This window comes from Helicobacter mehlei, from assembly GCF_007280785.1.
In the GTDB taxonomy this organism is placed as follows: Bacteria; Campylobacterota; Campylobacteria; order Campylobacterales; family Helicobacteraceae; genus Helicobacter; species Helicobacter mehlei.
The window spans coordinates 115,343-156,941 of record NZ_VKGC01000002.1 but is presented as its reverse complement, the minus strand read 5'-3'; the positions used below and the strand labels follow the sequence as shown (position 1 = coordinate 156,941).

At 45.8% G+C, this 41,599-nt stretch carries 41 protein-coding genes (1 of these 41 only partly in view); 25 read left to right on the top strand and 16 right to left on the bottom strand.

The genetic code is table 11. The annotated features are described in order from the left end of the window. Positions 1-87: 87 nt before the first annotated feature. The 3 genes from FNE76_RS08730 (at position 88) to FNE76_RS01690 (ending at position 2,880) form a co-directional block, all read left to right on the top strand. On the top strand, positions 88-2,205 hold the full coding sequence (locus FNE76_RS08730) for a methyl-accepting chemotaxis protein (protein WP_120947665.1): 2,118 nt from the start codon (positions 88-90) through the stop codon (positions 2,203-2,205). 133 nt (positions 2,206-2,338) lie between these two features. Further along, positions 2,339-2,605, top strand: a complete 267-nt coding sequence (locus tag FNE76_RS01695) for a TrbC/VirB2 family protein (protein ID WP_235852189.1) — start codon at positions 2,339-2,341, stop codon at positions 2,603-2,605. Then, positions 2,605-2,880 carry a competence protein ComB gene (locus FNE76_RS01690; protein WP_120947824.1) on the top strand — a complete coding sequence of 92 codons (276 nt, stop codon included), beginning with the start codon at positions 2,605-2,607 and terminating at the stop codon, positions 2,878-2,880. The genes FNE76_RS01695 and FNE76_RS01690 overlap by 1 nt, the downstream gene beginning before the upstream one ends. Here FNE76_RS01690 and murG read toward each other — a convergent pair. Together murG and fliW are read right to left on the bottom strand one after the other, a co-directional pair. Then, complete coding sequence (gene murG / locus FNE76_RS01685; RefSeq protein ID WP_120947667.1) at positions 2,877-3,944, bottom strand: undecaprenyldiphospho-muramoylpentapeptide beta-N-acetylglucosaminyltransferase; 1,068 nt, start codon at positions 3,942-3,944, stop codon at positions 2,877-2,879. The genes FNE76_RS01690 and murG overlap by 4 nt on opposite strands. Positions 3,945-3,947: 3 nt before the next feature. Beyond that, positions 3,948-4,361 carry a flagellar assembly protein FliW gene (gene fliW / locus FNE76_RS01680; protein WP_120947668.1) on the bottom strand — a complete coding sequence of 138 codons (414 nt, stop codon included), beginning with the start codon at positions 4,359-4,361 and terminating at the stop codon, positions 3,948-3,950. Positions 4,362-4,470: 109 nt separating this feature from the next. On the opposite strand from fliW, the gene FNE76_RS01675 reads away from it, so the two are divergent. The 5 genes from FNE76_RS01675 (at position 4,471) to FNE76_RS01655 (ending at position 8,107) form a co-directional block, all read left to right on the top strand. Continuing rightward, entirely contained in the window at positions 4,471-4,968 is a 498-nt protein-coding gene (locus FNE76_RS01675) for a hypothetical protein (RefSeq protein ID WP_120947669.1), read from the top strand. 67 nt (positions 4,969-5,035) lie between these two features. Then, positions 5,036-5,464, top strand: coding sequence for a 50S ribosomal protein L13 (gene rplM, locus FNE76_RS01670; RefSeq protein ID WP_162983049.1), 429 nt, complete (start codon positions 5,036-5,038; stop codon positions 5,462-5,464). Continuing rightward, a complete protein-coding gene (gene rpsI / locus FNE76_RS01665; protein ID WP_013889610.1) occupies positions 5,465-5,854 on the top strand; it encodes a 30S ribosomal protein S9 in 390 nt (129 codons plus the stop codon). 18 nt (positions 5,855-5,872) lie between these two features. Continuing rightward, complete coding sequence (locus FNE76_RS01660) at positions 5,873-7,249, top strand: MATE family efflux transporter (RefSeq protein ID WP_120947670.1); 1,377 nt, start codon at positions 5,873-5,875, stop codon at positions 7,247-7,249. Between the two features lie 6 nt (positions 7,250-7,255). Then, positions 7,256-8,107: a J domain-containing protein gene (locus FNE76_RS01655; protein ID WP_185962956.1), complete on the top strand. Its 852-nt coding sequence runs from the start codon at positions 7,256-7,258 to the stop codon at positions 8,105-8,107. A gap of 1 nt (position 8,108) precedes the next feature. On the opposite strand, the gene FNE76_RS01650 is transcribed toward FNE76_RS01655, so the two are convergent. Next, positions 8,109-8,336, bottom strand: a complete 228-nt coding sequence (locus FNE76_RS01650; RefSeq protein ID WP_120947671.1) for a YdcH family protein — start codon at positions 8,334-8,336, stop codon at positions 8,109-8,111. 73 nt (positions 8,337-8,409) lie between these two features. Between FNE76_RS01650 and FNE76_RS01645 the strand changes: the two genes are divergently transcribed. From FNE76_RS01645 to FNE76_RS01635, 3 genes are all read left to right on the top strand, one after another. Beyond that, positions 8,410-9,636, top strand: coding sequence for a hypothetical protein (locus FNE76_RS01645; protein ID WP_120947673.1), 1,227 nt, complete (start codon positions 8,410-8,412; stop codon positions 9,634-9,636). Between the two features lie 47 nt (positions 9,637-9,683). Continuing rightward, entirely contained in the window at positions 9,684-10,055 is a 372-nt protein-coding gene (locus tag FNE76_RS01640) for a hypothetical protein (protein WP_120947674.1), read from the top strand. A gap of 90 nt (positions 10,056-10,145) precedes the next feature. Further along, positions 10,146-11,501 (top strand): FAD-dependent oxidoreductase, encoded by a 1,356-nt coding sequence (locus FNE76_RS01635; protein ID WP_120947676.1) that lies wholly within the window; start codon positions 10,146-10,148, stop codon positions 11,499-11,501. On the opposite strand, the gene FNE76_RS01630 is transcribed toward FNE76_RS01635, so the two are convergent. Continuing rightward, the gene (locus FNE76_RS01630; RefSeq protein ID WP_120947678.1) at positions 11,498-12,484 is read right to left on the bottom strand and encodes a type I glyceraldehyde-3-phosphate dehydrogenase; all 987 of its coding nucleotides are present in this window, start codon (positions 12,482-12,484) and stop codon (positions 11,498-11,500) included. The genes FNE76_RS01635 and FNE76_RS01630 overlap by 4 nt on opposite strands. A gap of 124 nt (positions 12,485-12,608) precedes the next feature. Here FNE76_RS01630 and FNE76_RS01625 point away from each other — a divergent pair, with 124 nt between their 5' ends. The 3 genes from FNE76_RS01625 to FNE76_RS01615 all read left to right on the top strand — a co-directional run bounded on the left by FNE76_RS01625 (position 12,609) and on the right by FNE76_RS01615 (position 14,401). Then, positions 12,609-13,301, top strand: coding sequence for a Bax inhibitor-1/YccA family protein (locus tag FNE76_RS01625; RefSeq protein WP_120947679.1), 693 nt, complete (start codon positions 12,609-12,611; stop codon positions 13,299-13,301). After that, a complete protein-coding gene (locus tag FNE76_RS01620) occupies positions 13,285-13,707 on the top strand; it encodes a thiamine-phosphate pyrophosphorylase (RefSeq protein ID WP_120947681.1) in 423 nt (140 codons plus the stop codon). The genes FNE76_RS01625 and FNE76_RS01620 overlap by 17 nt, the downstream gene beginning before the upstream one ends. 61 nt (positions 13,708-13,768) lie before the next feature. Further along, entirely contained in the window at positions 13,769-14,401 is a 633-nt protein-coding gene (locus FNE76_RS01615) for an NAD(P)H-dependent oxidoreductase (RefSeq protein WP_120947683.1), read from the top strand. On the opposite strand, the gene FNE76_RS01610 is transcribed toward FNE76_RS01615, so the two are convergent. After that, the gene (locus FNE76_RS01610) at positions 14,388-15,539 is read right to left on the bottom strand and encodes an epoxyqueuosine reductase QueH (RefSeq protein ID WP_120947685.1); all 1,152 of its coding nucleotides are present in this window, start codon (positions 15,537-15,539) and stop codon (positions 14,388-14,390) included. The genes FNE76_RS01615 and FNE76_RS01610 overlap by 14 nt on opposite strands. A 189-nt stretch (positions 15,540-15,728) precedes the next feature. Here FNE76_RS01610 and FNE76_RS01605 point away from each other — a divergent pair, with 189 nt between their 5' ends. Both FNE76_RS01605 and FNE76_RS08490 read left to right on the top strand, forming a co-directional pair. Beyond that, positions 15,729-17,648 (top strand): methyl-accepting chemotaxis protein, encoded by a 1,920-nt coding sequence (locus FNE76_RS01605; RefSeq protein WP_120947687.1) that lies wholly within the window; start codon positions 15,729-15,731, stop codon positions 17,646-17,648. A 43-nt stretch (positions 17,649-17,691) separates the two neighbouring features. Then, positions 17,692-18,888, top strand: coding sequence for a tRNA methyltransferase (locus FNE76_RS08490; protein WP_235852190.1), 1,197 nt, complete (start codon positions 17,692-17,694; stop codon positions 18,886-18,888). Here FNE76_RS08490 and FNE76_RS01595 read toward each other — a convergent pair. The 3 genes from FNE76_RS01595 to FNE76_RS01585 are packed head-to-tail and all read right to left on the bottom strand — an operon-like array spanning position 18,885 to position 21,929. Then, the gene (locus FNE76_RS01595) at positions 18,885-20,030 is read right to left on the bottom strand and encodes an NAD(P)/FAD-dependent oxidoreductase (protein ID WP_120947688.1); all 1,146 of its coding nucleotides are present in this window, start codon (positions 20,028-20,030) and stop codon (positions 18,885-18,887) included. The two genes, FNE76_RS08490 and FNE76_RS01595, sit on opposite strands and share 4 nt — an antisense overlap. Positions 20,031-20,085: 55 nt before the next feature. Continuing rightward, a complete protein-coding gene (locus tag FNE76_RS01590) occupies positions 20,086-20,724 on the bottom strand; it encodes an ABC transporter ATP-binding protein (RefSeq protein ID WP_120947690.1) in 639 nt (212 codons plus the stop codon). 8 nt (positions 20,725-20,732) lie between these two features. Then, complete coding sequence (locus FNE76_RS01585) at positions 20,733-21,929, bottom strand: apolipoprotein N-acyltransferase (RefSeq protein WP_235852191.1); 1,197 nt, start codon at positions 21,927-21,929, stop codon at positions 20,733-20,735. A gap of 194 nt (positions 21,930-22,123) precedes the next feature. Here FNE76_RS01585 and FNE76_RS01580 point away from each other — a divergent pair, with 194 nt between their 5' ends. The 9 genes from FNE76_RS01580 to alr are packed head-to-tail and all read left to right on the top strand — an operon-like array spanning position 22,124 to position 31,273. After that, positions 22,124-22,720 carry a CvpA family protein gene (locus FNE76_RS01580; protein WP_120947694.1) on the top strand — a complete coding sequence of 199 codons (597 nt, stop codon included), beginning with the start codon at positions 22,124-22,126 and terminating at the stop codon, positions 22,718-22,720. Positions 22,721-22,730: 10 nt separating this feature from the next. Beyond that, the gene (lysS, locus tag FNE76_RS01575; protein WP_120947696.1) at positions 22,731-24,233 is read left to right on the top strand and encodes a lysine--tRNA ligase; all 1,503 of its coding nucleotides are present in this window, start codon (positions 22,731-22,733) and stop codon (positions 24,231-24,233) included. After that, a complete protein-coding gene (locus tag FNE76_RS01570; protein WP_120947698.1) occupies positions 24,226-25,476 on the top strand; it encodes a serine hydroxymethyltransferase in 1,251 nt (416 codons plus the stop codon). Before lysS ends, FNE76_RS01570 begins: the two co-directional genes overlap by 8 nt. 9 nt (positions 25,477-25,485) lie before the next feature. After that, entirely contained in the window at positions 25,486-26,028 is a 543-nt protein-coding gene (locus tag FNE76_RS01565) for a DUF1882 domain-containing protein (protein ID WP_120947700.1), read from the top strand. Between the two features lie 26 nt (positions 26,029-26,054). Continuing rightward, positions 26,055-27,095 carry an SPOR domain-containing protein gene (locus tag FNE76_RS01560; RefSeq protein ID WP_120947702.1) on the top strand — a complete coding sequence of 347 codons (1,041 nt, stop codon included), beginning with the start codon at positions 26,055-26,057 and terminating at the stop codon, positions 27,093-27,095. A gap of 51 nt (positions 27,096-27,146) precedes the next feature. After that, entirely contained in the window at positions 27,147-27,521 is a 375-nt protein-coding gene (locus tag FNE76_RS01555) for a RidA family protein (protein WP_120947704.1), read from the top strand. 9 nt (positions 27,522-27,530) lie between these two features. Further along, positions 27,531-28,775, top strand: coding sequence for an NAD(P)/FAD-dependent oxidoreductase (locus tag FNE76_RS01550; RefSeq protein WP_120947706.1), 1,245 nt, complete (start codon positions 27,531-27,533; stop codon positions 28,773-28,775). A 25-nt stretch (positions 28,776-28,800) separates the two neighbouring features. Beyond that, positions 28,801-30,165 (top strand): alanine/glycine:cation symporter family protein, encoded by a 1,365-nt coding sequence (locus FNE76_RS01545; protein ID WP_143928350.1) that lies wholly within the window; start codon positions 28,801-28,803, stop codon positions 30,163-30,165. Then, positions 30,137-31,273 (top strand): alanine racemase, encoded by a 1,137-nt coding sequence (gene alr / locus FNE76_RS01540; RefSeq protein WP_120947710.1) that lies wholly within the window; start codon positions 30,137-30,139, stop codon positions 31,271-31,273. Before FNE76_RS01545 ends, alr begins: the two co-directional genes overlap by 29 nt. Positions 31,274-31,484: 211 nt before the next feature. Here alr and dnaJ read toward each other — a convergent pair whose 3' ends face one another. The 8 genes from dnaJ to FNE76_RS01500 form a co-directional block, all read right to left on the bottom strand. Further along, on the bottom strand, positions 31,485-32,615 hold the full coding sequence (gene dnaJ, locus FNE76_RS01535; RefSeq protein ID WP_185962955.1) for a molecular chaperone DnaJ: 1,131 nt from the start codon (positions 32,613-32,615) through the stop codon (positions 31,485-31,487). A gap of 66 nt (positions 32,616-32,681) precedes the next feature. After that, positions 32,682-34,127 carry an IMP dehydrogenase gene (guaB, locus tag FNE76_RS01530; protein WP_120947712.1) on the bottom strand — a complete coding sequence of 482 codons (1,446 nt, stop codon included), beginning with the start codon at positions 34,125-34,127 and terminating at the stop codon, positions 32,682-32,684. A gap of 14 nt (positions 34,128-34,141) precedes the next feature. Next, positions 34,142-35,494 carry an Asp-tRNA(Asn)/Glu-tRNA(Gln) amidotransferase subunit GatA gene (gene gatA, locus FNE76_RS01525; RefSeq protein WP_120947714.1) on the bottom strand — a complete coding sequence of 451 codons (1,353 nt, stop codon included), beginning with the start codon at positions 35,492-35,494 and terminating at the stop codon, positions 34,142-34,144. 39 nt (positions 35,495-35,533) lie between these two features. Further along, positions 35,534-37,372, bottom strand: coding sequence for a 1-deoxy-D-xylulose-5-phosphate synthase (gene dxs / locus FNE76_RS01520; protein ID WP_120947715.1), 1,839 nt, complete (start codon positions 37,370-37,372; stop codon positions 35,534-35,536). 1 nt (position 37,373) lies between these two features. After that, a complete protein-coding gene (fliH, locus tag FNE76_RS01515; protein WP_120947717.1) occupies positions 37,374-38,165 on the bottom strand; it encodes a flagellar assembly protein FliH in 792 nt (263 codons plus the stop codon). Further along, a complete protein-coding gene (fliG, locus tag FNE76_RS01510) occupies positions 38,158-39,138 on the bottom strand; it encodes a flagellar motor switch protein FliG (protein WP_235852202.1) in 981 nt (326 codons plus the stop codon). The genes fliH and fliG overlap by 8 nt, the downstream gene beginning before the upstream one ends. A gap of 51 nt (positions 39,139-39,189) precedes the next feature. Continuing rightward, a complete protein-coding gene (gene fliF / locus FNE76_RS01505; RefSeq protein ID WP_120947721.1) occupies positions 39,190-40,893 on the bottom strand; it encodes a flagellar basal-body MS-ring/collar protein FliF in 1,704 nt (567 codons plus the stop codon). A 26-nt stretch (positions 40,894-40,919) separates the two neighbouring features. Further along, positions 40,920-41,599 carry the 3' portion of a phosphatase PAP2 family protein gene (locus tag FNE76_RS01500; RefSeq protein ID WP_235852193.1) on the bottom strand. The gene runs 46 nt beyond the window's last position, so 680 of the gene's 726 nt are visible here — the last part of the coding sequence; its start codon lies beyond the right edge, outside the window; the stop codon is at positions 40,920-40,922.

Here is a 41,599-nt window from a genome sequence, read left to right as displayed (position 1 = left end):
CCCCCCCCCCCCCCCCCCCCCCCCCCCCCCCCCCCCCCCCCCCCCCCCCCCCCCCCCCCCCCCCCCCCCCCCCCCCCCCAATAGCTTATGAATTTGTCCAATCTCAGAATCGGCACCAAACTTGTTTCTCTCATTATTGGGGTTTTGCTTGTCATTTTCATTGTCCTCTCTTTGGTGATCACCCACAAGTCTTCTAAAACCTTGCAGACAGAGGCTTATAAAACCCTCTACAATGTCGCTAAGAGGCATGCTAACCGCATCATCCCCGCTTTTAATCAAGGCTTTGCCCTCTTAGAAACTTTAAGGGAGACCATCCAAAACTCCATTGACAATAATTCCTTACGGGAAGATGAATTGACTAATTTTGTCCGCACAGCCTTTGATGAGGCAAATTGGTCAGATTATTGTTTTCTCTATCTCCCCCACGCCGTCTTTAAAGATTCGCCCAGCAAAGTTATACCCAAACCTATAGATGTAGAGCATCCTATCCCTGAGGGCTTTTATTTGGCTCTTGAGGATACTGATGTCTTCCATGTTGGTGGGATTATCTCCCTCTCCCTTCAAGAAAGTGCCAAAATTTTCAATGGACCCAATATCAAAGAAGTGTTGCGCACAAACAAGGACATGCTGAGTGAGCCCATGCCCATCCACATTGCAGGCAAGGATGTAACCTCTGTTATCGCCACAGTCCCCATCAGAAACAAACAAAAACAGGCAATCGGCTTTATTAGTCTGGCAATCGATCTGACTAAAATGCGTCAAGAGGTGATCATGGATAAGACCAGTTCAGTCTATCCGGGCGATATTATTGCGGTGCTCTCCTCTACCGGGCGTGTTGCTGCTTTCCCAGATACCAACATGATTGGCAAACCCTTAATTGAAGTCAATCCGGGTCCCTTGACAGAGACCATTTTAAAGGCTGCCAAAGAGCATCGCGAGGGGGTATTCCCTTACATGAATATCAGACACCAAGAATCCTTTATCGGACTTGTGAATTTCAGAGTGTGGCGCGATATCGATCAGTTTTGGTCGGTTTTCATTGTTGCTCCCAAGGACGCTATTTTTAAGCCTAAAGACGAACTTGCAAGACTTGTTATGGTAACTGCGTTTTTTTCTCTCATCATCGCCGGGATATGCGTGGCATTTTTGGCTAATAAGATCATCTCTAGGCGGCTCTCTGCAGTGTTAGAGGGATTGGTTACATTTTTTAGGTTTTTAAACCATGAGAAAGTCTCTCTCAAACTCTTAAAGGTGCAGAGTAATGACGAATTGGGGCAGATGGTGGGTGTCATCAATGCCAATATCCAAAAGATTCAACAATCCTTAGAGGAAGACCAACAAGCCGTGTCCCAATCGGTCAGCACGGCTAAGATCATCGAGTCGGGCGATTTGAGTGCGCGCATCACGCAAATTCCAGCCAACCCCCAGCTCAAAGAACTTAAAAATGTGCTCAACACCATGCTAGACACCCTAGAGCACAAGGTGGGGCGCAATATGGATACCATCAACGCTGTTTTTGAAGCCTACAAGAAATTTGACTTCACGGCTAAAATCCCAGAGGCTAAGGGCGCGGTGGAGATCACTATCAATATGCTAGGTCAAGACATCCGCGAGATGCTGAGTGCCTCTTATGCCTTTGCCAAAGAATTATCCTCCCAAAGCGAGATTTTGAAAGAATCCATGCAAACCCTCTCCCAGAGCAGTGTGGAGCAATCTAACTCCCTAGAAGGGACTGCCCAGCAAATTGCCCAAATCACTGCTTCTATGCAAAACACCAGCGCGCGCACCACCGAGATCACCAAACAAGTCCAAGAGATCAAAAACATTATTGCCATCATCCAAGACATCGCTAACCAAACCAACCTTTTGGCTTTGAATGCGGCTATTGAGGCTGCTAGAGCGGGCGAACACGGGCGAGGCTTTGCTGTGGTAGCCGATGAGGTCAGAAAATTAGCCGAGAGAACTGGGAAATCTCTAGGCGAGATCGAGGCCAATACAAACTCATTGGTCCAAAGCATGAACGAGATTGTGTCTAATATCCAAGGGCAGGCTAGCGGGATTGAAGCGGTCAATGAGACGGTCGAACAATTAGAAGTCGTGGTGCAAAAAAACGCCCAAATCGCCCAAGACACCGATCAGATCACCCAAAAAGTCAATGACATCGCTAAGGAAATTTTTGATGATGTCAATAAGAAAAAGTTTTAGAGTGCCATCGTTAAGTTTTACCATGCGTATCCAAGCGATCGCAATCGTAGTTGTTCATGGGGAATTTAGTCAAATGGGGGTAAAATGGGGGAGGTTGGGGGTGGGAGTAGGAATTTCACAATAGGTGGTCGGTGTGCGTTTTTGGGGCTTTTGGGTAATCAGTTGTTCGTGGTTGCTAGCACAAGGGACGGATAGCTTTTTTAGTGCCATTGAAGCGCAGTTAAAAAGCAACACGGCCAAGGGCATTTTGATGTTGATTTTTATCGGCATTGCCTTTTATGTGTGGCGCAATTTGGATCGCTGGCGTGAGATTTTCTTCACCATTTTGGGCGTGGTGTTGGGGATTGTGCTTTTTTTCAAGGCTCCAGCTTTAGCTTCTTGGTTTATGGGGTTGTTTTGATGGGTGCACGCTATCCCGTGCTGGTGATCTCTGTGCCTAATCTCAAAGAAATCTCGACCAAAGAAAAATTCTTATGGCTGAATGCCAAATCGTGGATTTTGGCGATTTTCATTCCTTTTATTTTGTTCCCATGGCTGGGCTTGATCTATGCCCTCTTGCTCTATGGGGTATTTTTAGGACTCTTTAGCATTTTAGAATTTTTTGATGAGGATATCGCCGATATTTTGGTGGCGCGCTCCAAGATCAAAACGCCCAGCGCGCACTTTTACGCTTAAGCCAGTTGCTCTAAGATACGATCCACAATCAAACGCGCGCCATCACTGGAAATCTTAGCCCGAAGCCTTGAACTCACTTCACAAATATAAGGCCCCTCTTTTTTGGGCGTTTCTAACCATTGGATAAAATCAAAGAGATGTTGGGGGTGCAAATCGTGCTGGAAGGTGATCTTAGCCAAGCCCTCTTGTTCAAACTCTAGGGCATTGAAATACTGGTGGTTATTGGCGGCATAGGGGTAGGGAACAAACATCGTGGGCAGATTGTTGGCGCACAATTCCCAAACACTACTCGCCCCCGCACGGCTCACACAAATATCGGCTTGTTTCATTTTCTCCACTAGATGCAAATCAAAGCCAAAGAGATCCACCTCATCTAAGATGCCCAAACCCTTGTAAAGGGCTACCATGCGATCGTAATGTAAGGTCCCGCATTGGTGGATGATCCGCATACCATTTTTGAGCAATTTACGCGCGCATAAAAGTGCAAACTCACTAATGGCTTTAGCTCCTTGAGAGCCTCCTAAAAATAGGATGGTTTCGACCTTGTTGCGCACACGGGCATGATCAAAAAAAACCTGTTGGACTGGGTAGGGTGTTTGGACATAATTTTTTCTTTTACGATCCTCGCCCTTAAAGCTCCCAAACACGCTCTTGGCATAGGGAGCAACTATTTTATTGAGCGACCCCTGCACAGCATTTTGTTCGTGGATAAAAAGGGGCGTGCGGGTGACCATGCTCGCAAAGCTCCCCGGACCTGCACTAAACCCCCCGACACTGACCATGCCTTTAATTTGGTGTTCCTCGATGATTCTAATTGCTTCTTTGGTGCTTTTTAATTGTTTGAAAAGCGCACCAAACTTCCTAAAAAACCCCTTATTGACCACACCCTCCGTGTTCAAAAAATAGCATTCTTTAAATAGATCGCTATGCTCAAACCATGCCTTGTCCTGCCCAGAGGTGCTCCCCATGAACACGAGGTCTTGCCCCCTGCTTTTGAGTTCTTGGGCTAAAGAGCGCGCAATACATAAATGCCCGCCCGTGCCTCCTCCAGTGATTCCCAACATGGTCTAAAGCGCAACTTGGGAACTATTAGATGTTTGCATGCACACAAAGGATTTGAGCATGTCTCTAAAACCAAAATCGGGATAATCCATAATAGAGAGCGCGACCTGAGCCGCATAGGCGTTTTTGGGGTTAAAGATCAAGGGGGCTAAAAAATTCACCATCGACTCTTCTAGTTTCTTCTGGATCACCACCACGCAAAAGACTTCCACCTGTGAATGCGCATCCAACTCCAAGAGCAACTCAATGTATTTGGGGATACTGAAATGATAATCTCTAAGCTTATAGGGATTAGCCAAGATCATGCTAATGGTCCCATCTAGGCTAGTGATCCGACTAAAGAGGTCGTCAATGTGGGTTAATTCTACTTCTAAAATCCGCTCAAATCCTAAAATAGGAGCTTTCAATTCATAGCGCATGCACTTCCTTATGGCAAAGATACCCTAGATAAAGCAAAGGGTATTCCATAAAAGCCTGTGTTTGAGTTAGGCTTTTTACGCTACAATGCGCCCCAATCAAGGAGAGAACATGCCCTATAATATTAAGAGTATCCCCAAACTCAAAAAGTGGATCATCAAATGGCAAACCCGATCGCTGGGCAAACACCTCCATGTGCATATTTTGATCCTTTCTGTCTTGGTGTTTTCCGATCGTTGCGATCTAGACAAGCAATTAGACAAGATCAAAGTCTATCTGGACAGGGCACTTAACCCCAGATTGGCTAGCATGGTTTTTGAGCGTATTTTGGTTAATATCGCTGATTATAATGCCGATGAGCATTTATACCTCAAGGATCGCATGCGGGTCTTTGAACTTTTGGTGCAAAATATCCAGCTTTATGGCATTGTACTAGACATTTGGGATGAGGAGATTTATCAAGATCACCGTGATATTTTAAAAGTTGCGGTCCAGAATGCCTACGACAAGCGTTATAGCTTGGATTCAGAGAGCCAACGCGCTTTGTCTTACCAAATGCGCATCTTTGCCAATAAGCGTGTGCCGTCTGCAAGCTTTAAAACTTCTTAATTTCAGCAATTTATTAGTTTTAACACACTAGAATGGGCGTTTTTTGATACTATATAAGGGAAGCAAGATGAACTTGACACAATCAATCAGAGCAGAGGAAGTGAAGCGTGCATGGGTGGTTTTAGATGCCAAAGATCAGGTCTTTGGGCGACTCATCACCCAAGTGGCGACTCTTTTGCGTGGTAAGCACCGCCCTTACTACACCCCACATGTGGATTGTGGGGATTTTGTGGTGGTGATCAATGCGGGCAAAGTGAAGTTTTCGGGCATGAAACTAGAGGATAAAGAATATTTCACCCATTCGGGCTATTTTGGAAGCACCAAGAGCAAAACTTTAAAAGAGATGTTGGAGAAGACTCCGGAAAAACTCTTTTTCTTAGCCGTGCGGGGCATGTTGCCCAAAACCAAGTTAGGGCGCGCGATGATCAAGAAACTCAAGGTCTATAAAGATGATAAACACCCACACACCGCTCAGGTGAGCAAAAAGGATAACTAGATGACAAAATTTTATGCCACAGGAAAAAGAAAAACCGCGATCGCCAAAGTTTGGCTATCCCATGGGAGCGGAGAGCTAGACATCAATGGCATGGACTTAAATGCGTGGCTAGGCGGGCATGAGTCCATCAAAATGAAAGTGATGCAACCCTTGGTTTTGACCAAACAAGAAGGGCTGGTGAATATCAAAGCCGTTGTTTTTGGGGGCGGGTATAGTGCCCAAGCAGAGGCTTTGAGACACGGGATTTCTAAGGCTTTAAACCTCTATGATAGTGCTTTTAGAGCCATTCTAAAGCCCAAAGGCTTACTAACACGCGATTCTAGAGTGGTTGAGCGCAAAAAATATGGCAAACATAAGGCTAGACGTAGCCCACAATTCTCTAAACGATAGCACGCAAGGGGGGGTGCTATGGCTGTTGATTTAAGAAAAGATAGTATTCCCCGCCTCTTTTTTTATTATTTTATCCCACTCGCTTTTTCCATGATCTCGCTCTCCACCTACTCCATGATTGATGGCATGTTCGTGGGGAACAAGTTAGGCAAGGATGCCCTTGCGGCTGTGGGGGTGTGTTGGCCTATCTTCCCGACTCTCTTTGCCTATGAATTGCTCTTTGGGCTAGGGGCAGCCTCCATTGCCTCTTATTTTTTGGGTAAAAACCAAGCCCACCGTGCGCGTCTTGTTTTTAGCTCCGTGTTTTATTTTGTAGCACTAAGCATGGGGGTGATTGGCTGGGTTTTAATGCCCTTTAGCGATGATATTGCGCGTTTGTTAGGTAGCAGTGAGTTGCTTTTGCCAATGGTGTCTATTTATATCAAGGTGATCTTGATGGGGGCTGTTTTTATGGTCTTGCACCCCTTAGCCGATGTGTTTGTGGTCAATGACAAACGCCCCATGCTAGCGATGATCGCCATGCTTGTAGGCTCGCTAACCAATGTCTTGTTTAACTATCTCTTGCTCTATGTGGTGGAAATTGGCATCCATGGGAGTGCGATTGCCACGGTTTTAGGGCATGCGGTGGGTTTTTTTGTGTTGCTCTCTCATTTTTTGTTGAAAAAAGGGCAACTTTACTTTGTGCGCCGTTTCAATCTGGCTAGCATCATCTCGTCGGCCAAGAGTGGCCTACCTCAAAGTGTCTCTGAGCTCAGTGCCGCCATTGTCATGCTCTTGTTCAACCACACAATCATGAGCACCACCAACGAACGCGATGTCTCCATCTATGCAATTATCATGTATAATGGAATTGTCTTTTGGACGACCCTACTAGCCATTGGGCAGGGTATCCAACCCATTGCGAGTTTTAGCTATGGTGCGGGCTACATCGATCGAGTTAAGGCGGTTTTTATCTTTGGGCTAAAGGCTTCTTTGTGTGTGGGGAGTGCCCTTTACGTGCTTTTTTATTTCTTTGATACCCATTTGATCAAACTCTATATGGATTCAGACAAACTAGCCAGCGATCCAAACTTTTTGCAAGACACCAAGCACGCCATGAATGTCTATTATGCCGGGCATATTCTCTTAGGGCTCAACCTTTTTTGCGCGATCTTTTTCCAATCCATCCAGCGCACGGCGAGTTCTTTTCTCATCACCCTTTGTGAAACCATCATTTTTATTGCGATTTTGCTCCCGATTTTGAGCCATTTTTTTGGCATCCAAGGCATTTGGATTACTTACCCGCTTTCCCAATTCTTAGCCTTGATTGTGGCGGTGTTTGTGATCCGCTATGAGATCAAAAGAGGCACCTTTGCGATGAATCCAGAGCAAAGTCTCCCAAAAAACATGCGATAATGCACCATGCAAATCAAAACCAAATTAGTCCCCAAAGCCCTAAGCCCCCACTACACACACGCTTTGAGCAAGAAAAACAATCAGTTTATCGAGGTGTGTCTAGACCCCTTGCTCTATAAAAAAACTAGTTACTATGTCAAAAAACATTTCGCCGAACATGTCAAATTCAAGCACACCCTCATTCTTTTAGAGACAGAGAGTCTCAAAAAAACCTATTTGCTCAACCGCCTTTTTTACGCCAAATACGCCCTGCACCCCTTCCACCACCCCGACACCTTCAAAACCCTCTTGCAAAAAATCTTGGATCACGCCCACTTGCCCATTGTGTTTAAAGAGTGCCAAACACCCCATAGTGCAGGTTATAGACCTATCTTGGCTTTGGTGCATCGAATCGAGGTGAATGTGGTGTACATGCAATCGCGTTTGGTATTCTACTACACCAATTTTATTGCCCGTGAGTTTTTGCACGCCACCTTTGCGCCCTATATCTTGTTAGAAACACCTTTTAAAGACAAAAGCAACAAGAGAGAGTTCTTGCATGAAACCCACGTCCACATCGATGCGCTCTCGATCTTAATGACCCTTAGAATCCCCCACTTTAAGCATGCCTATATCCATTTTATTTACCCCACCCAAACACTCTATCTAACCAAACAAGAGGAAATCATTTTAAGGGCACTGCGCACACTAGGCTTGGGTGTGATGCACTCCAAAGAGCAGATCAAGCAACGCTACTTAGAACTTGCCAAACTCTACCACCCGGACACCTCAACCCCCTCCTCTATTTATTCTCAAAGCATCTACAAGCAACGCTTTTTGGAAGTGGCAGAGGCTTATGAGATTTTAAAATGCCTCTGATCTATTTTTTGTGCTTGGTGCCCTCTTTATACTCTTGGATCATGCGGTAAATCTCATCTTTAAGGTGGAGTTTTTTCTTTTTCAACGCCACCACTTTTAAATCATCGGTGTTATGCGCCTCTAAAGTGGCGATCTCATCATCTAGAGCGTTGTGCTCCTCAAAAATCCTATTGAAGTGCGGGTTTTGATTGCTCAACTCTTTGATTTCATCGCGATATTCGTGGAACATAACCATCCTTTAAGTGTAATCTTAGCCCTCTATTATAGTATAATGGGCTTTTTTACCCGCTTAAAGGATTGGCATGCCCGCTGTTTTACTCCGCCTTGTTTTAGTCGGATTTTTAGCCTTAGTGCCCATGAGCGCGATAAGTTTTAAAGATCACATGCGCTACAACCTAGGCTTTAACCTCTTCATCATGGACCATGAGGGCTCGACCAAATATTGGGTCAATACCAATACCACACTCAACACGCGTCTAACCCCTGAGATCGGGTTTGCCTTTGATCTCAAAAATGTCGAACAAAAGTTAATGATCGGGGCGTTCTTCTTCCAAAATATCCACACCTACCAGATGAATTTTCCCTCCAAATGGGGCCCTACGATCTATTATCAGGCAAGAGGACGCTCATTTAACTTCTATGGGGGTATTTTTCCTAGAAAATATTTAAACGGGCACTACCCCTTAAATGTCTTTGCGCCCTATTACTGGTTTATTGACCCCAATGCGCGTGGTTTTTTGGTGCAATATAAACCCATCTACAAACCCGAAAAACCTGCCTATTTAGAGGCAGAGTTCATGCTAGATTGGTTTGGGGGGAACTGTTATACATGCAAATACGGGCGCAATGGCTTGGGCAATGGCATGGATCGCTTTAGTTTTATGGGCTATACCCAGCTTTCCATGCTGAAAAATTTCTTGATTTTGGGGGGAAATGCGCAATATTTCCATGTAGAGGATCAATTCCTGCTCAACTGGCCCCATGTGTCTGCTGGTGTACCTAAAGGCTCGGTATATCTCCTAGATCGCCTGTATTACCAAGCCTACGCCAAGAGTGATTTACTCAATCTCGTCCCCTTTATGGAAAAAATCAATTTTTCAATTGGTGTACTGGGGAATTTAGAGAGATTGCGGCATGTGGATATACCCACCCCCTTTAAAATCAGCACGGGTCTATTTGTGGAAGGGCATTTGCAATATAGAGGGTTTGGAATCAGCGATCTCTTTTTTGCCAGCAAGCATGGCGAGGATTTTTATTACAACAAATACAAAAATGTAGAACTCATCTGTTCTAAGGATTACTGCCCCACGCCCATTTACCGGGGCGTACCCTTTTTCCAAGCCCCCCTGTATAACCGCTTAGACATTTATTATGAGTTTAGAAGCTCTTTTGCGAGCATTAAAACCCAATTTGTCTATAACACCATGAGCGACTATGCCCAAACCAGTTCTTCTTACCAAGTCTATTTCACGGTTGCCCTAGATAGCTACGAATTGTTGAATTTTATCTTGCGGAAAGTCAAACATTAGCAAAATCATAAAAAGCCGATATGTAAGCCAAAACTTAAGGAGCTTACATGCCGGTTTCTATTGTAGGCAATGTAACCTATGTCAATCAAAATGCTCCCTATAGCTCCATTGTCAATCAAAACGCCCTCCCCAAGATCGAAGAGATCAACCAAAAGGAGTTTGTCGAACGCCTGCAAATGGTCCAAGCCACCCGCGCGCTTGAGGAAAATAAAGCCGTGCATCGGGACAAAGAGGAGCAAAAGAATAGCCACCCACAGCAAGAGTCATCCCCAGATCAGCCCGATGCGCGTTGCCACAAAGACAAAACCCATTGCTACCATGGACATTATTACAGCGATCGCGATTTAGAGCGCGCGGTTGAAAATACCCACGAATTAGAGCAATTCGTGGAAAAACATATTTTTGATATTACAATTTAAAAGTTATTCATATTATTATCTTGGTGGCTGGAGGTCATTGTAGAATGGAATAAGCATGGTAACATTGTTAGAAAGCAACAAGGATAGCGCATGGAGTTTGATTACGATTTGGCGGTGATCGGGTTTGGCAAGGGTGGCAAGACTCTAGCTGCCCAAAGTGCTAAGATGGGTAAAAAAGTGGCACTGATCGAACAATCTAGCGAAATGTATGGCGGGACATGCATCAACATCGGGTGCATCCCTTCTAAGGCTCTATTGCACATGGCAACCCATAAAAAAGGTCCGGTGGGCTATAAAGAGAGCATTGAAGAAAAAAATAAGCTGGTGGCATTTTTGCGCCAAAAAAATTACGAAACCATGCAACAAGCCAGGGTGCAGGTTGTTGATGGCACAGCTAGCTTTAAAGACAAGCATACTCTGATGATTTACCACAAGGATAGTTGCCAAGAGATGAGCGCGGCCCATATTGCCATCAACACCGGTTCTATCCCGCTCATGCCCAATATCCCCATCCAATCCCCGCATGTCTATGACAGCACCTCTTTGATGCAACTTGCAACCCTCCCTTCTCATTTGGTTGTGGTGGGTGGCGGGCATATTGGGTTAGAATTTGCCAGCATGTTGGCTGATTTTGGCAACCATGCCCACAAGAACTATACGAAAATCACAATCTTAATGCGTGGGGATACCTTTTTGCCTAAAGAAGATAAGGTCTTCCAAGAGAGCATTTACCAATCCTTAACCCAGCGTGGCATTGAGATTGTTTTAAATGCGCAGGTGCAAAGTATCCAGGATCAATACTTGCACTATGTGGACAGCAAGAGCAACCAAGAGTACACCTTGCAAGCCGATGCCTTTTTGCTCGCCACGGGGCGTGTCCCCAATACCGGGTATTTGCATCTAGAAAAAGCCGGGCTCAGAGTGGGCAAACAACAAGAAATTATCACCAATGAATTTTTAGTGGCTAACCCAGATACGGGTGGGAATATCTATGCTTTGGGTGATGTCAAGGGTGGGGATGTCTTTAGCACCTATGTGAGCTTGGATGATTTTAGGATTGTTTCTAGCCATTTGTATGGGGACAAATCCCGCACCACCCACAACCGCTCTGCCCTGCCCCAGGTGCTTTTCACCCAAACCCCCTATAGCCATGTGGGCATGCGCGCCAAGGATATAGAGAAGTTAGGTCAAAAAGTGTTGGTTAAGACCATCCCTACCGCCTCTATCCCCGGGGCTAGGGTGATTGAGGACACCACAGGGCTTTTGCAGGTTTTAATTGGGGATCAGCCCAAAGAACAAATCTTGGGGGCAAGCCTACACTGCCCACTTTCCCATGAGATCATCAATGTCTTTGCCCTAGCGATTAACCAAAAGTTAGGCTTTAGTGCACTCAAAGACATGATCTACTCCCACCCCTCCATCATGGAGAGCTTTAACACGTTTTAGTGGATATAAAATGCCATCTCTACAAGGCGTTTGGCATAAGCCCATTCGTTGTCATACCATGCCATGATCTTGGCATGTTGGCCCAAACTAAAAGCCATGTCCTCAATCACCACACAACTAGCACTATTGCCTATAATATCCGCACTCACCTTGTAGTGGCTATCCATCTCCAAAATGTTGCGCAAGCGTTCTTGACTAGCCTGCCTAAACACATCGATTAAGGTTTCTGTGGGGATCGAGCGTCCCAAACGTGCGCTCAAATCAATCATAGAAACATCCATAGTCGGCACACGGACACTGCGCCCATGCATTTTGTCTTTAAGCTGGGGGAGCACGAGGTGCAGGGCTTGTGCAGACTTTGTTGTGGTGGGGATGATGTTATGCGCTGCACGGCAACGCCGTTTATCAGTTGCGCCAATCCCATCAACTAGAGCCTGCCCTTTGGTGTAACTATGAATCGTGGTTAAAAGCGCGCTTTTAATTCCAAAGTGTTCGTCTAAAAGCATGCAAATAGGGGCTAGGGCATTGGTGGTGCAAGAAGCGTTGGAAATAATGGGCTGGTTGTCATAAAAATGGTGATTGACTCCTAGTACAAAGGTTGCCGGATTGTTGGGATCGGCATTTTCAAAAGGCGATCCCAAAATGACCTTTTTAGCACCCTGCTCCCTAAACACCTCCAAAGCGGGTATGTTAGAAAATTTTCCCGAAGTTTCCAATAAAACATCGATTCCGCTTAAATCCAAATCTTGTGGGTGGGCATTTTGGGTGATCTCTAAAATGTGATCGCCCACCACCAGCTTAGAGTTACCCAACTCCACATCTTGGTCATAAATCCCATGCACGCTGTCATGCTGGAACAAATACGCTAACATCTCCCAATCCCCAACATCATTAATCTTGACCAAGCATTCTGGATATTCAGCAAGCAAGATTCTAGCCACACAGCGCCCAATCCTTCCAAACCCATTAATGGCAATTTTCAAAACTCTACCTTTGTTTCAAATTCCCCAACTCCCCAGCCAAAATACCCGCAATCTGCCATGTTTTAAGCGAGGTATTAGAGTGCGGTGCTATAATCCTACCACTTTTTAAATTAAAAGGAGTACTATGGCACTTTATGATCGATCTGGCTTGCAACAAGAAGCCTTTTCACACGCACAACAAAGCGAAACAGCCCTTGTTAATTTTGTTAAAACCACCTACAAGTTTTTTGCCGCTAGCCTCTTGCTCGCCACTATCGGCGCGCTAATTGGTTTTATGAATTTCCATATTGCGCTCCAGTATAAGTGGGTGTTTTTCATCGCTGAGATTGTTGCTTTCTTTGGCTTGATGTTCACAAGGAGCATGCCCACCCTCAATATGTTCATGCTCTTTGCCTTCACTTTCCTTTCTGGTATTACCCTTGTGCCCTTGCTGGGTTTTGTGATCGCTAAATCAGGTGCAGCTGCTATTTGGCAAGCTTTGGGTATGACCACCATTGTTTTTGGCGTGATGAGTGTTTATGCCATCAAAACTAAGAACGATCTGGCCAATATGGGCAAAATGCTCTTTATTGCCGTGATTGTAGTTTTGGTCGCCTCTTTAATTAACCTATTCTTAAACTCACCCTTCATGCAAGTAGCGATTGCGGGTGTGAGCGTGATCCTATTTAGCTTGTTTGTGGCTTATGACACCCAAAACATCATCCGCGGTCTATATGAAAGCCCTATCCAAGCAGCCACAGCACTTTATATCGACTTCCTCAACATCTTTGTTTCGCTCTTGCAAATCATGGGCATTATGGGTGGCCGCAACGACTAGAGATTTTGAGCGTCTCTTAGATGCTAATTTAAACCGCTTCAAGGAGGGGGTACGGGTGGTAGAGGATGTGATGCGCTACCTCTACGATCACGCTGAACTGGCCTTGAAACTTAAAAAAGTGCGCCACAACGCCACCTTGATTTTCCAACAAAATAACTTGGATTTATGTGCCCTTTGTGCTGGGCGCGATAGCCAAAACGATGTCCTAGTCGATTCGGACTTTAGCAATGCCGGATCGTGTTTGCAGATGGTGCAGGCTAATTTCAAACGTGCCCAAGAGAGCGCACGGGTGCTAGAAGAGTGCTTTAAATATCTGATTGCATTCGCTAAGCCAGCGGATTTTAAATCCTTGCGCTATGAATTATATACTCTTGAAAAAGAATGTATTGCTTTGATCCAAGCCTAAATATGAGTGCTTGTTTGGCAGATTTGGCTATAATCAACCATCTTAACACAAAGGACTTTGTATGCAACACCCCAAACCCCTACACCATGGCGATCTCAACGCCTTTTTGCACCGCCGTTTTGCGTGTAAAAAATTTGATGCCAGCTACACCTTACCCAAGGAAACCCTAGAGCTCATCTTAGAGGCTGCACGCCTAGCCCCTAGCTCTTATAACACCCAGCCTTGGGAATTTGTGGTCGTGCGTGGCAAGCTCAAAGACCAGCTTTTACCCCATGTGTTTTTTAACGCCGATATGATCCAAAGCTGTTCGGCTTTGGTTGTGGTGGGCTATATGCATGCGGGTTCTCTCAATGCGGAGTATTTGCGTGGGTTTTACACTCAAGAATACCATCAAAGAGTCGCTAATGGCGTGGAAGCCTTGCTCAAAGATCGCTTGAAAAACGATTTGACCTTGATTGAGGGCTACATGAAAGAGCAATGCTACATTGCTGTGGGGCAGATGACCCTAGTAGCCACCCTTTTAGGCGTGGATTCGTGCATCATTGGAGGGTTTGATGCCATTAAGGTCAAACATGTTTTGAATGCGCATTTTAACCCCCCCCACATCGCTTGTTTGGTGGCACTGGGTAAGGCAGACATGCCCACCACTAAAAAGGCACGCAAGCACAAAGATAGCGCAATCAAGTGGCTTTGAGTAAGTAAAAATTTTTGTGGGTGAAGGTTTGCGCCACGATCTCCAAATTGATGGGCGCATCTAATAGCCCCAAATTAGGGACAATGATGATGGGTTGGATACTCTCCAAACCAACGAGCTTTTGACGGATATGGAGTTCTTGCTCATAACTTAGGGGGGTGAAACTAGGCAGATTGAGCAAAGTTGCCACGCCCCTATGATCTAAAAATAGACTTTCATCTTTCACACTCACGCCTAGCATAATCTTTAAAGGCTTGATCTCCAAATGGTGTTGTTGGGCTAACATTTGTTCGGCTAAAGTCGCCTCAATACTATAAAGTTGGATCGTTAAATCCTTGATCACGACCTGCTTGCTCATCGAATGATTCAAAATCACGCTTGGGATCACTTGATCACCCACATGCACAACGCCCCTAAGCAGTAAATAAGTTTGTAAACTTTGTTGTAAAAGCTGGTAATCTTGACGGCTTTGCTCCAATTCATCCCGCTGGCTAAAAACTTGGAGGCGTTTGGTGATGCTAGCCGGGTGGATCTGGCGGCTTAAAGGGCTGATTAATTCCATGCATGGTTTGTCTTGGGCTTGGCGTTGGTCATTGAGGGCAAACTGACACCCGCAATAATTTTGGCGATAAAGTTTGTCGCGTTTGGCTAGGGCATTTTGTTTGGTTACTCCGCCCTGTGCGCGCACATTCAAATAGAGAAACTCCAGCCTGTAACGCCCCGCAATTTTTTCCCCCTGTTGTTTTAAAACCACCTGCTCTTTCATCGGGCTTGAGAGTAAAGTGGTGCTAAAGTGCTGGACACCCAGCATTAAGGCGAGTTTAGCGCAAGCCTCCAAACGCACATCAAAGCAGACATTGCAACGCGCCCCCTTTTCTTTTTCTTGTTCTAAACCTTTCACTGCCTCCAGCCATGCGCTCAAGGCGTATTCACCCTCAATGAGGGCAATATCCAAGTGCGCACACGAGCGTTTGACATCTTGGAGGCGTAATAAATATTCCTCATAAGGGTGTATGTTGGGGTTATAAAAAAACCCTACAAGAGAGCTTGTTGGGTAGAGTCTAGCCAATTCTTGCAAAAAATAATGGCTATCCACTGAACAGCAAATATGCACCAGTATCTGATCGGGTGCGCTCATTTTTTAAGCACCATATACACATAATAGCCCACACCGCCCACCAACACGCCGATTAAAAACATGAGCAAAAATAAGTCCAAAAAACCCATCGCCAACCTTGTTTTTGGGATTATAGCATAGCTAGCCCGCTAGGTAGCATTTTAAGTATTTTTTCTCTATAATGGGGGATCGCCTAAAATTGGACTTGAAATGGGATTTAAGAAAAAGATTGCATTGGTGTTAGCCACCGTTTTATTAGTAGGCTTTGGCACTTTTGGGGTTTTTATCGAGCGTTTTGTGCAAAAAATTGTGGTGAAAAGTGTCAAGGCTAATTTGCTAGAAATGGCGCACTCTAGCACGCGTTGGATTGCCGCTTGGAATGAGGATGACTTGCGTTTGTTCAAAATTGGGCTAGAACGCGTCGAGGCGTTAAAAATAACGCCTAACCATCTCCCTAATTTGGAACACTTGCGCGCAATTCTCTCTTATACCAACCAGACCCTACAAGCCTTGCACGTCTATATTGGACTGGAGAATGGAGCGATGTATTCCACCTTAGAAACGCCTAAAGGTTATGATCCTAGGGTGCGCGATTGGTATAAGAGTGCCAAAAGTTTGAAGAAGGCTGAGTTTTACGGTGAAATTTACAAGGATGCCTTTACACAAAAGTTGGTCATGGCCTATAGCGCGCCTCTTTATGTTGATGGGGAATTTGTAGGGGCTATGGGGGCGAGCGTTCCCCTGACTTTTTTCACCGACCATGTCAGCCTCTTGCGTTTTGGGGAGGAAGTGGGGGTTAGCATTTTGAGCGATAAGGGTTTTGTCATCACTTCAACCCGCTTAGAGGCAGGGATTGACATCCACAACTCTAACTCTGCGCTTAAAAATCTTTTTGACAAGATTGTAGCCCGACAAGAGGGGGTTTTAGTCCATACCGATCAAGGCCAAAAGGAGTTTTTGGTTTTCACCACGGTGCCTAGGTATAATTGGAAAATCATCGCGCGTATCCCTGTTAGTTTTGCCCTTAAAAGCGTGTCCTCTTTGCGGATTTTAATGTTTGGCATCTCTAGTTTTTTCTTGCTCCTAGTCTTGCTTGTCATGATCTCTTGGATTTACTACCTAGCCATGCCCTTAGAACGTTTAAATAGCTTGAGTTTGGACTTGACCAAGGGTAGTCGCGATTTGACCAAGCGTATCCCTCTCACAGAGGAGCAAAAGGGCAAAACCAAAGATGAGATCATCTCCATCGCCCAGCACATCAACACCTTTATTGAGCACATGCAAACCATCATGCTCAAATTCAAAAGTAGCGGATCGTCAAATGCCAATATCGCCCAAAGTGTGCGCGCTAAGGTCATCGAGATTCACAAGCGTGCAAGTCGGGCGATTGAGGTGCTCAAGGGCACGTATGATCGCAGTGAGAGCAATGCAAACAAGGTGCTTGATTGTTTGCAAAACACCAATAGCAATAACGAGAAGCTATACAGCACGGGCGCGCAACTCCAGCAAGTGCAAGAACAAATGGAGTCCCTCAATGCACGCTTAAACACCAATGCCAAACAAAGTGTAGAGTTTTCGCATAAACTTGAGGAGACCTCTCGAAGCACGGATAACATCAAAGAGGTTTTAACCATCATCGATGACATTGCTGCCCAAACCAACTTATTGGCCCTTAATGCCGCCATAGAGGCCGCGCGGGCGGGCGAGCATGGGCGCGGATTTGCGGTGGTGGCTGATGAGGTCAGAAAATTAGCCGAAAAAACGCAAAATAGCTTGACAAGTATTAATTCTACCATTAATGAGATGGTACAAAGTGTGGGCGATGTGAATCACAGCCTCAATCAGAATGCCCAAGAACTCGTGGAAACCGCCAAGTTAGCCACCAGCGTGCAGACGATTATGCAAACCAGCATGCAGAATATCCAAGAAGTGATCGATAACACCCGTGCAGATGTCAAAGAATTAGAAAGCGTGGTTGCGCACACCCAAGAGATGAACGATGAAATCAGCCAAATTAACACCATTGCTAGCCAGAACTTAGAAGACATTAGCGATATCCACAAAGCCAGCGACACCTTTGGCGATATCGCTAACGAGCTTAACGCAGATTTAGAAAAGTTCAAGGTTTAAGGCCACAAGAAGGCTTGTAAGATTATGTGCCATTTCAAATAAAATGATACGGTTACTTCTCTTAGCTTTCTTGGTCTTAAATCTGCAGGGCAAAGAACATGTATTGACTATCATGATTCCAATGGAAAAACCCAAAGAAGCTAAAAACACCCAATTTTTCAAGGCGTTTAAGACACTCTATGACTACATGGACAAGTCTTTTAAAGAAATAGAACCTCATGATCCAAACGAGAGACAGTCTTATCCCGATCGTCTATCAATCATGGCAGATTATACAGATGCCTCCATCCCCCTAGCCAAAGCTGTAGCTAGGCAAATACCCTTTCTTCAAGAATTTAAACCCAAAAACCAAAGAGAAGAGCTTTTCTTAGCCCATGTTAAAGACATGGAAATACCCCATGTCCTAGATGTAATCGATATCCTCACCCCCATCCCCGCTACCCATAGAGTAAAACCAAAAACCGCAGCCCATATGTTTTTAGATTCCGTTGCCTTTCTCTACACACCTTTGTTCAACGCCCACAAGGCTGGGCTAGATGTGATCGCCTATCTCCAACAACTCCACAAGGGAATTTCTCAAAAACAACTCGATGGGAGCATCCAAAAGATCATAAAGTTGTTTGATGAGGGTGTTCACCAGATCGGATTGTTCAACACGACAAGAGATCTTGACAAAGTGTTTAAAAACATTGTCCCCCATCAACCTTTTAGAAAACGCCTCACCCAAGATATGTATTATGCAGGAAAACTGATGGGGGCTTTTAGGTTAGACTGGGGCGAATGGGCTAGTATAGTTGTCAGTACAATCCTAAAGAGTGAAATACCACCAACCTTTGTGTTGGAGAATGACTTTTTTGTATTTGTGAGCAAAAACGCCCAACGCATAGACCCCGAACACCTCTTTGATTACTACATAGCACGGGTGTTCCCCTTAAATCGTAACGCCTCTTTTTACGATCGCTTACAAAATGACGACCCCAAGATTTTAAAAGACACGCTAAACGACCACCCCACCATGTGCCTAAGCCCTAAATATTTAAGCCCCAAATCCCGCCAAACCTGCCTACAACTCTTCCAAGCCCAAACTTACAACGCCCAAGACATTCAAGAGCAATTACACCTTGTGCGTTTGATTTCCATTGATGATGCCCCCTGTGTGTATTTAGACCCTAAGGATAAACTCCAAGTGTTTAAGTCTAATAATGCGATCTGCCAAACCCTACAAAAGATTGAATTTTAAGGGTTCACTTTTAAAGATCGCTCCCATTTCCATTCCGTGTATTTTTTCAGCCACGCAGCAATTTGACCGGCAAAATTAAAACGACCTACACGTCCAATAGCATAGCGCGCACCCAAAGAGCAGATCAAGCCCTTTTCTTGAAAAATAAAGGGCGCATTTGGGGCCTTATCCTCTAGGATCAGCCCAAATTGGCTACCCAAGTAAGCCCCCATTTGGCTAGCTAGCTGGGCACTTGCTGGATAGAATTTGCCCAATGGGTTTTTAAAGGCTGCACAATCGCCCAATACAAATATGCCTTGTTGTGGCATGTCCATAGGTTCTAAAAAGGCATTGACTTCTACTCTAGCGCGCGCGCTCGTCAAAAAGGGGGAGTTTTCTACCACTTGATTTCCCCTAACCCCACAAGTCCAAAAAATAAAATCTGCCATGATATCTTGTTTTGCGTGTTCTTTTTGGACCACCACCCTATCCGGGCAACATTCTAAAATCTTAGCTCCCACCTCTAAATGCACACCTAGACTCTGTAAATAAGCCACGCCCTTTTGCACCAACCGATCAGAGAACATGGGTAAAATTTGGGGCATAGCTTCTATGCATGTGATTTTAGCTTGGCTGGGATCAAACCCGTATTTTTTGAAAAACTTAGGGAGATGATCGCTTAGCGCGCCTATGAGCTCAATCCCACTAAACCCACCCCCGCACACCACCACGCTAAAATGCCCCTTGCAGGCTTGGATGGCTTGTAATAACTCTTGGTGGGTATTTTGTGCCTCTTTGTAGCTAACAAGTGCCCTTGTATGTTCTCTAACCCCATGCACCCCAAAACCCTCACTAGAAAAGCCCAGCCCCACAATGAGCTTATCATAGGCATATACGCCCCTTTGTCCCCGCACGCTTCTCGCTTGAATCTCTAGCACCCGATCCTCTATGAATTGCACGCCACTAGGTAAGATTTTAGAGAGTTCTAGGGCATGTTGTGATGCCCCCATTGCTACTTCATGCAAGAGAGTGCTAAAATAATGCAACGGACTTTTTGAGATTAAAGTAATTTGGCATTTTTTGTGCACAGATACACTCAACGCTTTTAAAAAGGCTAAGGACGCATAGCCTGCTCCCAAAACCAACACTCTTGGTGAATTCATGTGATATACCCTTTGTGATCTGCTAGAGATTTTTTGTATGCATAGACGTAGAATTTTAAACTTGGCGGAGTTGTTGGTTTTCTAAGAGGTAAGTGCGGCTACAATCCCGGGCGATTTTTTGATCGTGGGTGGCGAGCACTAGGATGCCCTTGTTGTCGTGAATATAGGCATGCATGGCTTGCATCACGGCTAGGGCGGTGGTGCTGTCTAAATTGCCCGTAGGTTCGTCTGCAAAAATGATTTTGGGCTTTTTGGTGAGGATTCGAGCAATGGAGAGGCGTTGTTGTTGCCCGCCACTCAGTTCGCCAACATGTTGGTTTAGGGTGTGGGCGATACCCAGAGTTTCTAAAAGTTCTGGAGAAATGGGCTGTTTGCTCAAAATGGAGGCCACTTGGAGATTTTCAAGCGCATTAAAACCCTTAAAAAGGTAGTGGGCTTGGAAAATGATCCCAATGGCATAACGCCTAATATCCAAGAGGGTTTTTAAGGGCAAAGCGTAAATATCGGGATGTTCTAGCAAACCAACTTGACCCTGCAAGGGTTGTAGCATGGTAGATAGGTGGTTTAAAAGGGTGCTTTTACCACTCCCACTCACCCCTAAAAGGGCAATGGATTCTTGAGGGCGCACATGCAGATGCACATCTTGATAGAGCCAAGTATCAAAGCGGTGGGCGATATGGGTGGCTTCTAACATGGTTGTCCTTAATAGATATGATCGCCTAGCAAAGCGGGGGTTAAAATATAAGAGGGGGAAAGATTGACGCTGTGGATGATGGTTTTATTAAAGCGTCTAGCGTAGTATTTTAAGAGCATGCGTTGCAAAAAGGGCTCAATGCTGGGTACAAACCATGCGTTGTTGCTGATGACCACCAAATTTGGGGGGCTATTTTCATAGGCTTGCCTAGAAGTGCCCTCATAGCAGACAAGGGGTCTAAAATCTAAATGTTGGGTTTTGATGTCGCTGAAATGGGGTGCATTGCCTAATTTAAAAACATCGGCTCCAAAAAAGAAACGATCCAAGTAGTCGGCTAAAAAACTAGGTAAGGGCATGCGCTCCCCAAAGGGGGCTAGAATGACTTTATGGGCATAGTGGTAATCCCCCTGATCAAAAACATAGGTAGAGTTGTAGATCGTGTCATTTTCTTCATAAAGTGCGCCGGTGATGATGGTGATTTGCTGGCTTAAGCTCAAAAGTGTGGGGATCAAGTTACTTTTATTGAGCGCGATGGGGAAGGCGGTTTCTGGCAGGATCACTACTTGTTTTTGGGCTTGGATGGCTTGTTGGATGGTGGTCAGATTAAGGGCGATTGTGGCATCTAAAAATTCAGGTTGCCATTTTGTTTTTTGGCTGGTGTTGGTTTGCACCACTTCTAGGGCGTTTGGATCAAGCGTGCTAGCAGGTTGTTTCCAGTTGATACACAGCACCAGCAACACCACAGCCAAGATTTTAGAGGGGGCATATAGGGACTTAAAGAACATAAAATTCTTGTAGCGTTGCATGAAAAGAGCAATCGCCACGATCACGCCTAAGAAACTGAGTCGATCCACTTTGAAACCCGAGTAGGCAAAAAAGGCATCGGGGACAAACCAGTCAAATCCAAAGGGGTGGATGTAGCTAGAGAGCCAAAGGGTGACTATGCGGTATAAAAGGGAATTAAAATAGAGCAGTCCATAAAACACCACCGCATAACACAGCGCGATTAAAACCATGATCAAGGGCATTAAAAAGACATTGTCATTGTAGCGGAAACTCAGCGCACACCAATAAAACAAACCCAAACCCACCCAAAATCCAAAGAAAAAACGCTTTTTAGCCGGCACGCTCAAATATGCCCACACGCTCAAAGGCGCGCTAAAACTCCCAAAGATCATCAAGGGTATGGGGTGATGGGCTAGCAATAGAGCACCATAGACGGGCAATAAAAACAACGGTATACACACACATACAAAGCCATAACCCCTCCATAACGATCGCGCAGACAAAGTACCACCTAATTAATAAAGTTTTGCCTATAATTTTAAGATTATAATTGTAGAATACGGCTTAAAGTCTTAAAAAGAATAGCACTTGTGGTATTAGGGAATGGGCGTTAATGGCTTACTATTTTGATGTTACGCTAGCTGTTTTGATTTTACTCATTGGGATTCGGGGTTTTTACAAGGGCTTGATTGATGAAGTGGCTGGCTTGCTGGGCATTGTGGCAGGCGTGTATCTCGCCTCTAGATTTGCCGGAGTTGCCGGGGAATGGTTTTCTGGTCACATCTACCACATACCCAACGACTCACTGGCTACTTTGATAGGCTTTGTGATCGTGTTGGCCAGCATCTGGATTGCATTTTTGATCCTTGGTGTTTTTGTCAGTAAGCTGGTGAATCTGAGTGGTTTGGGCATCATTGATCGGGTTTTGGGATTTATCTTCTCATGCGCCAAGATGTTTTTAGTCTTTGCCTTTCTAGTCTATGGTCTCTCCAGGTTATCAGCCATGAAAGATGTTGATCAGTATTTGCGCACCCATAGTCAAATTTACCCTTATATGCAGGAGGTCGCCTCGCATATCATGCAATTACAAGGCGTGCGCGAGCTTAGCAAGGTGATCCAACCCAAAAGTTCTACAGGAAAGCCCGCAGATAAGCCCGCAGATAAGCCCCAAGAGCCCCCAACCCCTCCCCAAGAAAAAATCAATTTGTAAAGTTTGATCCATGTTTGATAATCCCTATATCCAACAACGCATCCAAAAGGGCGAGCATTTGCGCCAAATGGCTTTAAATCCCTATGACAACCAAGTTACGCGCACTCTAGAAAATGCCACATTTTTAGAGCACTTTAAAGACTTGCACGCCCAAGAAGAGTCTAAAGACCCCAGTAGCGTGCATGCCCTCGTGGGGCGGGTGCGTTTTGTCCGCTTGATGGGCAAGGCGTGCTTTATGAAGATCGAAGATCAAAGTGCCTTAGTACAAGTCTATTTGTCCCAAAACGATGTGGGTAAAGAAGGTTTTGAGAACTTTAAAAAATGCGTGGAAGTGGGGGACATTCTCAATGTAACGGGCTACCCCTTTGTTACCAAAACGGGCGAATTGAGCCTACACGCCACCACTTATAAAATCCTCACCAAAGCTATTGTGCCCTTGCCTGAAAAATTCCATGGCTTGAGCGACATTGAGTTACGCTACCGCCAACGCTATGTGGATTTGATTGCCAACCCCGAAGTCAAAGAGGTTTTTAAAACCCGTAGCCAAGTTGTGGCTATTATCCGCCGTTTTTTTGAGCAAAGGGGTTTTTTGGAAGTGGAAACTCCGATGATGCACCCCATCGCTGGAGGGGCTAATGCACGCCCCTTTATCACCTACCACAATGCTCTAGAGGTGGAACGCTACCTGCGTATCGCCCCTGAATTGTATTTAAAACGCTTGGTGGTGGGCGGGTTTGAGGCGGTTTTTGAGATCAACCGCAATTTCAGAAATGAGGGCATGGATCACTCCCACAACCCCGAATTTACGATGCTGGAATTTTATTGGGCGTATAAGACTTATGAGGATTTGATCGCGCTGACCCAAGAATTATTCCATGAACTCTTAAAAACCCTCCAACTGCCCACCCAAATCCCCTACCAAGACTTAATGATTGACTTTAACGCCTTTAGTGTGATGAGTTTTAGGCAAGCACTCTTGGAAATTGGAGGCATAGCGTTGGGAGTTTTAGAAGACCCCGAGCAATTAAGAGATTTTTTAACCCGGCAGGGGGTGACCTTGGAGGTGTCTTTAAATTACGGGCAACTTTTAGCGCAAGCCTTTGATTTGCTTGTAGAACCCAAGCTCATTAACCCGACCTTCATCACGCAATACCCTATAGAGATTAGCCCTCTGGCACGCCGCAACGATCGTGATCCCAGTATCGCCGATCGCTTTGAGCTTTTTATCGCGGGCAAGGAGATCGCCAATGGCTTTAGTGAGCTTAACGACCCAATCGATCAATATACCCGTTTTGAGGAACAAGTCAAAGCCAAAGAACAAGGCGATGAGGAAGCGCAATTCATGGATGAGGATTATGTTTGGGCATTAGGGCATGGCATGCCACCCACAGCTGGGGAGGGGATTGGCATTGATCGGCTGGTGATGTTGCTCACCAATGCCAAGAGCATTAAAGATGTGATTTTATTCCCGGCGATGAAACCCCTACCCCCCAAAGAGAGAGTCCATGAATAGACCTTGTTATGTGCAAAAGAGCGACCCAGAGATTTTTAGCTACCTGCAAGAGGAATTAAAACGCCAAAACGACCATCTGGAGATGATCGCTAGTGAAAATTACACCTTTGAAAGTGTGATGGAGGTGATGGGGAGCATTCTAACCAATAAATACGCGGAAGGCTACCCCTTTAAACGCTACTACGGGGGCTGTGAAGTGGTGGATAAAATCGAACAATTGGCCATTGATCGGGCTAAAGAGTTATTTTCCTGTGCATTTGCCAATGTCCAGCCCCATTCGGGGAGCCAAGCCAATATGGCAGTCTATCACGCTTTGCTCAAGCCCTATGACAAGATTTTAAGCATGGATCTAAGTTGTGGGGGGCATTTAACGCATGCTTCCCCGGTGAGTTTGACGGGCAAACATTTCCATGGCTTTCACTATGGAGTCAATGATCAAGGCTGGATTGATTATGACCAAGTGCGCCAAATCGCTAAGTTGGTGCGCCCCCAGATTATTGTTTGCGGGTATTCAGCCTATCCTCGCGAAATTGATTTTAAGAGTTTCCGCGAAATTGCTGATGAGGTGGGTGCATTTTTGCTAGGCGATATCGCCCACATTGCTGGGTTGGTCGTGGCTGGCGAGCACCCCCACCCCTTCCCCCACTGTCATGTGGTGAGTAGCACCACACACAAGACCCTAAGAGGTCCTAGGGGCGGACTGATTTTGAGCAATGACGAGCAAATCGCCACTAAAATTAATCGTGCCATTTTTCCGGGCACACAGGGTGGGCCTTTAATGCATGTTATCGGGGCTAAGGCGGTGGGATTTCTAGAAAATCTCAAACCCACTTGGAAAATTTACGCTAAACAGGTGAAACAAAATATCCAAGTCTTGGCGCAAGAACTCTCCAAACGCGGGTTTGAGCTGGTGAGTGGGGGGAGTGATAACCACTTGATCTTGATGCGTTTTAGCGACTTTACGGGCAAGGATGCCGAACAAGCCCTAGGGCGCGCAGGTATTGCCACCAACAAAAACACGATCCCGGGTGAGACTAGAAGCCCTTTTGTAACCAGCGGATTAAGGCTAGGTTCAGCAGCTCTGACTAGTAGAGGCATGGAAGATAAGGCTTTTGCCTTCATTGCCAATAAGATTGCTGATGTGCTAGGGGATATCCACAACACAGACAAACAAGCCCGCATTAAAGCTGAGGTTGCCGAATTTGTGCGCCCCTATCTAAGTTATGACTCCCCCATCTTTTAAAGGATAATAATGACTGAGATGGATTTAAAACTCATTAAAATGCAAACAAGCCATTATTTTGAGCTCAAACTCGGTTTGGGGCAGAGAGTTACGCATTTGGGGCGTTGCTACTATGACAAGTTCGAACGAGTCGATGCCTCTTTGAGCTCCACGCTGATTCAAAAACATTGGAAAAAAGAGATCACCATTGCACATGGCTTGATTTTGGCTAACAACAAGGTCGAAAATATTGTCTTTGATTACAACGGACGCACTCCCGATCGCTTTTACCATAAAGCCCAACTCTTGCTAAGAGAGGAGGGTTTTATCAACTTTACCGCCTATGAGAGCAAAACCCCGGGGCATTTGCATTTGTACGTGCATAAAGGACACACCGAGCTAGGTGAAGGGTATCGTTTGGCTAAGACCCTTTCAATGAGGTTGGCACAGAACCTGCCTAATGAATGGCGGGTTTTTCCTAATAGCGATCTCCCTCCTTTTTTTAATATCCTCATCTTGCCCTATGCTATCTTTGCCAAAGAACGTGGAGCAAGCTGGGCGAAACATTTGTAGGTTTCAGATCATCTTAAAGGAAAGACATGGACAATAACTCCGAACTCAATCAAGAATTGAATAAAAAACTGAGCGAGGCTTTGGCCGAGGAATCTAGGGGTTCTGGGGTTAAAAAGATCTTGCTAATTGCGGCCATTGCGCTCATTGTGTTGGCCGTGGTGTTGGTCGTGTTTTGGAAAACCTCTCGAGAGCCAACCAAAAGTGTAGCCACCCCACCAGCTGATCAGAGTTTGCAAAAAGTGGGCAATATCCATGATAATAACTTTGAAAACCTGACCTTAGAACCCTCGGCTAACAAAAAACAAGAAGATAAGTTTGACAAAATCGTACAGGACATCCAAGCCAGACAAGCTAAAACTGAGGGCGTGGAAGAGAGTTCCAAGCTTTTAGCCCTCCCCACCAGCCCCCTAGATAAGAAAACAGAACAGTCTCCAGTTAAAAGCGAGTTGCACCCCCAGCCTCTAGAGCAAAAACCGATGCAGGCTGAAAAACCCAAGTCCCTACCCCCCCAACACACCCAAGAGAAGCGTGCTGAAAAACATGCAGAAAAACACGCCCAAAAGCATGCCACAAAGCCCCAAAAACACGCTGAAAACAAGCATGTCGATAAAAAGACTCCCCATGAGGTGAAAAAGCAACCCGAAAAAAGCGCGCAAAAACACCCGGAGAAAAAGCCCCACAAAGCCCCAGAGCCCCACAAAGCCCAAGTAGCACACGCCACCCCGCCGAGCAAACAAGTTTCCCAAGAACACCCCGTCTCCAAACCTAAAGAGCTCCCTAAAAGCGTAGCTAAAGCCCCAACGCCTACCCCCCAAAATCCTGCCCCCAAAGCCCCCCCTGCACCGGCGGCGATCCCCAAAGGCATTTACTTGCAAGTGGGCGTGTTTAGCAAAGCCCCCAACCCGCACTTTTTGGAAACCATCAAGCAATACCCCCACCAAGTCCAAGAGATCAACGGGCAAAAGCGTTACTTGATTGGTCCGTATGCCAATCGCGAACAGGCCGATGCGCAAATCGCCCCGATCACTGAGCACATTGGCAAACCCGTCCATGTTGAGATCAAATAGCTGTTATTTATTTAATGCTATAATGGGACTTTTTATCTTTAAGGAGCATACATGAAAGCAATCCATTCAGAGCGCGCCCCTAAGGCGATTGGCCCCTACTCCCAAGCTATTGAGAGCCACCATTTGGTTTTTGTATCCGGGCAATTAGGCATTAACCCACAAAATGGAGAATTTGCAGGAGAGGACATCCAAGCCCAAACCAAGCAAGCGATGGAAAATATCAAAGCCATTTTGCAAGAGGCAGGTTTGGGCATGCATGCCATTGTGAAAACCACCATTTTACTTAAGAATTTGGATCATTTTAGCGTGGTGAATGAGATTTACGGGAGCTATTTTAAAGAGCCCTACCCGGCTCGGGCAACCTATCAAGTCGCCAAACTCCCCAAAGATGGTTTGGTGGAGATTGAAGCTATCGCACAAAAATAGGGAGAGTGCATGCAAAAAGATGTCGTGGTGATTGGCGGTGGCATTGTAGGTTTGAGTTGTGCTTATGCATTGCATAAACTTGGGCGTCAAGTGAGCGTGATCGAGCAAGGTGATGGGAGCAATGGGACTTCCTTTGGCAATGCTGGGCTCATCTCGGCATTTAAAAAAACCCCCTTATCTAGCCCCGGTGTAGTCTCAGACACCTTGAATCTCATGCTAAAAGGGCAAGCACCCTTAGATATTCATTGGGGATTAAACCCCCAACTCTACAAATGGCTGTGGAAATTTGTCAGAAGTGCTAATGTTAAGGCAGCCAAGCGCACGATGGCATTGTTTGAGCACTATGGTTGGATGAGCCTAGATATTTACCATGAAATGCTTTCTAAGGGCATGGATTTTTGGCTCAAAGAAGATGGCTTATTGATGATCTACACTTTCAAGCACAATTTCAAAAAAAAGGTCAAATTGTGCCAGGAACACTACGATCCCAAGACTTACCAGGTTTTTAACGCCCAAGAAACTCTAGAATACATGCCCGTTGCCAAAGAAGATAGCATTGCCGGAAGTGTGTTGTTGAGCGAAAATGCCCATGTCGATGCTCGGGAAGTGATGGAGAGTTTGCAAGCCTACTTGAAAGAAGAGGGCGTGACTTTCTATTACAACGAAGAGGTGTTGGATTTTGATTTTGAGGACTCTAAAATCAGCAGTGTTTTGACAAACTACAACAAATACCAAGCTGATACAATCATTTTGGCCACCGGTGCAAACCCCTACTTACTTAAGAAAACTAAAAATAACTTTTTGATGATGGGTGCCAAGGGCTATAGCATCACCTTTAGAATGGAGGAGCGTTTAAAGCCCAAGACCTCTTCTTTATTTGCCGACATCTTCTTGGCGATGACTCCTAGACGGCATGATGTGCGGATCACTTCTAAATTAGAGCTCAACACCAGTGACTCGAGTGTTACGGCTTCTCAAATTGCCAACATCAAAAAGAATTTCACCACTTTCACTAAGCCCTTTGAAATGCTAGAGCCCAAAGAGTGGTGCGGGTTTAGACCTCTAACCCCCAATGATATTCCCTATCTGGGCTATGACAAACAATACAAAAACTTGATTCATGCCACCGGACTAGGCTGGTTAGGGGTAACCCTAGCACCAGCTATCGGGCAAATCATCGCTGATTTGACTTTAAAAGGTTGCAACGAGAAAAGCCAAGATACCATGCTCTTCTCGGCTTTTTTTAGAGATTAGTTTTTACACCACTTAAGGATTATCCATGGCCTCTCTCAATGCGTGGTTAGAGATTTTCAAGACGTGGGTTTGGGGCCCCCCCTTGTTAGTTTTGCTTGTGGGCACGGGCTTATTTTACACTTTTGTGTTGAAGGGCCTACAATTTTCTAAAATCCCCCATGCTTTTAAGGTGCTTTGCACCAGAGACAAGCACTCTAAGGGTGATATTTCACAGTTTTCAAGTCTAATGCTCTCTATTGGTGCGACCGTGGGGATTGGGAGCATTATTGGCGTGTCTGTTGCCATTGTTTCAGGGGGGCCGGGGAGTATCTTTTGGATGTGGATCACGGGTTTAGTGGGCATGGCGACCAAATATGCTGAGGGTGTCCTGTCCCTAAAATATAGAGAGGTGGGCAAATTCGGGCACAAGGGCGGTCCGATGTATTACATCAAAAACGGCTTGAACATGCCCAAACTCGCCTTTATTTTTGCACTCTTTACTTTATTGGCCTCCTTTGGCATTGGGAGCATGACCCAAGCTAACGCCGTCTCTTCGATTCTCTTACACCATGCTTCTATGCCTGCTTGGTTCTCTGGGATTGTGATCACGGCCATTACCGGGTTGATTTTAATGGGGGGGATCAAGTCTATTAGCAAATTTAGCGACTATTTTGCTCCCTTTATGGTGCTTTTATACGTGCTCACTACACTTTATATTGTGATCACCCACCCTCTAGATGCCTTGCAGGCTTTCAAGCTTATTTTTGCTGATGCCCTGCATCCCAAACAAATATTAGGGGGCACAGCCGGGGGGGTAACCTTGTTAGTCATGATCCAAATTGGGGTTTCTAAAGGACTCTTTTCTAATGAGGCAGGCATGGGGAGTGCTGCCATTGTGGCAGCCGCTTCTAAAAGCGCACATCCGGTCAAACAAGCTTTAATCACCATGTTACAACCGTTGATCATCACCATGCTGGTTTGTACCTCTACGGCTCTTTTAGTTTTGATGTCGCCTGTGTATAAAGAATTTCACGATGCCAGCTTGCTAACCTATGAGAGTGTGCGCTACTTTTACCCCCATGCTGGCTGGATTGTCTTTGCCTCCACCATCTTTTTTGCCTATTCAACCATTGTGGGCTGGGCTTATTATGGGGAGAGAAGCATTGAATTTACCTTTGGGGAGCGTTATATTTTCCCCTACCGCATTCTCTATCTCATCACTATCTTTGTAGGATCGGTTACCAAGCTAGAATTTGTGTGGAATTTCTCAGACATTGCTAATGCACTGATGGCAATCCCCAATCTCATCGCCCTGCTCTTGCTTTATAAAGTTGTGGTGGCCGAAACGCATGCCTATTTTAACACTTGCCCCAACAACCCCCATGCTTGCCAACCAACCCCCGCGCGCTAGTTATGTAGAGGTCAGTACCGCCGCTCTAGCGCATAATTTTGGAGTGATCCAACAAGCCTGCCAAATGCCCTTAATGGCTGTGGTGAAGGCCAATGCCTACGGTGCGGGTGCGCTAGGGGCTAGCCATGTGTTTATTGAGCAAGGTGCCATTTATCTAGGCGTGGCAACCTTAGATGAAGCTTTGGAGTTGCGCCAAGAGTTTAGCAAAATTCCCATTTTGATCTTAGGCTTCACTCCCGATCACATGGCACAAACTCTAGTAGAACAACGCATCACCCAAACAATTTTTTCACTCAAGCAAGCCCAGCATTTCTCAGAAGTCGCCCTATCTTTAAAACAAACCCTCAAGGTGCATATCAAGATCGATACAGGCATGAGCCGTCTAGGCTTTTTACCCACCCAGCAAAATGCTAAACAAGTGGCCAAAATCGCCCAACTTAAGGGCCTAGAAGTGGAAGGCATTTTCACCCACCACAGCAACGCCGATGCCCTGTATAAAACTTACGCCCTAGAGCAAGCCGGGCGTTTTATGGATTTTTTAAACCAACTCAAAGTCTTGGGACTAGAGTTTAAATACCGCCACATGGCCAACAGCGCAGCCGCTCTGTCTATGGAGAATTACGGCCTAGATTTAGCCCGTGCGGGATTAGCCCTCTATGGTCTGCACCCCTCCATTTACACAGAAGATGCCCTGAATAAAAAGGGCTTAGAATTACAACATGCCATCACTCTAAAAGCGCAAATTGTGAGCTTAAAAAACATTGAGGCGGGGCGTTTAGTGGGCTATGGCGAGGGGTATTATTGTTTAGCACCTACAAAAGTGGGGGTTTTGCCTTTAGGCTATGGGGATGGGTTTTCTAAGATTTTAGGTAACAAGGCTTGGGGGCTCTTGCATGGGCAACAAGTGCCTATCATTGGGGGGGTGTGCATGGATCAGTGTTTTATTGATGTGGGGGATATCCCTACTCAAGAGGGCGATGAGGTGATCTTGCTAGGCGATCCACAAAGCGGGGCGATGGGAGCTAGCGATGTTGCTAAGATTTTAGGCATTATCAATTACGAATCCATCACCATGCTCACCCGCCGCTTGCCCCGCGTGTATATCTAGGCGATTTGATATGGTTTGGTGTGCGCAGACCACCAACACGCCCCACCACACTAACGTTTTAAAGCCCAAAACAATGGTAACCAAGATTCCAAAACGACTATAGTCTTTAGACGCAATGTAGCGATTTACGCCGACTAAATGGAGGGGGCTCTTGGGGGGCAAACAGCTTATGGAGCAAGACAGTCATCTCCAAGCACAATTCAGATTTCAATCACTTCTTCACCAAGTCCTGCAACCAGTGTTTGACCTTGCCATAACACACCTCAAAGACATTTTTATATGGCTCGCTCTCATAGCCAAAACTTTCATGGAGTTTGATGAGGAGTTCTTTTTGCTTCTCATCGAGTTTTTGGGGATAAACAATTTTCACCACCGCGATCAAATTCCCACGCCGACTACTATTGACATCTTTGACCCCCTCATTTTTGAAGATAAAGGGCGCGTGATCGGCGGTGTTGGGTGGGATTTGCAATTCCAGTTCTTTTTTTAACGAGGGCACCATGATTTTACTCCCCAATGGGATAGAAGTGAAAAATACGGGCACTTCAATGTAAATATCATTCCCACGCCGCACAAAATGTTCATCTTCTTCCACCACGGCTTCCAAATACAAATCCCCACGCATGCCCTGTTGGTATTCATTGCCCCGCCTAGCCACGCGGATACGATTTTGCGCATCAATCCCCTCGGGTACATCTAGGCTAAACTCCTCCTTTTGGACTATAAAACCCTGACCCTTACAAGAGCCGCATTTTTCTTTGACAACCTGCCCCTTGCCCTGACAATGCGTACAGGTGCTTGCCAAAGTCATAAAACCTTGCTGGATAAAACTTTGCCCCCTGCCTTGGCAGTGCGGACAAGTTTGGGTCTTACCCTCCTTAGCCCCGCTCCCCTGACATGCCCCACACCATGCTTTAAAATCAAGCTTGATATTTTTTTTGCACCCAAAAACAGCTTCTTTAAAGCTCAATTCTAGGGGTACCAACAAGTCTTTGGGGATTTTGGATTGTGGCTGGCGTTTGCCAAACCCAAAGGCATTGGAGAAAATAGAATCTTCCCCAAACAAATCCGCAAAAATATCGCCCAAATCGCCAAAGCCCCCGCCCATACCCCGCCCCTCTAAGCCTTGCTTACCATAGCGATCGTAAATTTGGCGTTTTTGATCATCAGCTAGCACGCTATAAGCCTCGCTGATTTCCTTAAATTTCTCCTCAGCTTCTTTGTCGCCCAAGTTGCGATCGGGGTGGTATTTCAGGGCTAATTTTTTATAGGCTTTTTTGATGCTCTCTTTATCGGCGGTGCGCTCCACGCCTAGCATCTCGTAGTAATCCAAAGACTCCAAAATAACCTCTCTGCATTGGTGTTAAAAAAAGCATTCTACTTTAAAAAGATTGATTTAGCATTAAAGCTAGCCATGATAATTGGGGGCTTCTTTGGTGATATCTACATCATGTACATGCGACTCTCTTAAGCCCGCAGCAGTGATCTCCACAAATTGGGCGTTTTTAGTGAGAGTGGGGATGTCCTTAGCCCCTAGATAGCCCATTGAGGATCGCAAACCACCCACAAGCTGGTAAATAATATCCGCAATCTTACCCCGATAAGGCACGCGCCCCTCAATCCCCTCAGGGACCAGCTTTTCAGCTACCAAACCCTCTTGAAAATAGCGATCAGAACTCCCCTTACTCATCGCTCCAATGCTCCCCATGCCCCGATAACTCTTATACTGCCGACCTTGATAGATCAGCGTATCCCCCGGGGACTCCTCAGTGCCCGCAATCAAGCTCCCAATCATCACGCAAGATGCCCCCACTGCCAAAGCCTTAGCCACATCGCCGGAATATTTAATACCCCCATCGGCAATAATAGGAATATCGTATTTACGCGCCTCTTGGTAGCAAAAATCCAGCGCGCTCATCTGGGGCATCCCCACCCCAGCCACAATGCGAGTCGTGCAAATGCTCCCCGGTCCAATCCCTACCTTAATCGCATCTGCACCCGCATTGATCAAATCTCTAGTGGCTTGCGCGCTCACCACATTCCCCACCACGACATCAATGTCTAGCTCTTTTTTAATTGCCTCTAGGGTTTTGATAATATTGAGCGAATGCCCATGCGCGCTATCCAAAACCAAGACATCCACCCCGGCCTTGACCAACGCCCTAGCCCGATCGAGTTGGTTAGCCCCCAAAGCCGCTCCCACACGCAAACGCCCCAAATGGTCTTTGTTGGCTTGGGGGTATTCAATGCGTTTTTGGATATCTTTAATGGTGATGAGCCCCTTCAGGATGTCGTTTTCATCCACTAAGGGGAGTTTTTCAATCTTATGTTGGTGCATGATGGCTTGTGCCTCATCTAGACTCACACCCGCATGGGCAGTCTTCAAGGGGGTTTTAGTCATCACTTCCTCCACCCGCTTACTCAAGTCACTTTCAAAGCGCAGATCACGATTAGTCAAGATGCCAATGAGTTTTCCTCCCTTATCAATCACGGGGACACCCGAGATTTTATAATTATCCGTAATGGCTTTAGCTTCCGCTAAACTCGACTTGGCATGGATATAAATGGGATCGTGAATCACCCCACTTTCACTCTTTTTAACCTTCAACACCTCTTGAACTTGCTCTTCAATCCCCATGTTTTTGTGGATGATCCCAATCCCCCCTAACCTTGCCATCGCAATAGCACTTTGGTATTCCGTAACCGTGTCCATAGCCGCGCTCACAAAGGGGATATTTAAACTGATGCGCTTGCTAAGCCTAGAGATCACGCTGACCTCTTTGGGCAAGACCTCTGAATAACACGGGATTAACAACACATCCTCAAAAGTGAGGGCTCTACCGATGGTTTGCATGGATTCTCCTTATCTTAAAATGTCAAATTTAACTCCTGCTCCAAGCCGTAAGCCACATCTAAAATATCCTGCTCCCCAAAAGTCCTCCCAATCAATTGCATGCCAATGGGCAGTCCCGTTTTGTCCTTAGCCACAGGCAAAGAGAGAGCGGGCAGACCCGCTAAATTCACCCCCACGGTGTAAATATCGCTCAAATACATTTGCAAGGGTGTGGCATGCGCATTAAATTTGGGTGCTACGCTAGGGGCCACAGGGGCTAAGATCACATCAACTTCTTTAAAAATTTGGGTGTATTGCTGGGCGATGAGAGTGCGCACCTTTTGGGCTTTGAGGTAGTAGGCATCATAGTAGCCACTACTCAGCACAAAATTACCCAACATGATCCGTCTTTTGACCTCCTCCCCAAAACCCGTGTTGCGACTCAGGCTATAGAGTTCCTTAAGATTAGAGCTAGCAACGCGCTGCCCATAACGCACCCCATCAAAGCGGGCTAGATTAGAACTGGCCTCAGCGGTGCTGATCACATAGTAAGTGGCGACATGGTGTTTGCTCTCTAGCAAATCAAAGTGGAAGGTCTCATGCCCCATTTCCTCCAATAAATGCACGCTGTCATAATAAGCAATGGCAATGGACTCATCGGCTTCTTGCAAATAATCTTTCAGCACCCCGATTTTAAGGCGGCGATCCTTGTCTAAATTTTTAAAAGTGAGCGTGCTCTCTAGGGGAGCACTGGTCGAGTCGCGTTTGTCTGCCCCACTAATAGCATCTAATAAAAGCGCACAATCCTCCACATTTTGGGTAATGGGCCCGATTTGATCTAAACTTGAACTATAAGCCACCAGCCCATACCGACTCACGCGCCCATAAGTGGGCTTAAGCCCCACACACCCACAATAACTAGCTGGCTGGCGAATGGACCCCCCCGTATCACTCCCCAAAGCGGCAATGGCAACCCCGCCCGCTACCGCACTAGCACACCCCCCCGAGCTCCCCCCAGCCACACGGCTTAAATCCCTAGGGTTTTTCACCCCCCCATAACAACTTGACTCGCTGGTGCTTCCCATGGCAAATTCGTCCATGTTGGCACGCCCAAAGGCACACATGCCATTTGCATGCAATTTGTCAATGACCCCCGCATGGTAGGGCGCGATATAGCCTTGTAAAATCTGGCTCGCGCAAGTGATCTCCCAACCCTTGACGTTGATATTATCCTTGATCAAAATGGGTACGCCCGGACCGCTGGAGGCATCTGGTGTGCCGATATAGGCATTTAATTCGGGTTTTTCTGCAACTTTTTGGGCGATCGTGGCTTTGAGTGTGTCTAATTCAGAGACTGATAAAGACATAGCTTGTTTGAGAGTGAGCATAAAATCTCCTAGCATTTTATTTAATCTTAGCAAAATAAGCTATGAGTTATCCTTTAAAATCTCTTGGGCTAGGGTTGTTGGATCGATTTTTAAAGTACACTCCACCGCAACACTATTGCCATGCAAGACATACAAATCACCCACTTCAAAACTCTTCAAATACACCCCCCCGCCCAAAAACTCTAATAGCGCGCTCCCAACACCCCCCATCAAATACGAATCACTAAAGACATAAATTTTAGAGTAACGGGGTAAAATATTTTGCAAATCTGAATCCAAGGGCTTTAAAAAGCACAAATCCAACAACCCCACTTCCAAGCCCTCTGCCTCTAATAACTTCAAAGTCGCATACGCCCGCCCCACGCCATTCCCATAGCCTACCAATAAGATTTTACCCCCCTCTTGAAGCCACTCACACTTGCCTAAGGTGTAGGGTTTAGCCTCAAACGCCCCATCAGGGAGCAAAAATGATCCTCTAGGATATCTAAAGGCACATGGACCTTGATTGTATTGGTTGGCAAAATAAATCGCCTGTTTTAAAGTGGCGTTATCCCTAGGGGCCAGCAAGACCATGTTGGGGATGGGGCGCAAGTAAGCGGTGTCTAGCAATCCTTGGTGGGTTTCCCCATCCTCACCCACAATCCCAGCGCGATCGATGGCAAATTTTACAGGCAAGGACATGATTCCCACATCATGCACGATCTGATCAAATGCTCTCTGTAAAAAAGTGGAATAAATGCTCACAAAGGGTTTAAAACCCTCTTTAGCTAAAGCCGCCATAGAGGTTACGGCGTGTTGCTCGGCAATGGCAACATCCCAAAACCTCTGGGGGTAGCTATCTATGAGTTTGCCAAGCCCTGTGCCCCCGGGCATAGCCGCTGTAACCCCCACGATCTTATCATCTTGGCTAGCCAATTCAAAAAGGGTGTCTGAATAAACCTGTGTGGGGCTCAAGGGCTTAGGAGCACTTTTAAGACTTTGCCCAGTTTTGAGATCAAAGGGCCCTACGCCATGCCATTTCTCATATTTCCCCTCTGCGATTTGATAGCCCTTGCCCTTGGTGGTTTGGGCGTGGATGAGTAAAGGTCCTTTGGTGTCTTTAGCAATTTGGAAGGCTTGGGTGATTGCCTCCAAATTATGCCCATCAACGGGTCCCAAGTAGCTAATGCCTAACTCCTCAAATAAAATCCCGGGCGTGATGAGCTTAAAAGACTCCTCAAAGCGGTTGGCTAAATAATTCACCCCCTCAGGCATGGACTTTAAAATATTTTTGATTTTCTCGCGCAAAGACTGGTAGAGCGGGCGCGCCATCAAATGGGACAGCGCATTGCTGATCGCCCCTATGGGTTTGGCAATGCTCATTTCATTGTCGTTTAACACAATCACTAAGGGGTATTTGCGATCGCCTAGCTCATCTAGGGCTTCATAAGCTAGCCCTGCACTCAAACTCCCATCGCCCACCATCACCACGGGCACATGATCGATACCCTTGAGTGCATAAGCCTTAGCCACGCCCACGCCCACAGAAATTGCCGTGGAGCTATGCCCGGCAATGAAATAGTCATAGGGCGATTCACTAGGGCGCACAAATCCGCTGATCCCCCCAATCTGGCGTAGGGTGCTAAATGCTTCAAAACGCCCCGTTAGGAGTTTATGGGCATAGGCTTGGTGGCTGGTATCAAAAATAAAGGGGTGCTTGTCTTTGTCAAAGACATTGTGCATGCCCACAATGATCTCAATCGCCCCCAAAGAAGAACTCAAATGCCCACCATTATGGCTAACCACCTCCAAAATGCGCTCCCTTAAAAGCACGCAAACCTTCTCAAGTTGCGCGCTCTCTAGCCCATAGACTTCTAAATCTTTGAGAACACATTCCATATCAAACCTTTAAATTATCTAGCACGCTTTCTTTTAAATTTTTGTAACGCGCCATCAAATTCCCATCAATATTGCCTTGAGAACTGCTGATAAGCACCCCGCCCTTAGCGATCGCATCGCTGGGTTCTAGCTTGATTTTGGGTAAATCTTTGAGGTTTTGGGATAAAAAGGGGTAATCTAGGGTATTGACCTTCACGCAAATGTCAGTTGCATCCATGATGTTTTTTAAAAGCTCTTTAGCCAAAGCCAAAGCCACTTCTTGGCTTTTTTGCTCCACTTCTTTAACAATAACTTCCTTAGCAATCTCAACGGCAATCGCGCTTAATTCTTTCTCCAAAGTCTCCAAATGGTTCTGGGATTGTTGCATGGTCTGATCGATTGAAGTTAGGGACTGCAAGAGATGCCTTTTTTCTTCATCAATGCTGGCACTCAGATCGCCCCTTGCCTTTTGTTCGCCCTCACTAAAGCCGATCTTGTAACTATCCTCTCTGGCTTGTTGCAAGAGGGTTTGGCTTTCCTCCTGACTCTTTTCAAATTGTATTTGGAGTTTGGCTAACTGGCTAGAGAGCTCATCGGTTTTTTTGAGCAAGCACTCGATGAGATCGTTTTCTAGCTGGATGGAACGCGTGGGGGGCTCCGGGGGGGGTGTGGGCGCGTTGCTCTGATCGGACTCCTCTTTTTCGGGGGGTTTTTCTAAAGGAAAATCGGCGATGGATTTGAACTCATATTTTTTAATGCTGTGTTTAAAGAGATCTTCTTTGGCAATTAAATTCTCATCGCTTAAATTATTCAACAGTATCTTCCTCTCCGCCCATTTGGATCACACCTTTTTCAGCCAGAGATTGCACAATCTCGATGATTTTGCGCTGGGCGGATTCCACATCTTTAATTTTGACAGCACCCAAGTAAGCCATCTCCTCAATGAATTGATCGCTAGCTCGGCTACTCATGTTGCTTAAAAACTTGGTCTTGAGTTCTTCTGTAGAGGTTTTAAGAGCCAAAGTGAGGTCTTTTTTATCCGCCACTTTGAGGATTTCACGAATCGCAAAGTTATCAAGTCCGCTGATGTCTTCAAAGGTGAACATCATCTCTTTAATGTCATTGGCTAATTTGGCATCGATGTTTTCAATGCGCGCTAGCGTGGTCTTAGCCGCTTTTTGCCCTAAGCGGTTGAAAATTTCGGCCACCGCACGCGTGCCACCCACCTCGACTTTATAGCTAGTCAAGGCCTCCAATTTATTTTCTAGCACCGTAGAGACGCGTTTAACAATTTGGGGTGAGATGTCCCCCAAACTAGCCATGCGGATACTCACCTCCGCTTTCATGTCATCAGGAAAAAAGCTGAGGGTTTCAGCGGCATTAGCCGATTCCATGTGCGCCAAAATCAGTGCAATGGTTTGGGGGTGTTCGTTGATAATAAAGTCAGCAAGTTGCTGGGGTTTGATGCGCCCCAAATAAGAAAAGTTCTTTTGGGTTTGTAGGCTACGGCTGAGCTTCTCCAAAATCACCTTGGCTTGCTCAGGACCTAAGGCCTTGATCAGGAGTTCCTTAGCATATTCAAACCCGCCACTGTTGATGTATTGATTGGATTGTAAAATGGCAAAAAATTCCTCCAAAACAGCCGCCCCGATGGCTTTGTCCGTACCATTGAGCTGGACAATCTGCTTGCTGATCTCGGTGATGGAATCCACATCCAAATGCCTTAAAATCCCAGCAGTCGCCTCCTCGCCCACTTGGATGAGCAAAATAGCGATCTTTTCAGACATCGTATATTCATCAAGTTGTGTTTTTTGTCTAGGAGTTAGTTTGGCCACTTTTTAGTTCCCTTTTGTGTTGGTTACGGCAACCTCATCTTTGATGAGTAACTTGAACAAGGAGGCGATCTCCTCAGGTCTCTCTTTGATCGAATGTTTAACCCTTTCTAGCATAATATCATACTTGACATCTTCTTCGTTGAAACTCGCGCTTAAGCCCAGTTGATCTTCCACTTTTTTACGCATTTCACCAAATTTGTCGATCTCCTCATCATCAGCCTCATCAATGGCAAACAAAGACTGCACCTTCTCTTCCTCATCAGGGTGGATTTCTAGCATGCGTTGGCTAAAGGGTGTGATGACCTTTTTGTAAAAGACAAACAAGATCAAGCCCACGATCAAGTATTTCAGCAAGGAGGAGAAGGGACCCAAAATCTTTTCTGTGGTGGCAACGACCTTTTCATAAGCAGTCATGGGCACATACTTGGCCGCTTTGGCGTTGAACTCAAAATTGCTCACTGCCACCGCATCACCCCTAGCTTGGTTGTAACCGATAGCTTGTTTGACTAAGGCGTTGATCTTATCCATCTCTTCAGTGCTTAACGGGATGTATTCAATGGTTTCCGTCCCGTTTTTATCCACTTTTTTATAACGCCCATCCACCACTACCGCTGCATTCAAGCGGGTTAAAACCCCAAATTCTCCCTTAATTTCACTCACCATCTTGCCCACTTCGTAGTTGGTCGTGTTGGTGGATTTCTCGTATTTCTCTTTAAGCTCGTTATTTTGTAAGCCCTGCACGGGTCCTACATTGCTCACCACCCCGGGCACCCCCCCCACTTGCTTTTTAGGAAATCCCTCCCGTTTTTCCTCCATTGTTTGCTCACTGCGTACGACATTATTAGGATCAAAGGTTTCTTTGGTGCTTTTCTTTTGGCTAAAGTCAAATTCTGCGCTCACCTTAGCCACGACTTTATCCCGTCCGCCCACAATGGGGGCTAGGATATTGGCGATCTTGTTTTCTAAGATATTTTCAAAATTTTGTTTGTAATGCAACTGGGCTTGGGCGAGTTCTCTAGTGGTGTCCAATTCGTCATTTTCCCCCAAAGGCTCGCCATTTTCATTGACGAGTTTAACATTTTCCACCATTAATTTTGGCACAGAGGCAGCAATCAGATTTTTAATCCCCAAAATCTGCTTGGGTAATAAACGCATGTTGGGCTTAATTTTGAGCATCACAGAGGCGGTGGGGGGAATCTCCCGACTCACAAACACGCTATCTTTGGGGATAGCAATATGCACATCGGCTTTGTCGATGGGGGTTAGGCTTTCAATGGTGCGCCCCAATTCCCCCTCAATAGCGCGGATATACTTGATATTTTGATCAAAGTCGGTCGCCCCAAAATCTTTCACATCAAAGATTTCATAACCCACCTTGCTAGTTTTGGGGATTCCCTGAGAAGCTAGAGCAATGCGTTCTTCATAGACCTTTTCTTTAGGGATTAAAATGGTATCCTCTTTGGGAATCTTGTAGGGGATGTGTTTTTGTTGGAGATATTGCAAGATAAGCGCGTTATCGCTATTATCCATACCCTCAAAGAGCACTCCATACCCTGAGAGATCGCCCTTGTCACGAGTGGGGTAGATCAGTAGAAAAACCAAGAAAGCCACCAGTAAGATCGTGGCTGTAACGATTGTAATTTTTTGCTTCCTGTTAAGTCTTGCAAAAAGATCATTAATTTGTTGCAACAACCCCTTAAAATCCACGCACTATCCTAAAAAGCTATCAAAAATCAAATCTTTTTAAACCATTTCGTATAAACCCCTACAGACCAACAAGCCCACGCCATCCCCATCAAAATCCCCCCTAAAACATCTGTGGGGTAATGCACACCCAAATAGACCCTTGTATATGCCATCAAACAAACCCACAAAAATAAAACACTGCATAAACCCCATTTCAACACACTATTCAAATTCCCCAAAGACACCAACAAGAGCAAGAGTCCATAAAAAAGGCTTGCTGCTAGGGCATGCCCACTAGGATAACTAAACCCATGCGCTAAATACAGCTCCCCATTAGTGGGTGGGCGCGTCCTAGCAATCCACTCTTTAAAACTCTTCAGGGCAATCTCACCTGATGAAACACTGAGCACAAACCACAACCCAAAAACATAACGCTTTTGGAATGCGTAAAAAAGTGCCACGAGTAATGCCATGGCGATCACCAATTGAGATTGGGCAAAAAAAGTCAGTGCTTTGATAGCTTGGAAGTAGAAAGCATGGCTTGCTTCTGGCACAGAGGCGGGCACAGGAGGATGGGATCGCACCAACTCAATGACAAAGGCATCTAAATTCCGCACCCACAGGCTATTTTGCTTGACACACACCGCCTCTAAAGCCAATAGCAAGAATAAAACCCCTCCTAATGTCCATAGAAACTTATCCCACTTGGGTATGCCCACACCCCCTG

Excerpts from the sequence above, each read along its gene's own strand:
- rpsI (WP_013889610.1), top strand. The coding sequence starts at position 5,465 with ATGACAAAATTTTATGCCACAGGAAAAAGAAAAACCGCGATCGCCAAA.
- guaB (WP_120947712.1), bottom strand. The coding sequence starts at position 34,127 with ATGCAAACCATCGGTAGAGCCCTCACTTTTGAGGATGTGTTGTTAATC.
- FNE76_RS01640 (WP_120947674.1), top strand. The coding sequence starts at position 9,684 with ATGCCGGTTTCTATTGTAGGCAATGTAACCTATGTCAATCAAAATGCT.
- FNE76_RS01655 (WP_185962956.1), top strand. The coding sequence starts at position 7,256 with ATGCAAATCAAAACCAAATTAGTCCCCAAAGCCCTAAGCCCCCACTAC.
- FNE76_RS08490 (WP_235852190.1), top strand. The coding sequence starts at position 17,692 with ATGATACGGTTACTTCTCTTAGCTTTCTTGGTCTTAAATCTGCAGGGC.
- FNE76_RS01645 (WP_120947673.1), top strand. The coding sequence starts at position 8,410 with ATGCCCGCTGTTTTACTCCGCCTTGTTTTAGTCGGATTTTTAGCCTTA.
- FNE76_RS01550 (WP_120947706.1), top strand. The coding sequence starts at position 27,531 with ATGCAAAAAGATGTCGTGGTGATTGGCGGTGGCATTGTAGGTTTGAGT.
- fliW (WP_120947668.1), bottom strand. The coding sequence starts at position 4,361 with ATGCGCTATGAATTGAAAGCTCCTATTTTAGGATTTGAGCGGATTTTA.
- FNE76_RS01625 (WP_120947679.1), top strand. The coding sequence starts at position 12,609 with ATGGCACTTTATGATCGATCTGGCTTGCAACAAGAAGCCTTTTCACAC.
- FNE76_RS01635 (WP_120947676.1), top strand. The coding sequence starts at position 10,146 with ATGGAGTTTGATTACGATTTGGCGGTGATCGGGTTTGGCAAGGGTGGC.
- FNE76_RS08730 (WP_120947665.1), top strand. The coding sequence starts at position 88 with ATGAATTTGTCCAATCTCAGAATCGGCACCAAACTTGTTTCTCTCATT.
- FNE76_RS01565 (WP_120947700.1), top strand. The coding sequence starts at position 25,486 with ATGACTGAGATGGATTTAAAACTCATTAAAATGCAAACAAGCCATTAT.
- FNE76_RS01595 (WP_120947688.1), bottom strand. The coding sequence starts at position 20,030 with ATGAATTCACCAAGAGTGTTGGTTTTGGGAGCAGGCTATGCGTCCTTA.
- fliG (WP_235852202.1), bottom strand. The coding sequence starts at position 39,138 with ATGTCTGAAAAGATCGCTATTTTGCTCATCCAAGTGGGCGAGGAGGCG.
- FNE76_RS01570 (WP_120947698.1), top strand. The coding sequence starts at position 24,226 with ATGAATAGACCTTGTTATGTGCAAAAGAGCGACCCAGAGATTTTTAGC.
- FNE76_RS01650 (WP_120947671.1), bottom strand. The coding sequence starts at position 8,336 with ATGTTCCACGAATATCGCGATGAAATCAAAGAGTTGAGCAATCAAAAC.
- FNE76_RS01560 (WP_120947702.1), top strand. The coding sequence starts at position 26,055 with ATGGACAATAACTCCGAACTCAATCAAGAATTGAATAAAAAACTGAGC.
- FNE76_RS01660 (WP_120947670.1), top strand. The coding sequence starts at position 5,873 with ATGGCTGTTGATTTAAGAAAAGATAGTATTCCCCGCCTCTTTTTTTAT.
- FNE76_RS01610 (WP_120947685.1), bottom strand. The coding sequence starts at position 15,539 with ATGAGCGCACCCGATCAGATACTGGTGCATATTTGCTGTTCAGTGGAT.
- FNE76_RS01555 (WP_120947704.1), top strand. The coding sequence starts at position 27,147 with ATGAAAGCAATCCATTCAGAGCGCGCCCCTAAGGCGATTGGCCCCTAC.
- dxs (WP_120947715.1), bottom strand. The coding sequence starts at position 37,372 with ATGGAATGTGTTCTCAAAGATTTAGAAGTCTATGGGCTAGAGAGCGCG.
- FNE76_RS01545 (WP_143928350.1), top strand. The coding sequence starts at position 28,801 with ATGGCCTCTCTCAATGCGTGGTTAGAGATTTTCAAGACGTGGGTTTGG.
- FNE76_RS01590 (WP_120947690.1), bottom strand. The coding sequence starts at position 20,724 with ATGTTAGAAGCCACCCATATCGCCCACCGCTTTGATACTTGGCTCTAT.
- FNE76_RS01675 (WP_120947669.1), top strand. The coding sequence starts at position 4,471 with ATGCCCTATAATATTAAGAGTATCCCCAAACTCAAAAAGTGGATCATC.
- FNE76_RS01690 (WP_120947824.1), top strand. The coding sequence starts at position 2,605 with ATGGGTGCACGCTATCCCGTGCTGGTGATCTCTGTGCCTAATCTCAAA.
- rplM (WP_162983049.1), top strand. The coding sequence starts at position 5,036 with ATGAACTTGACACAATCAATCAGAGCAGAGGAAGTGAAGCGTGCATGG.
- murG (WP_120947667.1), bottom strand. The coding sequence starts at position 3,944 with ATGTTGGGAATCACTGGAGGAGGCACGGGCGGGCATTTATGTATTGCG.
- FNE76_RS01580 (WP_120947694.1), top strand. The coding sequence starts at position 22,124 with ATGGCTTACTATTTTGATGTTACGCTAGCTGTTTTGATTTTACTCATT.
- alr (WP_120947710.1), top strand. The coding sequence starts at position 30,137 with ATGCTTGCCAACCAACCCCCGCGCGCTAGTTATGTAGAGGTCAGTACC.
- gatA (WP_120947714.1), bottom strand. The coding sequence starts at position 35,494 with ATGCTCACTCTCAAACAAGCTATGTCTTTATCAGTCTCTGAATTAGAC.
- lysS (WP_120947696.1), top strand. The coding sequence starts at position 22,731 with ATGTTTGATAATCCCTATATCCAACAACGCATCCAAAAGGGCGAGCAT.
- FNE76_RS01615 (WP_120947683.1), top strand. The coding sequence starts at position 13,769 with ATGCAACACCCCAAACCCCTACACCATGGCGATCTCAACGCCTTTTTG.
- FNE76_RS01605 (WP_120947687.1), top strand. The coding sequence starts at position 15,729 with ATGGGATTTAAGAAAAAGATTGCATTGGTGTTAGCCACCGTTTTATTA.